The organism is Streptomyces sp. VTCC 41912 (assembly GCF_045799175.1).
Classification (GTDB): Bacteria; Actinomycetota; Actinomycetes; order Streptomycetales; family Streptomycetaceae; genus Streptomyces; species Streptomyces albulus_C.
Map to the genome: position 1 here is coordinate 1 of NZ_JBJMAB010000027.1, position 56,591 is coordinate 56,591.

Annotated in this window: 50 protein-coding genes (1 of these 50 running past the window's edge); 18 read left to right on the plus strand and 32 right to left on the minus strand. The window is 73.0% G+C overall.

Going from position 1 to position 56,591, the window contains the following annotated elements; genetic code table 11:
* The 6 genes from ACJ6WD_RS28995 to ACJ6WD_RS29020 all read right to left on the minus strand — a co-directional run.
* The coding region (locus ACJ6WD_RS28995; protein WP_407616834.1) for a condensation domain-containing protein at positions 1–2,355 on the minus strand (2,355 nt) is incomplete at its 3' end.
* 28 nt (positions 2,356–2,383) lie between these two features.
* The gene (locus ACJ6WD_RS29000; RefSeq protein WP_016577617.1) at positions 2,384–2,584 is read right to left on the minus strand and encodes an MbtH family protein; all 201 of its coding nucleotides are present in this window, start codon (positions 2,582–2,584) and stop codon (positions 2,384–2,386) included.
* A 72-nt stretch (positions 2,585–2,656) separates the two neighbouring features.
* A complete protein-coding gene (locus tag ACJ6WD_RS29005; RefSeq protein ID WP_407616835.1) occupies positions 2,657–3,457 on the minus strand; it encodes a thioesterase II family protein in 801 nt (266 codons plus the stop codon).
* Positions 3,458–3,562: 105 nt separating this feature from the next.
* Complete coding sequence (locus tag ACJ6WD_RS29010) at positions 3,563–5,398, minus strand: non-ribosomal peptide synthetase (RefSeq protein ID WP_407616836.1); 1,836 nt, start codon at positions 5,396–5,398, stop codon at positions 3,563–3,565.
* Complete coding sequence (locus ACJ6WD_RS29015) at positions 5,395–6,408, minus strand: TauD/TfdA family dioxygenase (protein WP_016578686.1); 1,014 nt, start codon at positions 6,406–6,408, stop codon at positions 5,395–5,397. Before ACJ6WD_RS29015 ends, ACJ6WD_RS29010 begins: the two co-directional genes overlap by 4 nt.
* Positions 6,409–6,742: 334 nt before the next feature.
* Positions 6,743–8,080, minus strand: a complete 1,338-nt coding sequence (locus ACJ6WD_RS29020) for an MFS transporter (protein ID WP_407616837.1) — start codon at positions 8,078–8,080, stop codon at positions 6,743–6,745.
* A gap of 132 nt (positions 8,081–8,212) precedes the next feature.
* Between ACJ6WD_RS29020 and ACJ6WD_RS29025 the strand changes: the two genes are divergently transcribed.
* The gene (locus ACJ6WD_RS29025; RefSeq protein ID WP_331247326.1) at positions 8,213–9,247 is read left to right on the plus strand and encodes a helix-turn-helix transcriptional regulator; all 1,035 of its coding nucleotides are present in this window, start codon (positions 8,213–8,215) and stop codon (positions 9,245–9,247) included.
* Positions 9,248–9,278: 31 nt separating this feature from the next.
* Here ACJ6WD_RS29025 and ACJ6WD_RS29030 read toward each other — a convergent pair whose 3' ends face one another.
* The 7 genes from ACJ6WD_RS29030 to ACJ6WD_RS29060 form a co-directional block, all read right to left on the minus strand.
* Positions 9,279–10,583 carry a condensation domain-containing protein gene (locus ACJ6WD_RS29030; protein ID WP_331247325.1) on the minus strand — a complete coding sequence of 435 codons (1,305 nt, stop codon included), beginning with the start codon at positions 10,581–10,583 and terminating at the stop codon, positions 9,279–9,281.
* A gap of 148 nt (positions 10,584–10,731) precedes the next feature.
* Positions 10,732–12,060, minus strand: coding sequence for a PP2C family protein-serine/threonine phosphatase (locus tag ACJ6WD_RS29035; protein WP_331247324.1), 1,329 nt, complete (start codon positions 12,058–12,060; stop codon positions 10,732–10,734).
* Complete coding sequence (locus ACJ6WD_RS29040; RefSeq protein WP_407616838.1) at positions 12,057–13,082, minus strand: SpoIIE family protein phosphatase; 1,026 nt, start codon at positions 13,080–13,082, stop codon at positions 12,057–12,059. Before ACJ6WD_RS29040 ends, ACJ6WD_RS29035 begins: the two co-directional genes overlap by 4 nt.
* Positions 13,067–13,537 (minus strand): ATP-binding protein, encoded by a 471-nt coding sequence (locus tag ACJ6WD_RS29045; protein ID WP_016571340.1) that lies wholly within the window; start codon positions 13,535–13,537, stop codon positions 13,067–13,069. Before ACJ6WD_RS29045 ends, ACJ6WD_RS29040 begins: the two co-directional genes overlap by 16 nt.
* On the minus strand, positions 13,521–13,931 hold the full coding sequence (locus tag ACJ6WD_RS29050; protein WP_016571339.1) for an STAS domain-containing protein: 411 nt from the start codon (positions 13,929–13,931) through the stop codon (positions 13,521–13,523). The genes ACJ6WD_RS29045 and ACJ6WD_RS29050 overlap by 17 nt, the downstream gene beginning before the upstream one ends.
* On the minus strand, positions 13,928–14,806 hold the full coding sequence (locus ACJ6WD_RS29055; RefSeq protein WP_233657383.1) for an STAS domain-containing protein: 879 nt from the start codon (positions 14,804–14,806) through the stop codon (positions 13,928–13,930). Before ACJ6WD_RS29055 ends, ACJ6WD_RS29050 begins: the two co-directional genes overlap by 4 nt.
* Before the next feature lie 229 nt (positions 14,807–15,035).
* Positions 15,036–15,476 (minus strand): MarR family transcriptional regulator, encoded by a 441-nt coding sequence (locus tag ACJ6WD_RS29060; protein ID WP_308401740.1) that lies wholly within the window; start codon positions 15,474–15,476, stop codon positions 15,036–15,038.
* 164 nt (positions 15,477–15,640) lie between these two features.
* Between ACJ6WD_RS29060 and ACJ6WD_RS29065 the strand changes: the two genes are divergently transcribed.
* Entirely contained in the window at positions 15,641–16,807 is a 1,167-nt protein-coding gene (locus ACJ6WD_RS29065) for a PP2C family protein-serine/threonine phosphatase (RefSeq protein WP_407616839.1), read from the plus strand.
* Between the two features lie 72 nt (positions 16,808–16,879).
* Here the strand turns inward: ACJ6WD_RS29065 and ACJ6WD_RS29070 are convergent, their stop codons facing one another.
* From ACJ6WD_RS29070 to ACJ6WD_RS29095, 6 genes are all read right to left on the minus strand, one after another.
* Positions 16,880–18,604, minus strand: a complete 1,725-nt coding sequence (locus tag ACJ6WD_RS29070; RefSeq protein WP_233657386.1) for an AMP-binding protein — start codon at positions 18,602–18,604, stop codon at positions 16,880–16,882.
* A gap of 14 nt (positions 18,605–18,618) precedes the next feature.
* Positions 18,619–20,529: an FAD/NAD(P)-binding protein gene (locus ACJ6WD_RS29075; protein WP_407616840.1), complete on the minus strand. Its 1,911-nt coding sequence runs from the start codon at positions 20,527–20,529 to the stop codon at positions 18,619–18,621.
* 30 nt (positions 20,530–20,559) lie between these two features.
* Positions 20,560–21,951: a TrpB-like pyridoxal phosphate-dependent enzyme gene (locus ACJ6WD_RS29080; RefSeq protein ID WP_016573838.1), complete on the minus strand. Its 1,392-nt coding sequence runs from the start codon at positions 21,949–21,951 to the stop codon at positions 20,560–20,562.
* A 20-nt stretch (positions 21,952–21,971) separates the two neighbouring features.
* Complete coding sequence (locus tag ACJ6WD_RS29085) at positions 21,972–22,229, minus strand: acyl carrier protein (protein WP_157846738.1); 258 nt, start codon at positions 22,227–22,229, stop codon at positions 21,972–21,974.
* Between the two features lie 49 nt (positions 22,230–22,278).
* On the minus strand, positions 22,279–22,911 hold the full coding sequence (locus tag ACJ6WD_RS29090) for a LysE family translocator (RefSeq protein ID WP_376712406.1): 633 nt from the start codon (positions 22,909–22,911) through the stop codon (positions 22,279–22,281).
* Positions 22,912–23,560: 649 nt separating this feature from the next.
* Positions 23,561–24,058 (minus strand): MarR family winged helix-turn-helix transcriptional regulator, encoded by a 498-nt coding sequence (locus ACJ6WD_RS29095; protein WP_233657389.1) that lies wholly within the window; start codon positions 24,056–24,058, stop codon positions 23,561–23,563.
* 171 nt (positions 24,059–24,229) lie between these two features.
* Between ACJ6WD_RS29095 and ACJ6WD_RS29100 the strand changes: the two genes are divergently transcribed.
* Positions 24,230–25,732 carry an MFS transporter gene (locus tag ACJ6WD_RS29100; RefSeq protein ID WP_407616841.1) on the plus strand — a complete coding sequence of 501 codons (1,503 nt, stop codon included), beginning with the start codon at positions 24,230–24,232 and terminating at the stop codon, positions 25,730–25,732.
* A gap of 81 nt (positions 25,733–25,813) precedes the next feature.
* Here ACJ6WD_RS29100 and ACJ6WD_RS29105 read toward each other — a convergent pair whose 3' ends face one another.
* Both ACJ6WD_RS29105 and ACJ6WD_RS29110 read right to left on the minus strand, forming a co-directional pair.
* Complete coding sequence (locus ACJ6WD_RS29105) at positions 25,814–26,137, minus strand: DUF6191 domain-containing protein (RefSeq protein ID WP_233657391.1); 324 nt, start codon at positions 26,135–26,137, stop codon at positions 25,814–25,816.
* A 148-nt stretch (positions 26,138–26,285) separates the two neighbouring features.
* Positions 26,286–27,191 (minus strand): NADP-dependent oxidoreductase, encoded by a 906-nt coding sequence (locus tag ACJ6WD_RS29110; protein WP_407616842.1) that lies wholly within the window; start codon positions 27,189–27,191, stop codon positions 26,286–26,288.
* 438 nt (positions 27,192–27,629) lie between these two features.
* Between ACJ6WD_RS29110 and ACJ6WD_RS29115 the strand changes: the two genes are divergently transcribed.
* Both ACJ6WD_RS29115 and ACJ6WD_RS29120 read left to right on the plus strand, forming a co-directional pair.
* On the plus strand, positions 27,630–28,634 hold the full coding sequence (locus ACJ6WD_RS29115; protein ID WP_233657393.1) for an LPXTG cell wall anchor domain-containing protein: 1,005 nt from the start codon (positions 27,630–27,632) through the stop codon (positions 28,632–28,634).
* Positions 28,635–28,744: 110 nt separating this feature from the next.
* Positions 28,745–29,347, plus strand: coding sequence for a hypothetical protein (locus ACJ6WD_RS29120; RefSeq protein ID WP_407616843.1), 603 nt, complete (start codon positions 28,745–28,747; stop codon positions 29,345–29,347).
* A gap of 158 nt (positions 29,348–29,505) precedes the next feature.
* Here ACJ6WD_RS29120 and helR read toward each other — a convergent pair whose 3' ends face one another.
* The 3 genes from helR to ACJ6WD_RS29135 all read right to left on the minus strand — a co-directional run bounded on the left by helR (position 29,506) and on the right by ACJ6WD_RS29135 (position 34,463).
* Complete coding sequence (helR, locus tag ACJ6WD_RS29125) at positions 29,506–31,662, minus strand: RNA polymerase recycling motor ATPase HelR (RefSeq protein WP_331247313.1); 2,157 nt, start codon at positions 31,660–31,662, stop codon at positions 29,506–29,508.
* Between the two features lie 319 nt (positions 31,663–31,981).
* Positions 31,982–32,782 (minus strand): GNAT family N-acetyltransferase, encoded by an 801-nt coding sequence (locus ACJ6WD_RS29130; protein ID WP_331247312.1) that lies wholly within the window; start codon positions 32,780–32,782, stop codon positions 31,982–31,984.
* Between the two features lie 223 nt (positions 32,783–33,005).
* The gene (locus tag ACJ6WD_RS29135; RefSeq protein WP_407616844.1) at positions 33,006–34,463 is read right to left on the minus strand and encodes an MFS transporter; all 1,458 of its coding nucleotides are present in this window, start codon (positions 34,461–34,463) and stop codon (positions 33,006–33,008) included.
* Positions 34,464–34,521: 58 nt separating this feature from the next.
* Between ACJ6WD_RS29135 and ACJ6WD_RS29140 the strand changes: the two genes are divergently transcribed.
* Positions 34,522–35,052: a CGNR zinc finger domain-containing protein gene (locus ACJ6WD_RS29140; RefSeq protein WP_233657402.1), complete on the plus strand. Its 531-nt coding sequence runs from the start codon at positions 34,522–34,524 to the stop codon at positions 35,050–35,052.
* 27 nt (positions 35,053–35,079) lie between these two features.
* Here the strand turns inward: ACJ6WD_RS29140 and ACJ6WD_RS29145 are convergent, their stop codons facing one another.
* Positions 35,080–36,522, minus strand: coding sequence for a hypothetical protein (locus tag ACJ6WD_RS29145; RefSeq protein ID WP_331247311.1), 1,443 nt, complete (start codon positions 36,520–36,522; stop codon positions 35,080–35,082).
* 265 nt (positions 36,523–36,787) lie between these two features.
* Here ACJ6WD_RS29145 and ACJ6WD_RS29150 point away from each other — a divergent pair, with 265 nt between their 5' ends.
* Positions 36,788–37,366, plus strand: a complete 579-nt coding sequence (locus ACJ6WD_RS29150; protein WP_407616845.1) for a hypothetical protein — start codon at positions 36,788–36,790, stop codon at positions 37,364–37,366.
* Between the two features lie 55 nt (positions 37,367–37,421).
* Here the strand turns inward: ACJ6WD_RS29150 and ACJ6WD_RS29155 are convergent, their stop codons facing one another.
* Both ACJ6WD_RS29155 and ACJ6WD_RS29160 read right to left on the minus strand, forming a co-directional pair.
* A complete protein-coding gene (locus ACJ6WD_RS29155) occupies positions 37,422–37,898 on the minus strand; it encodes a (2Fe-2S)-binding protein (protein ID WP_233657405.1) in 477 nt (158 codons plus the stop codon).
* A 44-nt stretch (positions 37,899–37,942) separates the two neighbouring features.
* Complete coding sequence (locus ACJ6WD_RS29160) at positions 37,943–40,315, minus strand: molybdopterin cofactor-binding domain-containing protein (RefSeq protein WP_407616846.1); 2,373 nt, start codon at positions 40,313–40,315, stop codon at positions 37,943–37,945.
* Positions 40,316–40,512: 197 nt separating this feature from the next.
* Between ACJ6WD_RS29160 and ACJ6WD_RS29165 the strand changes: the two genes are divergently transcribed.
* The 3 genes from ACJ6WD_RS29165 (at position 40,513) to ACJ6WD_RS29175 (ending at position 42,680) form a co-directional block, all read left to right on the plus strand.
* Positions 40,513–41,115 (plus strand): nitroreductase family protein, encoded by a 603-nt coding sequence (locus tag ACJ6WD_RS29165; RefSeq protein ID WP_407616847.1) that lies wholly within the window; start codon positions 40,513–40,515, stop codon positions 41,113–41,115.
* Positions 41,116–41,181: 66 nt separating this feature from the next.
* Positions 41,182–41,646 carry a MerR family transcriptional regulator gene (locus tag ACJ6WD_RS29170; RefSeq protein WP_376553423.1) on the plus strand — a complete coding sequence of 155 codons (465 nt, stop codon included), beginning with the start codon at positions 41,182–41,184 and terminating at the stop codon, positions 41,644–41,646.
* An 8-nt stretch (positions 41,647–41,654) separates the two neighbouring features.
* Positions 41,655–42,680 (plus strand): aldo/keto reductase, encoded by a 1,026-nt coding sequence (locus ACJ6WD_RS29175; protein WP_233657409.1) that lies wholly within the window; start codon positions 41,655–41,657, stop codon positions 42,678–42,680.
* On the opposite strand, the gene ACJ6WD_RS29180 is transcribed toward ACJ6WD_RS29175, so the two are convergent.
* A complete protein-coding gene (locus ACJ6WD_RS29180) occupies positions 42,638–42,976 on the minus strand; it encodes a putative quinol monooxygenase (RefSeq protein WP_233657410.1) in 339 nt (112 codons plus the stop codon). The genes ACJ6WD_RS29175 and ACJ6WD_RS29180 overlap by 43 nt on opposite strands.
* Positions 42,977–43,072: 96 nt before the next feature.
* Between ACJ6WD_RS29180 and ACJ6WD_RS29185 the strand changes: the two genes are divergently transcribed.
* Positions 43,073–43,396: a helix-turn-helix transcriptional regulator gene (locus ACJ6WD_RS29185; protein WP_016572516.1), complete on the plus strand. Its 324-nt coding sequence runs from the start codon at positions 43,073–43,075 to the stop codon at positions 43,394–43,396.
* Here the strand turns inward: ACJ6WD_RS29185 and ACJ6WD_RS29190 are convergent.
* The 3 genes from ACJ6WD_RS29190 to ACJ6WD_RS29200 form a co-directional block, all read right to left on the minus strand.
* Positions 43,364–46,012 carry a bifunctional serine/threonine protein kinase/MFS transporter gene (locus ACJ6WD_RS29190; RefSeq protein WP_407616848.1) on the minus strand — a complete coding sequence of 883 codons (2,649 nt, stop codon included), beginning with the start codon at positions 46,010–46,012 and terminating at the stop codon, positions 43,364–43,366. The two genes, ACJ6WD_RS29185 and ACJ6WD_RS29190, sit on opposite strands and share 33 nt — an antisense overlap.
* Before the next feature lie 118 nt (positions 46,013–46,130).
* On the minus strand, positions 46,131–47,579 hold the full coding sequence (locus ACJ6WD_RS29195) for a sensor histidine kinase (RefSeq protein ID WP_376553417.1): 1,449 nt from the start codon (positions 47,577–47,579) through the stop codon (positions 46,131–46,133).
* Positions 47,576–48,313: a response regulator transcription factor gene (locus tag ACJ6WD_RS29200; protein WP_331247306.1), complete on the minus strand. Its 738-nt coding sequence runs from the start codon at positions 48,311–48,313 to the stop codon at positions 47,576–47,578. The genes ACJ6WD_RS29195 and ACJ6WD_RS29200 overlap by 4 nt, the downstream gene beginning before the upstream one ends.
* Before the next feature lie 144 nt (positions 48,314–48,457).
* On the opposite strand from ACJ6WD_RS29200, the gene ACJ6WD_RS29205 reads away from it, so the two are divergent.
* The 6 genes from ACJ6WD_RS29205 (at position 48,458) to ACJ6WD_RS29230 (ending at position 54,759) form a co-directional block, all read left to right on the plus strand.
* Positions 48,458–49,819, plus strand: a complete 1,362-nt coding sequence (locus tag ACJ6WD_RS29205) for a ferric reductase-like transmembrane domain-containing protein (protein WP_376439960.1) — start codon at positions 48,458–48,460, stop codon at positions 49,817–49,819.
* A 9-nt stretch (positions 49,820–49,828) separates the two neighbouring features.
* On the plus strand, positions 49,829–50,269 hold the full coding sequence (locus ACJ6WD_RS29210; protein ID WP_407616849.1) for an FMN-binding protein: 441 nt from the start codon (positions 49,829–49,831) through the stop codon (positions 50,267–50,269).
* Between the two features lie 34 nt (positions 50,270–50,303).
* Positions 50,304–51,065, plus strand: a complete 762-nt coding sequence (locus tag ACJ6WD_RS29215; protein WP_407616870.1) for an FAD:protein FMN transferase — start codon at positions 50,304–50,306, stop codon at positions 51,063–51,065.
* 78 nt (positions 51,066–51,143) lie between these two features.
* On the plus strand, positions 51,144–51,308 hold the full coding sequence (locus ACJ6WD_RS29220) for a hypothetical protein (protein WP_233657415.1): 165 nt from the start codon (positions 51,144–51,146) through the stop codon (positions 51,306–51,308).
* A gap of 203 nt (positions 51,309–51,511) precedes the next feature.
* Positions 51,512–53,809: a glycosyltransferase family 39 protein gene (locus ACJ6WD_RS29225; protein ID WP_407616850.1), complete on the plus strand. Its 2,298-nt coding sequence runs from the start codon at positions 51,512–51,514 to the stop codon at positions 53,807–53,809.
* Positions 53,810–53,964: 155 nt separating this feature from the next.
* The gene (locus tag ACJ6WD_RS29230) at positions 53,965–54,759 is read left to right on the plus strand and encodes a class I SAM-dependent methyltransferase (protein WP_407616871.1); all 795 of its coding nucleotides are present in this window, start codon (positions 53,965–53,967) and stop codon (positions 54,757–54,759) included.
* Here ACJ6WD_RS29230 and ACJ6WD_RS29235 read toward each other — a convergent pair.
* Positions 54,699–55,442, minus strand: a complete 744-nt coding sequence (locus tag ACJ6WD_RS29235; protein WP_376553408.1) for an SAM-dependent methyltransferase — start codon at positions 55,440–55,442, stop codon at positions 54,699–54,701. The genes ACJ6WD_RS29230 and ACJ6WD_RS29235 overlap by 61 nt on opposite strands.
* Positions 55,443–55,739: 297 nt before the next feature.
* On the opposite strand from ACJ6WD_RS29235, the gene ACJ6WD_RS29240 reads away from it, so the two are divergent.
* Positions 55,740–56,591, plus strand: the 5' end (the start) of a protein-coding gene (locus ACJ6WD_RS29240) for a polymorphic toxin-type HINT domain-containing protein (RefSeq protein WP_407616851.1). It continues 1,356 nt past the right edge of the window; only the first 852 of its 2,208 coding nucleotides appear in the window; its start codon is at positions 55,740–55,742; its stop codon lies beyond the right edge, outside the window.

The following is a 56,591-nucleotide window of genomic DNA, read 5'->3' on the forward strand; positions in this document are numbered from 1 at the left end:
CGCCTCGGCACCAGGCGAGAACAACGTCACCCGCAACGGCAACTCCGACGCCAACGCGAACGGCGCGAACGCCGCTTCGTGGAGGAGGGCGGGCAGGTCGTCGCGGGTGCACTGCACCACCTCGACCTTGGCGGCTGCCTGTTCGGGCGGCAGGACACGCTGGAAGGGCTCCCCGTCGACGTCGGGGAAGAGCGTGCGCAGGGTCTCGTGGCGGGCCACGACGTCCTCGATCGCCGCTTGCAGTGCGTCCCCGTCCACCCGGCCGTCGATGCGGAAGGCGAACGGCGCGTTGTACGTCGGACTCTGCTCGAAACGATCCAAGAACCACAACCGCTGCTGCGCCGACGACAACGGCAACACCTCCGGCCGCGCACGCACAGAAAGCGCCGGACGCGCCACCACCCCGTCCCGCGACAACCGCTCCACCAAACCCGCCACCGTCGGCGCCGCGAACAACGCCCGCACCCCCAACTCCACACCCAACACCGACCGGATCCGACCGATCAACCGCGTCGCCTTCAGCGAATGCCCACCCAACGCGAAGAAATTGTCGTCAGGCAGCACGCTCGGCAGGCCGAGCACCTGCGCGAACAGGCCGCACAACAACTCCTCCCGCACCGACCGCGGCCCCCGCGCCAAACCGCCCTCCGCATCGGATTCCGCCTGGGCGCTGCGCAGCCCGGCGGCGCTCAGCAGCTCACCGCGCCGCTCCGCACTGCGCCCGAGCAACGTCCGTTCCTGCTCCGCGGACTCGAAGACCTCCGCCCCCGCCACGCCGGCGTCCGGGTCCCCCGTCACCGCGTCCACCACCCGCACGAACAGACGGTGCAGTGCCTCGGCGGTGGCGGGGTCGAAGAGGTCGGTGGCGTACTGGAGCATTCCGGTGATGCCGGCCGGGTTGCCGTCGGCGTCCCGCTGCTCCGCGAAGCTCCAGCCGAGGTCGAACTTGGAGGGGGCGGCGTCGAGGGGGTGCGGGGTGATATGGGTGTCGGGGAGGTCGAGGCTGGCCTGTGCGTTGTTCTGGAGGACGAACATGGTCTGGAACAGGGGGTGCCGGCCGCCGGTGCGGTCGGGGTTGACCTGCTCCACGACCCGCTCGAACGGCAGGTCCTCGTGCGCGAAGGCCGCCAGGTCCGCCTCCCGGACCCGCTGCAACACCTCCACGAACGACGGGTTCCCCGAGGTGTCGGTCCGCAGCACCAACGTGTTGACGAAGAAGCCCACCAGATCGTCGAGGGCCTGATCGGACCGTCCCGCCGTAGCGGTACCCAACGGAACGTCGCCGCCGGCGCCGAGCCGCGCCAGCAGCACCGCCAGTGACGCCTGGAGCGCCATGAACATCGTCACCCCCTGCCCGCGGGCCAGGGACTCCAGTCGGTGGTGGAGTTCGGCGGGCACGCGGAAGTGGAGGAGGCCACCGGCGTGGGTGGGGTGCGCCGGGCGCGGGCGGTCGGTGGGCAGGGCCAGCTCCGGCGGCAGGTCGGCGAGCGTACGCGCCCAGAACTGCGCCTGCTCCTCCCCCACCCGCGCCAACAACTCCCGCTGCCACAACGTGTAGTCCGCGTACTGCACCGGCAACGGCTTCCACTGCGGGGCCTCACCGGCCAGCCGCGCCCCGTACGCCACCGACAGGTCCCGCAGCAACGGCGCCTCGGACCACCCGTCACTCGCAATGTGATGCAACGTCAGCAACACCACGTGTTCCCGGGCACCCGACGAGAACAGCGTCACCCGCAGCGGCAGCTCCGTCGACAGCGCGAACGGCCGGAACGCCTCCGCGTGGAAGCGTCGGGTGACTTCGTCCGCCGGGCACCGCACGACGGAGAAGTCCACCGTCGCCTGCTCGGGCGGCAGCACCTGCTGGAAGGGCTCCCCCTCCACCGCCGGATACACCGTCCGCAACGCCTCGTGCCGCGCCACCACGTCACCGACCGCCGACCGCAACGCCACCACGTCCACCGCACCATCGACACGGAAGGCGAACGGCGCGTTGTACGTCGGACTCTGCTCGAAACGGTCCAAGAACCACAACCGCTGCTGCGCCGACGACAGCGGCAGCACCTCAGGCCGTGGACGGGGCAGCACCGCCGGTCGTGCCGCCACCCCGTCCGTGGTCCGGGCCGACAGCCGCTCGGTCAGGCGCGCCACGGTGGGCGCGCCGAACAGTTCCCGGATCCCCAGTTGCACGCCGAGCACCGAGCGGATCCGGCTGAGGAGCTGGGCGGCCTTGAGGGAATGGCCGCCCAGGGCGAAGAAGTTGTCGTCCGGTGCCACGCTCGGCACCCCGAGCGTCTGCGCGAACAGGCCGCACAGCAACTCCTCCTGCACCGACCGCGGACTCTGCGACTGGCTCATGACGCTCCCTTGAAGATCCGGAATGGGTTCAGTTGCTGAGCGCCGGCTTCGGCGTCAGGTCGGCCCAGTGCGTGTCGATGTAGTCCAGGCACGCCTGGTGGCCGGTCGCGCCGTGGGCCACGGTCCAGCCCATGGGGGGTGCCAGCCGGGCCGGCCACAGGGAGTGCTGCTGCTGGTCGTTGGTGAGGACCAGGTAGGTCCCGTCGGCGTCTTCGAAGGGGTTCGTCACCGCGTGGGTGTCCTTTCTGGCGGAACAGGGCGGAGGAAGGTCGGACCGGGGGTGCGGCGGGGCCGGGCGGCCTCAGGCACCGGCGGTGGACGGCACGGTGGACGCCGTCGTGGTCAGCGCGGGGATGTGCAGCGGCAGCCGGCGCCAGATCTCGGGGGTGTAGAAGTGACCGCCGGGCAGGACGTCGTGCTGGTAGGGGCCCGTCGCGACCCGGCGCCACTGGTTGCCGGCGTCCTGTTCGATGACGGCGTCGTCGGTCGCGGAGAGCATCTGCACCGGGATGCTCACGCGGGCGCCCGGCGTGTAGCGGAAGGTGTCGCGGACCTGGATGTCGGCCCGCATGAGTTCCACCGCCATTTCCTGGAGGTCGGGGTCCTCCAGGACGTGCGCCGGCATCAGGCCGTTGGTGCGCATCCAGTCCAGCAGCGCGTCGTCCGTGTCCTGGCGGGCGGGGAACATGTCGCGGGGCGTCAGGCCGCGGTCGGGTGCGTTGCACGAGGAGACGATCAGCTTCTCGGGCAGCGGTCCGCCGTCGCGCTCGATGCGGCTGGCCACGTCGAACGCCATCCAGCCGCCCATGCTGTGGCCGAACAGGACGTACGGTCCCTGGACGGCGGAGAGCACGGCCTGGGTGGTGTCGGCGGCCAGTTCGTCCCAGTCCGTCGCGCAGGGCTCCAGGAACCGACCCTCCCGGCCGGGGTAGCAGACGGCGGAGAGGGCCGTGTCCTCGGGGAGGCAGTCGCCCCAGGCGTGGTACGGCCCGGTGCCGCCGCCGCAGAAGCCAAGGCAGATGAGCGTGTGCGAGGTCCGCTCGGTCCGCTCCTTGATCCGGATGACAGTGGTGTCCTGTCGTCCCTGGGTGTGTCCGGCCATGATGGCTCGATTCCTCTTCCTGTCGTGCGGATGGGGTCGGGGCTGTGCCACCCCGCGGCGGGGCGGTGACCGGCCGGTCCGTGCCCCGCCGGCCGGGGGCGACGGTCAGGCGGCGGCGCGCAGCGCTTCGACGTGCCGGGCCAGGTCCCGGAGCTGCGGGTGGCGGTAGACCTCGCGGGTCGACATGGCGATCCCGAACTGCTTCTTGAGCCGGGCCACGACGCGCAGCGCGATCAGCGAGTGGCCGCCCATGGCGAAGAAGTCGTCGTCGGCGTGGACGCGGGCGCGGCCGAGCACCTCGGACCAGACGGCCGCGATGAGCGTCTCGACCTCGCCCTGCGGGGCGTTGTCCGGGTCGCCGTCCGTCTCCGGGGCCGCGGTGGGCTGCTCCTCGGGCGCGGGCAGCGCGGCGAGGTCCACCTTCCCGTTGACCGTCAGCGGCAGCGCGTCGAGCCGGGTGTAGGACGTCGGGAGCATGAACTGCGGCAGGACGGAGGCCAGTTGGTCGCGGAGGGACTCGGCGGTCGGGGGTGTGTCGGCCGGGTCCGCCGCGGACACGAAGTAGGCGGCGAGCTGTTCGCCGGAGACGGGGCTGCGGTGCAGGGTGACGGCGGCCGCGGCGACGCCCGGTTGGCGGGTGAGGGCGGCTTCGATCTCGCCCAGTTCGACGCGGTAGCCGCGGATCTTGATCTGGCGGTCGATGCGGCCCAGGTACTCCAGGGCGCCGTCCGGGCGGCGGCGGACCTTGTCGCCGGTGCGGTACATCCGGGAGCCGTCGGCGGCGAACGGGTCGGCGACGAAGCGGGTGGCGGTCAGGGCGGGCCGGTTGAGGTAGCCCAGGGCGACCTGGGGGCCGGCGAGGTACAGCTCCCCGTCCGCGCCGTCGGCCACCGGGGCGAGGTCCGCGTCCAGCACGTGCGCCCGGACGCCGGGCAGGGCGGGCCCGATGTGCGGTCCGTCGCCGTCGATCCAGGCGGCGGCGGTGTCGACGGTGCACTCGGTGGGGCCGTACAGGTTGAGCGCGTCGAGCCGCCCGGCGGCGCGTTCGGCCGCCAGCTCCCGCCAGGTGCTCTCGGGAACGGGCTCGCCGCCCATGAACAGGCGCAGGTGCCGGCCGGCGGCGGCGCGCGCCAGCAGGTCGTCGCGGAGCAGGTGCCAGTGCGAGGGGGTCAGGTCGAGGTCCTGCACGCCGTGCGCGTCCAGGGCCGCGGTCAGCCGGCCGGGGTCGGTGCGCTCGTCCTCGTCGAGCACGACGAGGGTGTCGCCGCGGCACACGCGCGCCCACTGCTGGACCGACGCGTCGAAGGAGACGCTGGCGTTCCAGGCCACGACGCGCGGCTCCGGGGCGTACATGCCCGCCTCCTCCAGCGCGGCCACCAGCGCGGCCACGCCGGCGCGGGTGGTCTGGACGCCCTTGGGGGTGCCCGTGGAGCCGGAGGTGTAGATGACGTAGGCGGGCGCGTGCGCGGCGACGGGAACGGGCGGCGTCGGACGCGGGGCGGTCGACGTGGCGGTCCGGTCGACGGTGACGCCGCGCACGCCGGGCGGCCAGTCGCCCGCGGCGGCCGTGGTCACCACCACCCGGACGCCCGCGTCGCGCACCATCGCGTGCCGGCGCTCGCCCGGGTACGCGGGGTCGATCGGCACGTACGCGGCGCCGGCCCGCCAGACGGCGAGCAGCGCGACGACGAGGTCGGTGCCCCGGGGCAGGCTGACGCCCACCCGGTCGCCGGGGCGGACGCCGGCCCCGGTCAGCGTGGCCGCCACCGTCGTCGTCAGCGCGTCGAGTCGGCCGAAGGTGAGGGTGTCGGCCCGGTCGCGGACGGCGGTCCGGTCGGGTGCGTGCGCCACGGTCCGTTGGAGGCGGTCCATGAGGTCGACGGGCCGGCCGGGGGCGACGGTCGTGTCGAGGCCGTGCGGGCCTTCCAGTACGCCGGTCACGCGGGCTGCTCCTCTCGGGCGGCGGGGGCCACGGTGGGCCGGCAGTCCGCGAGGGCGACCGGTTCGCCCATGGCGACGACGATGCGCCGGTCGCCGCGGAACGGGTCGCGGCCGTGGGTGGCCAGGACGTTGTCGACGAGCAGGATGTCGCCGGGCTCCCAGGTGCGGCGCAGCGTCGCGCCCTCGTAGGCGGCGTTGATCGCGTCGACGTCCGCGCGGGTCAGGGGCTTGCCGTCGCCGAGGCCGGTCTCGAACGGCAGCCCGTCGGCGCCGAATTCGTCCTGGAGCGCCTCGCGGATCTCCTCGTCCAGTGACCAGGAGTTCCAGAACGCCATGTGGTTGAACCAGACGTCCTCGCCGGTCTCGGGGTGGTGGATGATGCCGGGGCGCAGTTGGCGGGTGCGCAGGGCGCCGTCGTCGTCCCACGCGCAGGAGACGAGGTTGTCCGCGCAGTACTTCTCGACGTCCGCCCGCTGGTCGGTGGCGAAGGCGGTGCGCCAGTCCAGGGAGATGTGCTCCGAGTAGTTGCGGGTCAGCAGCCAGCCCGCGGTGCGCATCCGCTCGACCAGGTCGGCGGGGAGCCGGCGGAGGACCTCGCGGCAGTCGGCGACGGGGGTCGCGCCACCCTCCTCGGGGGCCGTCAGGCAGCCGAACAGCAGCAGGCCGGGGAAGGTCAGCGTGTAGCTGTTCTCGTTGTGCATGCGGATCGGTTGGTTGGGCGGCAGGTCGGTGGAGGAGTAGACGTCGTTGCCGTAGCTGCTGCGCGGCGTGGCCTTCTCGCGGTAGGGCGTGCGCTGCGGGACGAGGACGTCGCGCACCGCGGCGAAGTCGTCGACGTCGTGGACCGGCAGGCCGCGGAGGTACAGCGCGCCGTGGCGGTGCAGTGCCGCGCGCAGCTCGGCGTGGACCGAGGTGAGCCATGCGCACGCCTCGGTGGCGTCCGCGAACTGCGGGACCTGGGTCGTGGCCGGCTTTCCGGGCTCGATGGTCCAGAAAAGGGAATCGGTCATCGTGATGCGCGTCCTGTCGTGTCGTTTCTCACGGATTTCCTCGTGCGCCCATTACTGCGGCGCGTCATCCCCATCCGGTGTCGTGCTCGTCGAACGGTTCACCGGCTCCGGCCGAAGGCAATTGGGCTAAGCGCATGGGGGGGGTTCTCCTGCTTCTTCGAAGGGGGCCCGAGCGACTCACGGGATTCGGTCACCGGATTCGGTGGGGGCCGACGCGCTTCACGCTGTCACCGGAATAGGTCGGCCACCAGGGTCGTCGAGGGCTGACATACACGTCTGTCGCATAGACGAGAGGGCGCAAAACGGGCATACGGCACCGGGGTGGGCGTGCGCCTCAACGCCCCGCGTCCGCCCGCGTCGGCAGGTCACGGCAGGTCCGGACGGGCGAGCAGAGCAGGATCAGCGCACTCAACGGGATGCCCGCGATCATCACCCAGAGCGTCGGGCGCACCCCGAACCAGGTGCCCAGTGCCCCGGCGAGCAGCGCACCGAGCGGCAGCGTGCCGAAGTTGAGGAACGACGAGCAGGCGGCGACCCGACCGAGCACGTCGGCCCGGCAGTAGCCCTGTTGGAACCCGGCCTTGATGACGTTGCCGGCGACCACGCCCACCGAGACCGCGGCGTAGCCGATGACGAAGAGGGCCAGCCCGGCGCCCCGGGAGGTGAGGGCCATCAGCGGTGCCAGCGCGGGCACCGCGAGTTCGAACAGGAGCAGTGCCCGGGCCGTGCCGAAGCGGGTCACGCCCCGGCGCACGACGAGCGCGCCGACCACCCCGCCCGCACCGCCGATCGCCACCAGCACGCCCACCCCGCTGTCGGTCAGCCCGACGTCGCGCACCAGGAACACCACGAGCAGCGACTGGTACCCGGCCAGGAAGAGGTTGGAGACGGCGCCGAAGAGGGTGAGGCTGCGCAGGTAGGGGTCTTGGGCCACCAGCCGCACGCCCTCGCCGACTTCTCGGAACAGCGCGCCGCGGGCCCGTGCGACGCGGGGCGGCGGCGGCTCCCGATGGCGGATGCGGGCCACGCACGCGAAGGAGATGAGGAAGGTCAGCGCGTTCGTGAGCATGCCGTTGACCGAGCCGACGACCTGGGCGATCAGTCCGCCGGAGCCGGTGCCGGCGATCTGGGCGGCGGAGGCGCTGCCGTGCAGTTTGGCGTTGCCCTCGGCCTGGTCCGCGGGGCCGACGATGCTGGGGAGGTAGGCGGTGTAAGCGGTCTGGAAGAAGACGGCGGCGGTACCGGCGAGCAGCGCGACCAGCAGGAGCCGGGTCACGTCGAGGGCGCCGGACCAGTAGACCAGCGGCACGCTCACGAACAGCACGCAGGAGACGGCGTCGCTGACGAGCATGACCGTTCTGCGCGGCCACCGGTCCACCCACACCCCCGCCGGCAGGCCGATGAGCAGCCAGGGCACCCAGGTCGCGGCATTGAGCAGGCTCACCTCGAAGGTGGTGGCGTGCAGGACGGAGACGGCGACCAGCGGCAGCACCACGCTGGTGACCGCCGCGCCGAATTTCCCCGCGCTCTCGCCGTACCACAGCTTCTTGAAATCTCTGTTACGGCGCAGTAATCCACCGGTCGCAGGGCGGTTGGTTATTCGCCGCCGGGCGTCTTTGCGGGTCCGGTGCGCCACTTCCCCTTGCGGGTCGTCGCGCTCTCTCACCGGCATGCGGTCATTCCCGTCTGCGCGGCGTTGACCGGTTGTTGATCGGTCGTGTCTAGGCTTCCCTCCGACCAGGGGAAGACTCTGATACAGCAGGGGTAGGCCATGAATACCTCACGTTCAGTCAGTGAAATCAAGATGAGCCGGAGAGCCTTAGAGGTCTTCGAATTCGCGGCGAACCGGACCGCATTCGACATCGAGGACCTCGCCGTCCTCGGCCTCGACGCCGACGAGGCGGAGCGGGTCGTCAAGGAACTCGCGGGCCTGCGGCTGCTGTCCCACGCCGAGGGCACCCCCGGGCGACTGGCCGTCGTACCGCCGAGGATCGCCGCCAACCGGGTGCTGCGCCCGATGGAACGCGAGGTCCGCAGCCAACAGGACGAGATCGAGCGGTTCCGGTGGATGTTCGAGACGCTGGTGCCCGCCTACGAGACGGGCCAGGCACGCCACACCGACGTGGCGCACGTGGAGATGATCGACGACCTCGGCCTGGTGCAGGAGCTCATCGAGGAGCTGACCCTGAACTGCCGTGCGGAGGTCCTCACCACGCAACCGGGCGGGGCCCGCTCGCCCGAGGCGCTGCGGGCGGCGTTGGAGCGGGACCGCCGGATGCTCGCGCGCGGCGTCACCATGCGCACGCTGTACCAACACCCGGCCCGCTACCACCAACCGACCATCGACCACGTGCAGCGGATGACGAGCCTGGGAGCGGAGGTGCGCACCCAGTCCGAGAGCCTGTGCCGGATGTTGGTCTTCGACCAGCACGCCGCGCTGCTCGGCGTGCCGGACGATCCGCAGGCGGCCCTGCTGGTGCGCGAACCGCGGCTCATCCACAGCATGCGGGGCTTCTTCGACTGGGCCTGGCGCGGCGCCTCGCCGTTCCCGCTCAGCTTCGACGCGACGTCGGCCGTGCAGATCTCCGGCGAGATCCAGGAGACGATCGTCGCGATGCTCGCCGAGGGGCTGGAGGACAAGTCCATCGCGCGGCGCCTGGGGATGTCCGTCCGCAGCTGCCAACGTCATGTCGCGGAGGTGATGAAGGCGCTCGGCGCCAAGAGCCGCTTCCAGGCCGGCTTCCTCATCGGCCAGTTCCGGGAGCGGCCCGACGCCGGCGCGCCGTCCGGTGCCCAGGCCCTGGCGCTCGGCGCCGCGCTCGCCGCCCGGCGGGAGTGACGGCGCTCCGCCCACGGCCGCGGTCGACGCGTCATCCCGGCTGCGGTGCCGGGGCGGGAAGGGGCGCCGCGGGATCGGCCGCGGCCAGTGCCACCACGAGTCGGCCGAGGCCCTCGGCGTGGCGGTCGGTCTCCGCCGCCGAGTAGGTGGCGGGGTTGGCCTCCACGCTCACGGTCGTCCCCTCGCGCGGCGACCGCACGTCGAAGAAGAGGCTGAGGTCGGGTACGGGGCCGGTGTTCAGCGTGCGCACCGAGCCCCGGGCCGCCCCCAGCCGCAGGTCGCGGTCGAAGTTCACGACGTTCACCAGCGGGCCCACCCCTGGCGGTTCCGCCGGCCCCGCGGCGACGGCCAGCGCACGCCGGAACTCCTCGTAGCGGTAGCGGTGGTGGCGCATCGCCTGCCGTATCCGGCCGTCCGCGTGCGCGAACGCCTCCCCCACGGAGGCGTGCGGATCGACGGTGACCCGCAGCGGCAGGATGTTGGCGAGGGGTGCGACGACCCCGCGCAGGGCGCGGGTGGACCGTCCGCCGACCGAGCAGCCGAAGGTCACCTCGTCCGCCCCGGTGGCCTGCCGCAGGTACAGGGCGGTGGCCGCGATCAGGAAGTGCGCGGAGGGCACCGCCAGCCGCTCGCTCTGCTCCTGGACCGCGGTCACCGCGGACGTCGGCAGGTGGTGGCGGCCCTGGAGGGCCGCGGAGGCCGGCGGCGCCTCCGCGGACAGCCGCCCGGTCGCCGGCCAGGCTGCCGCCTCCTGCGCCCAGAACTCCTGGTCCGAACGGTACGTGCGACCGGCCGCGTAGGCCCGGTCCTGCTCGACGGCGACGGTGACGGGCTCGAACGGGTGCGGCTCCGGGGGCGTTCCGTCGTGCAGTGCGTTGTAGAGGTCCGCCGTCCGGCGGGCGAGCGCGGCCAGGCCGTGGCCGTCCGCGACGATGTGGTGGACGCGGCGGTACCAGAGGTGGCGGTCGGCCGACACCTTGATCAGGGCGGCGCCGAGCAGCGGGCCGGTGGTCAGGTCGACCGGTCGGGCGAGGTCGGCCCGCATCCACGCCAGGGCCCGGGCGTCCGGATCGGGCTCGCCGCTCAGGTCCAGCACCTCGAAGTCCCATTCGGCGGGGGCCAGTTGCTGCACCGGCGTCCCGTCGGCCTCCGTGACGAACCGGGCGCCCAGCGATCCGGCCTCGTCCACCGCGGTGCGCGCCGCCTGTTGCAGCAGTGCCGGGTCGAGGACGCCGGTGATCTCGTAGTAGTCGCCCACGTTGTAGGCCGTGCCCACCGGCTCCAGGATCTGGGAGATCCAGATCTCCAGTTGGCCTGCTGTCAAAGGGACTCGCACGTTGTGGCTCCAGACGCCTCGGGACCGTCGTCCACCGACCCTGCCATGCGTCACGAGCCGCGCACAGAGCGCAGTGGGGGTGGTGTTCCCGCCTGTCGTGGACCCGAGGGGGCGTACCGCATACCAGGCGCCGCGCCCTCCGGCGGCGTCACTCCGGTGCGAATCCCGCCGCCGTGCCCGTGCGTCGGACGACGAGCGCGAGCGTGTCGTCCGGGTGCAGGATCACGGTGTGCATGTCGTCGGCGATGGCGTAGGGGATCTCCTCGGTGGGGCGGTGGCGGTGCCGGCGGGTGCTCTTGACGAGGCGGGCCTCGCCCTCCAACGGGTCCCTGCGGCTCTCGGTCAGGCCGTCGGTGTACAGCACGAGCAGGTCGCCGTCCGCCAGGCGCTCCTGGAGGACCCGTTCGCTTCCGGGGAGCGGGTAGCCGACGCCGCGGCCGCGCACCTCCAGGTAGTGGGTGGTGCCGTCGGCGCGGCTGAGCAGGGCCGGCGGATGGCTGCCGTTGGCCAGGCGCAACGCGCCGGTGGCCGGGCAGATCCGCGCGAGCAGCATGGTCGCCACGATGTCCGGATCGAACGGGACGAGGATGTCGTGGGTGCGCTCGACGATGGACGACAGCGGGTGGCCTTCGAGGGCGAGCGTGCGCACCGCGTGCGTGACATTCAGCGCGCTGCGGGTGCTGCGGATGCCGTGGCCGAGCGCGTCGATGATGGTGATGTGCACGGTGCCGTCGGGCAGCAGGAACCAGTCGTAGAGGTCGCCCCCGGTGGGGGCGTGCGCATCGGCCGGTGCGTAGTGGACGGCGAGTTCGAGTCCGTCGATGACCAGGGGCGGGGGCCGGAGGGCGTCCTCGATCTCGCGGAGGATCTGTCCGTGGGCGGTGCGGAGCTGTTCGTCGCGCTCTTCGAGCTGGACGTAGAGGGCGAGCACACCGCTGTTGGTCTCGGCGAGTTCGTGTTTGAGGTGTTGGTGCTCCGCGGTCAGTTGGTCCAGGCGGGCCACCACGGACCGGAGTTCCTCCTCGGACGCCGCGGCCTCCTCCTCGGCCGTGTCCTCGCCCGCCTCGTCGCCCGACGCGGTGCCGGTGGCCCGCAGGGTGCCCCCGGATCCGTTCATGTGCGGTGTGCCGGCGGGGAGTTCCGGCGCCGGGTCCCCTTCCGGTGCGGCGAGGGTCAGGTGCCAGACGACCGCGCCCTGGGGTGTGGTCCGGGCGGTCAGCGGCAGTTCCGTCGGGCGCAGCGGGGCGGGGGCCATGGGGGATCGGAGGGTGACGGTCAGGTGCACGGCGTCGTCCGGGCCGTCTTCCCGGGTGACGTCCAGGGCGACCTGGCGACCGGCCCGGATTTCGGGGCGGGCCAGCATGGTTGCGGAGAGCACCAGGCGGGCCCGGGTCTCGGCGGGCAGGTGGTGCGCGGTGCACAGGCGTCGTAGGGCCCGGCGCAGGGCGGGCAGCGAATGGAAGGCGTGGGCGGTCACATGAGTCCCTGGTGCGGGCCGGCGACGACCACGGTGGCGTCGTCGCGGATGAGGCGGTGGCGGTCGGCGAGCGCGGCCGCGAGCAGCGGCGCCGGCAGCCGCAGCAGGAACGGCGCCGGGCTGTGGGTCCAGCGGGGGTCGATGCCGTCGGAGTGCAGCAGCATGCTGAGACCTGGTTCCCGGGGGATGCGGTGCACCTTCGGGGTGGGCAGGTTGAGGCCGACGATGCCGGGCTGGCCGGTGAGGCGGTGGTGCACCTCGTGGGTGGTCAGCGCCACGCAGCGGACGTTGCCGACGGCGGCGTACTCGACCCGGTCGGGGTGGTGCCGCAGCAGGCCGACCGCGGCTCCGCGGGTGTGGCGCAGCGCGCGGTGCACGCCGTGGAGGATCTCCGGCAACGGCCCTTCCGGGGCCCGGGCGAAGGCCCGCAGCGCGCTCTGCGCGGCCTCGGCCGCCGGCTCCCCGTGGCCGAGGCCGTCCACGACGAGCAGGGTGCGGCGCCCGTCGACGTCGAGGACGGCACAGCCGTCGCCGTTGGTGGTCTCGCGTTCGGCCGGGACGGAGACCGCGCCGACGGCCTCCTTCGCCGCGCCGGCCCGGTCCGGCGGTGCCAGCCGCGCGCAGGCCAGGGTGCCGCCGGGCGCCTCCGTGCGGATCGAGAAGTCCGCCGCGATCCGCACGACCGCGCCCAGGCCGGCGCCCAGGGAGCCGGTGGTGGTGTAGCCGTCGGCCAGGCAGCGCCGCAGTTCGGGCATGCCGGGGCCGCGGTCGGTGGCCAGGATCTCCAGGCCGCCGCCGAGCGCCATCGGTTGCAGGAACAGCGAGCCGTCGACCGCGTACTTGGCGAGGTTGCTGCCCAGTTCGGAGGCGACGACGGCGGCCTGGTCGGACAGTGATCCGGGGAGCCGGTACCGCCGGGCCAGCGCGCGTGCGGTCTCCGCGGCCAGGTGCACCGCGCTGTAGTGGTCGATGCGCACGTGCGTGGTGCAGAAGGGCGGGGGCGAGGTCAACGGACCGCCCATCGGGTCACGGTCACGGTGGTGCCGTCGCCTGCCGCGGTGTCGATGTCGAACTCGTCCATGAGGCGTCGGGCGCCGCCCAGGCCGTGCCCCAGTCCGGCCCCGGTGGTGAAGCCGTCGGTCAGTGCCGCGGAGAGGTCGGGGATGCCGGGGCCCTCGTCCGCCACCGTCAGCCGTAGTCCCGCGGCACCGGTGCGCGCCAGGTGCTCGATGGCCAGTGTGCCGCCCCCGCCGTGGACGTAGGCGTTGCGGGCGAGTTCGCTGGCCGCGGTGACGACGCGGGTCTGGTCGACGATGCTGAAGCCGGCGCGCAGGGTCGCCGCGCGCACCGCGTGCCGGACGACGAGGAGGTCCTCTTCGTTGCGCACCTCGTGGACCGCCGGGGCGGTCCGGAAGCCGTCGTCGATGGCGGGTGGCCCGCTGCGCGAAGCGGTGCCGACATCACTGGCGTGTGTCACGCAGGACCCCTTCGGGAGGCGAAGGGGTCTGATGCCAGCCCAGCGCTGCCATGCCCTGCTCCGCGTTGAGTGCGGTTTCCACGCCGGTCAGTTGGAGCCCCAGCTCGACCAAGGTGATGGCCACCGGCGGGCGCATCCCGGCGACGATGACCCGTGCCCCCAAGAGGCGCGCCATCGTGGTGAGCTCCATCAGGGTGCGGGCCACGAAGGAGTCGATGATCTCCAGTCGTGAGATGTCGATGAGGACACCGCGGGCGTGGTCCGAGGTGATGCGTGCGGTGAGTTCCTCGGTGAACGCCACCGCCGACTTGTCGTCGAGTTCGTTGAGCAGGCCGGTGACGAGCACGTCGCCCAGCCGGAGGATCGGGACGCCGTTCGAGGGCGTGCTGTTCATCGGTCGGCCGCCGGGGTCGGTCGTGCGGAGGCCGCGTCGGTGAGCTTGACCGCGGCGGCGAGGGCGTCCGCCAGCGTGGCCCGGGTGAGGATCGTCGACAGGTCGATCCCCAACTGGGCGATGGTCTGGGCGATGGGCGGCCGGATTCCGCTGATGACGCAGTCCGCACCCATCAGGCGCACCGCGTTCACCGTCTGCATCAGGTGTTGGGCGACCGCGGTGTCGACGGTGGGCACGCCGGTGATGTCGATGATGGCGACCAGCGCCTCGTGGTCCTGGATGCCCTGGAGGAGGTTCTCCATCACCACCTGGGTGCGGGCGGTGTCGAGGGTGCCGATCAGCGGCACGGCGAGCACCTGCCGCCACAGCCGCACCACCGGGGTGGACACTTCCAGCAACTGCCGGCTCTGGCGGCGGATGATCTCCTCGCGGCGCTCCACGTAGGTCTCGAAGGACAGCACACCGGCGCTGTCCAGCAACCTGTTGATCAGCACGGCGTCGCTGAAGAGCGCGGCGGCGTTCTCGGTCTGCCGCTGCGCCGCCTCCAACAGGGCTTCCTTCAACGCCAGCACCGCCAGCGAGGTGTCGGTGGGGGTCGCGCCGGCACGGGCCCTGCGCAGCGAGAGGTCACAGACCGCCTGCCGCAGCCCGGGGTGGCTGCCGACCACGCGCTCGACCGGTCCGTCCCCGTCCAGCCCCGAGATGAGGGCGCCGATCAGCGCGTCGGACTCCTCGCGGAGCTCCGTCTCGCTGACCGCGTCCCCCAACGGCGCCTGCGCCAGCTGCAGTTGGACCCAACGGTCAGCGATGTCGTCGGCCTCTGCGCGCAGCACCGCGCGCACCCGCTCCCGCGCGGCAGCCTCAGTCGTGCTCAAACCACTTTCCTTCCACCATCATGGCCCAGGCGTGCCGCCTGCCCAGCAGGGTGCGCCCCGTTCGTGATCAGCGAGGAGCCTCTCATTTGTCGCACGACAAATGTTAGCCAGTCTCGTCAATCCACGGAACTACCTGGGGCAATCGCTGACGCTGCGTCAATCACGGCCGGTGGCGCGAGCCCGGTGCGCGGGAGGGCACCAGCCCGTTACGCGGGCGGCCGACGCCGCCTCATGCGGACCGCGTCGAACGGTCCGCGGGCGCACCGCCGAGCTCCGGCACAGTGGCGGAGACCGCCTGGCGAAAGCCGCTCAGCCCCTCGCTGAGGGCCCGTCGGGCTGCCGGCGGCATGGCGTCGATGGCGACGAGCAGCGCTTCCTCCCGGCGGACCCGCAGGCCGGCGAGGTAGGCCGTGCCCTCGCCGGTCAAGCGTACGCACCGCTCGCGCCGGTTGACCTCACTGGGGACGCGCTCGATGAAGCCCAGGGCCTGGAGGCGGTCGCACAGGCGGCTGGCCGAGGACGGCGCCGCACCGAGGGCCCGGCACAGCGCGCTGAGGTTGATGCCGTCGTCGCGCTCCAGGATGTGCAGCACCCGCAACTGGGAGGTCGAGACCGGCGCGGGCGAGACCGCGTCCCGGCCCCGCTCCCACAGGACCTCCAGGAGTGCCACGACCTCGCAGGCTGTCTGCGCGGCGTCGTGCGAAGCATGAGAATCTATGCGCGGAGCAGCACCGTTCAGATCCATTGATCCACTCCGGACAGTCGTGTCAGCCCAGTTGCTTCCTGGCTGATGTCTACTCCCTGTCACAGTCATTCGAGAAAGCGGTCGGCGAGATGTCGGAAAGATACGCGGCCGTGGAACGAGCCCTGCGCGAGGCAGCTCCCCATGAACTGCTGAATGTGGTGCGCGCTTCACTTACAGAGCATTTCGCGGCGAACAGCGTGAACCTGCTGATCGCCGACTACGCCATGACCTTACTCCAGCCCATCGACGCGCTTCCATACACCGCGGCGCCCCTGTCGGTGCACACCAGCGAACCGGGCCGGGCCTTCGGCGCGCAGCAGCCGCTCCTGCGCAGCGCCGGCACCCCTCCCGTCGTCACCGCCCACCTGCCCATTTCGGTGCGCGGCGACCGCCTCGGGGTGCTCTCCCTCGCCCTGCCCGAGGAACACTGCTCCCGCTCCACGCTGGGCGAGCTGGAGCAACTCGCGGACGTCCTCGGCCGGGAGATCGTCCTCGCCGAGCGCGACACCGACCTCTACCTCCAGGCCCGCCGCACCCAACGCCTCACCCTGGCCGCGGAGATGCAGTGGCAGCTCCTCCCGAGCCGCGCGTGCAGCCGGCCCGAGTACGCCCTCGGCGGCCAGCTCGAACCCGCCTACGCCATCCACGGCGACAACTTCGACTGGTCGAGCTCGGCCGACCACCTCACGCTCACCGTCACCAACGGCATGGGCGAGGGCATCGAGGCGGCCCTGCTCACCCACCTCGCCGTCAACGCCCTGCGCAACGCGCGCCGTGCCGGACTGAACCTGCCCGACCAGGCACACCTTGCGGACCAGGCCGTCTACGGCCAGTACGAGGGCGCCGTCCACCTGCCGACCCTGCTGCTGCGCTTCAACCTCAACAGCGGTCTGACGGAGGTCATCGACGCGGGTTCCCCCCGGCTGTGGCGGCTGCGCGAGGGGTCCTTGGAGCTGATCGAGCCGGAGGCCCAACTCCCCCTGGGCATGTTCGAGGACACCATCTACCACGTCGAGCAGTTCGAGGTCCGCCCCGGGGACCGCCTGCTGATCGTCAGCGACGGCGTCTACGACGTGGCCTCCCCCACCGGCGAGAAGTACCAGGAACGCGCCCTGGCCCGCGCCGTCAACAGCGCCCGGCTCCTGCCGGCCTCCCACGTTCCCCGCGCGGTCCTCGACGAGCTCGCCGGTCACCGCGAGGCGGCGGAGATCGGCGACGACGCCACGATCGTCTGCCTGGACTGGTTCGGCCGGTGAGGGCGAGCGGCGGCGCGGGGCGGGCCGCCGCCCGGGCGGGGCGCAGGCCGCCCGCGCCCGTCGGCGGCTGCGTCAGCGCGCCCGGAACTCCCTCTCGGGGGCCGCGCTTCCACCGGGCCGGCCGTCGTGCCGACCCGCGGCGGGCGCCGCGGCGGTGAACTCCACGTGCCGGGACCGGCGCAACGCCCGGACGGCCTCGCGCCGCACCTTGCCCGACTCCGTGCGCGGCAGGTCGTCCACGAATTCCAGGAACCGCACGGACTTGGGCGCGGGCAGGCGCTCCCGCAGGTGGGCGAAGAGCACCTCGGCGGTGGCCCGGCTGGCGTTCCAACCGGCGGACAGCACCACGTACGCCTTGGCCACCGGGCCCGTGTCCTCGGCCACCGGGACCACGGACAGTTCGGCGACGGCGGGGTGCAGCACCAGGACGTGCTCCAACTCCAGCGGGGCGACCAGGACGCCGTCCGGCCCCTCGAAGACGTCCTTGCGGCGCCCGAGGTAGACCAGGGAGCCGTCGTCGTCCCACCGGGCCAGGTCACCGGTCCGGTACAGGCCGCCGGGCGTGCGGCTGGCGGCGTTGTCCTCCGGGTCGAGGTAGCCGCGCATCATGCCGACGGGTGCGCCGGACAGGTCCAGGCACAGCTCGCCCTCCCGGGCCGGCTCGTCGGTGTCGGGCCGGACCACCACCAGTTCGTAGCCCGGCAGCGGATGGCCCATGGAGATCGGGTCCGCCGAGGAGGACGCGGTCACTCCGGCCATGGCGGTGACCTCGGACTGCCCGAAGCCGTTGCGGACGGTCACCCCGGCCAGTTCGCGGACCCGCTCGACCACGTCGCCCATGAGCGGTTCACCGACGCTGACCGCGTTGCGCAAGCCGGGCAGGCCGTCGGGCAGCCCGGTTCGGATCAGCGCCCGCCAGGTGCTGGGCGGCGCGCAGAAACTGGTGATCGTGCCCGTCCCCAGCACCTCCAGCAGCCCCTGCGGGGTCGCGTCTGCGGTGTCCATGGACACCACGGTGGCCTCGGCGTTCCAGGGGCCGAACAGCGAGCTCCACGGGAACTTCGCCCAGGCCGGGGCGGAGACGTTGAGGTGCCTGTCCCCCGGCTTCAGGCCGTTCCAGTACATGCTCGCCAGATGGCCGATCGCGTAGCTGACGTGCGTGTGCACCACCAACTTCGGCCGCGCGGTGGATCCCGAGGTGAAGTAGTAGAACAGCGGCTCGTCGGCTTCGGTCGGGCCCTCCGGCACGAAGGCGCCCGCGTGCCCGGCCGAGGTGGCGAAGTCGGTCCAGCCCTCGTGCTCCCCACCCACGATGATCCTGGTCTGGAGGCCGTCCACCGCGAGCCCCGGCACGACGCGGTGATCGGCGATCACGTGCTGGGCCCCGGCCCGGCCGATCCGGGTGCGCAGTTCCTCGGGCGAGATGGTGATGAAGGCGGGGGCGACCACCGCCCGGACCTTGATCAGTGCGAGCATCAGCTCCCACAGCTCGGTCCGGTTGTCCATCAGCAGCATCACCACGTCGCCGCGGCGCACGCCCTGGGAGAGCAGCCAACCGGCGACCCGGTCGGAGCGGCGCGAGAGCTCCTGGAACGTCAGCTCGCCCTGGCCGACGACGTCCAGGGCCACCCGGTCGTTGCCCTCGGCGATCCGGTCGAACCAGTCGATCGCCCAGTTGAAGTGTCGTGGCCGCGGCCACCGGAACGCCTTGCGCGCGGCGTCCTGGTCCCCGGCGTGGTGCAGCAGCAGGTCCCGCGCGGCCCGGAACTCCCGGTACGCATCGTCTTGCTCGGACAACGTGTCCCCGATCGTTAGAAGGCGTTGGACTTGGCCCGGCGCAGCACGCTGAGCGCGACGACGTCGGCGTCCCTGGTGAACGAGGTGTGCACGCCCGGCCGGCCGTTGCCGATCTGGGTGAACCAGCAGGCCCCTTCGGTCGGGATGCCCAGCCCGTAGACGGCTCGGTGCGGTCGGCCGTGCGCGGTGATCACCCGGCGCTCGGCCGGGGTGATGTGCAGTGCGCCGGTCTCGAACGTCTCGTCGGCGTCGCCGTGCACGAACCCGGCGGCCATCCGCTCGCCGACCAGCTGCCGCATCAGCGGATCGGTGTTGCGCAGCAGGCCGGCGGTGGGGATCCGCGAGTCGATGAGCACGTCGCAGTGCCTGCGCGAGTCCTCGACGGCCGGGGACTCCAGGAAGAACCGGCCCTGCTCGGCGTCGCAACCGTGCGCCACGTCCGGCCCGACCACCTCCAGCACCCCGGCGTCGATCAGGGCCAGGAACTGCGCGGTGCGTTCCAGCGGCGGGCCGGTGAACAGCGGCGAGGTGCGCGACGCGAACCGGCCGAGGAAGTCGGCCCGGTGGGACCGCGGTTCCAGACCGCCGAAGTCGACGGCGTGCCGCAGCGCCTCGCGGGAGTCCCGGATGGCGTCCAGCGCGGCCTTGAGCGGACTCTCCACGTTGCCGCGGCGGGCCGCCTCCATGTCGGCGAGCAGGATGCGCCGCACCTCGGCGACCAGGTCGGCGCCGGAGGCGAACCGCTTGCCGCGCAACGGCCTGGACAGCTGGTCCAGGTCGAGCGGTGCCACGTCCGCCAGTCCGTGGCGCTGCGCCACCCCGCGCCAGCCGGCCGGGTCCGGTCCGAGCGCCCGCAGCTCCGCGGCGACCGCCTCGGCGCGGTCCGGCCCGTGCTGGGTCCGCGCCTGGGTGGTGTAGTAGACGTAGTTGACCTCGGCCCGGAGCAGGGGGAGCACGTCGCGGTCGAAGTCCAGGGCCGGGTTGCCCCGCTGCTGCACGTTGCGCTCGCGCAACCGGCCGACGGCGGCCGAGGTGAGGAACTTCGGCGCGGCCCGGCTGGTCACCCCCTTCTGGTTGCGGCCCCGCGAGCGGATCGGCAGTCCGCTGCGCGAACCGGCCACCACGCGGGGCTCGTTGCCGCTGGGCACGTAGAACAGCGAGCCGTCGGGGCCCTCCTTGAACCTCCCGCCACGGCCGACGGTGAAGGACATGAGGATGTCGTAGAAGGACAGGCCGAGGCCGACGACCCCGACGACGGCGCCCGGCTCGATCGAGGACAGTTCCAGGTCGGCGGCCGAATCCCCGCTGAGGTAGCGGAGTTCGGGCCGCTCCCGGGCGAATCCCGCCAGCTCCGCCTGGTGCCCGGACAGCACCGCCGGAGCGTGCCCGGTGGTGATCACCACCGCGTCGGCGGTCACCGTCAGCTCGCCGTCCACCGTGGACACGCGGAGTTCGTAGCCGCTGTCGACCTCGCGCAACGAGGTCGTCGTGCCGACCACCTCGACGACGTCGCCGAGCCCGGACATCCCGCGCACCACCGAGTCGTACACGTACCGCAGGTACCTGCCGTAGGCGTACCTCGGTGCGTAGTCGTCGTGGCCCAGCCCGGACAGTGCCGGGTCCGGCTGGGTGCGCAGCCACTGTTGGAAGGACAGGCCGGCGCCCGGCCGGCACGGGGCGCGGTCGAAGACCCCGGAGAACATGCTGATCTCACCGACCACGGTGTTCATCAGGAAGCAGGTCTCCTGGTCGGTCTGCCAGATGCGCCCCGCGCCCAGTTCCACCGCGTCGATCAGCCAGATCCGGACGGTGCGCGGTTCCGGTTCGGCCGTCAGGTTGGCCGCGATCCGCTCGAACACCGAGATCCCTCGTGGACCGGTTCCCACGATCGCGACGTTCAGCACCTCGTCAGTCGGGTTGTGCACGGCCTGTCCCTCCATCTGTAGGGCTCGTTCTCAGTGCGCTGCCGCGCCCAGGTCGTCCATGGCGGGCAAGCGGCCGAGCGAGGCGGCGATCGCCTCGTCCGAGGCCGCCATGTCCGTCATGTTTCCGCTGAGGAACTGCTGGTAGGCGGAGAGGTCGAGCAGCCCGTGGCCACTGAGGTTGAACAGGATGACCTTCTCCCGGCCCTCCTTCTTGGCCAGCAGCGCCTCTTCGATCGCGCCGCGGATGGCGTGCGCCGACTCGGGCGCCGGGATGAGGCCCTCCTCGTGGGCGAAGGTGATGCCGGCCTCGAACACCGAGCGCTGCGGATAGGCCACCGCCTCGATCAGCTTCTGGTGGTACATCGCGCTCACCAAGGGGGCGGCGCCGTGGTAGCGCAGGCCGCCGGCGTGGATGCCCGGGGAGACGAAGGTATGCCCCAGGGTGTACATCTTCGTCATCGGCGTGATGCCGGTGTAGTCGTTGTAGTCCCAGGCGTAGCGGCCCTTGGTGAGCTTCGGGCACGCCTCCGGCTCCACCGCGACGAACCGGGTGTCCAGTCCCTCGCGCACCTTCTCGTGGAAGAACGGCAGGGAGACGCCGGAGAAGTTGCTGCCCGCGCCGACCGAACCGATCACCACGTCCGGGAAGTCGCCGATGGCGCGGAACTGCCGCACCGCTTCCTGGCCGATCACGGTCTGGTGGAGCAGGACGTGGTTCTCCCCGCTGCCCACCGAGAGGTTGCAGCGCTCCACTTGGCGGGCGTGCTCGAACGCCTCCGCGTTGGCGATGGACAGGCTGCCGTCGGTGTTCGGATCGCGGGCCAGCGCGGCGCGGCCGGCCTCGGAGTTCTCGTTGGGGCTGGAGATGACCTTGGCCCCGTTCATCTCCATCATGATCCGGCGGTACGGCTTCTGGTCGTAGCTGACCCGCACCATGTAGACGGTGCACTCGAGGCCGAAGATGCGGCAGGCGACGGCGAGGGCCGAGCCCCACTGGCCGGCGCCGGTACCGGTGGTCAGGCTGGTGATGCCGGCCTGCTTGTAGTAATACGCCTGGGCCAGCGCGGTGTTGAGCTTGTGGCTGCCGGTGGTGTTGGTGCCCTCGTACTTGTAGTAGATCCGGGCGGGGGTGTCGAGCAGTTGCTCCAGCCGGCGGGCCCGCTTGAGCGGGGTCGGCCGCCAGCGCAGGTACTCCGCGCGCACCTCCTGCGGGATCTCCACGAACCGTTCCCGGCCCATGCTCTGCCGGTACATCGACAGCGGGATCTGCGGGGCGACCGCGTCGCCGTCCGTGCGGGTCTCCGGCCTTGCCTGGCGCAGCTTGGCCGCGTCCTCGACACCGCTGAGGTCGGACAGCACGTTGTACCAGTGCGTGGGAACGATTTCTTCAGCGGTCAGCGATGCTTCTGCCGAATTCATCATTACGTTTCCGTACCTCGTTTCTAGGAATTTGCCATGTTCGACTGCACCAACTCGACGAGATCGCCGACACGCTTCAGCGAGGCTTCGAAGAGCTCGCTGTCGCCGATCTTGATGCCGCATTCCTCTTCGACTCGCACCACGATGGCGAGAATGCTCAACGACTCGACTCCGATTTCGTGCAACTCGGCATCGAGCCGGATTTCGGATGGCGCGGACGAACCGAGCACGGACGCGATGATTTCGCGCACCTGGGATTCGACCTTTTCGGGCGGCGTCAAGATTTCCCTCTTCTCCCCTGGACGGGTCTTCGCTTTTCCAGCCGTTCGGCTAGAGCATGGAGCTGGTCATCACCGCGGTGCGCAGCCCGAGCGTCAGCAGGACGGCGGCACTCACCCAGGCCAGCCCCACCTGCACCGCCGGCACGGCGAACAACCGCCTCGCCAGCCCGACGAGGGCGACCACCACGGCGTACCAGCCGGCACTGATCGCGATCTGCACGGCGGTCAACGTGACCACGTCGGCGGGCGTACCACCGCCGGGCGGCAGGAACTGCGGGATCAAGGCCAGATAGACGGTGGCCATCTTGGGATTGGCGGCGCTGGTGACCAGCCCTGATCGGTAAGAGCGCCACAGCGTGGCGGCGTCGCGCACCGGGGACTCCTCCGCCGGTTGGCGTCCGAAGTTCCGTCGGTTGCGCACGGTCATGACGGCGAGGTAGCAGAGGTAGGCGGCACCGGTCAGCTTGAAGACGGTGAACACCAACTCAGAGGTCTGCGTCAGCGCGGCCAGCCCCAGGGCGGAGGTAGCCGCCCACATGAGCAAACCGGTACTGCTACCGAGAATGGTCACCAGCCCGGCCCCGCGTCCGAAACGCAGGGTCTCATTCACCAGGACCATGAATGAAGGTCCTGGGGCGGCCACCATCGCAAAAACGGTCGCGATGAAAGCCCCATTCACCATGAGGCCGTCACGATCCCGATCTCCATTTGATCGGGAAACAGCCGTATCGCGTCCACGTCCAATTCAAATGCACCCCCTCTGAGTTCCGACACCTCCGACTGTTGATCACCACCGGCCGCACGCTATCCGCTCGCGATGGGCCAGGCAACAGTTTGTTGAATTACTTGCGGGTCGGCCGAGAACCTACGGGCCAGTAGGCATCGATTCCCGGCCAGTGGAAAGCGCGACCACCAGCGCACCTCGCAGGATGCACCGCTTCGGGCGATGCATCTCGGCCATGAGCATTCCCCCGTCCGCATGCTGGACCAAGGGGGCAGGGAGGACCTTTCGACGCGCCAGGCAGGCAGCACAGAGACCGCGCCATGCACCGCGAACGCCCAGCCCCCGACCGCAGGCACCGGGCACCGGGCACCGGGCACCGGGCACCGGGCACCAGATGCCAGACACCAAACGCCAGACATCAGACGACAGAGGACGGAGGACAGATGACGGAGGACAGGCACCGGACGACACAGACCGGAGCAGAGGCACCAGACACTTGACCAAAGACACCTGACCACAGGCACCGGACGGCAGGCATCAGAGGGCAGGCGCCGGACGGCACGGAGTCGCGGTCGGTCGCCCCGCGAATGCCGGCTTCGCGCGGCGCTCAACCGACGTCGGAGTCGCCCTCCAGGTGCCTGGCGATGCGCAGGAGACCGGGCAGGGCGGCGCGGACGGCCGCCCGATCCACCTCGTCGAGCGCGGCGAGCGCGTCGTCCAGGCGCCGTTCGTGGGCGCCGGCCCAGGCGGTGAGTTGGGTGCGCCCGGCCTCGGTGAGGGTGACGACGGAGGCGCGGCGGTCAGCCGGATCGACCGCGCGGGCCACCAGCCCCGCATTGATCATCTGGCCGATGAGCCCGCTGACCGTACTGGCGGCGAGACGCTGGCGGGTGGCGAGGTCGCTGATCCTGGCCGGGGAGTGTTCCGCGAGGACCTGGAGCAGTTCGACCTGGGCCATGGGCAGTTGCTCCCACGGGTAATCGGTCCGGATGGAAGCGCGCAGCGCGCGGCGGAGCCGGGTGACGGCCTCGGTGAGCAGGCGGGCGTCCGTGACCCCGTCGCCGGGCGCGGGCGACGGGGACGCTGGGTGGCGTTGCTGCGGCATGAACCGACTCTAGCCGCGGGCCTTCCCGCACCGGGCGGGGGCGTCCGTATCCACCTCCGCACACCCATCGGCTACCGAATATTTCGGATGCCGATGTAATATGAGAGTCATGGAGGGTCCCTCGCACGCACCGCGGTCCACGGATCAACGCCTCTCGCCCAGGGGGCCGAGGTGACGGGGCCACGCATCGCCGGTCCCCCGCGCCGACGCCTGGTGCCGAAGGCGCTGACGCACGAACGCCCGCGCCCGGAGCGCATACGCGACCTCCCCGGGGCGTGGTGGCTGGCCGTCGCCACCGTCTGCTTCGGCGCCTTCATGGGCCAGCTCGACGCCAGCGTCGTCACGCTCACCTACGGCAGCCTGCGCACCGAGTTCGGGGCCGAGCTGGCGGCCGTCGAATGGGTTTCGCTCGCCTACCTGATCACGCTGGTGGCGCTGCTCGTGCCGGCCGGTCGCCTGGCCGACGCGCACGGCCGGAAGCTGTTCTACCTGTACGGATTCGTCGTCTTCACCGCCGCGTCAGCCGCCTGCGGACTGGCCCCGTCACTGGGCGCGCTGATCGGCTGCCGGATCGTGCAGGCCGCCGGGGCCGCGATGATGCAGGCCAACAGCGTCGCCCTGGTCGCCACCAGCGCACCGCGCGGGCGGATGCGCACCGCGCTGGGCGTCCAGGCAGCGGCCCAGGCACTCGGTCTGGCCCTGGGGCCCACCGTCGGCGGCGCCCTGGTGTCCACGTTGGGCTGGCGCTGGGTCTTCGGCGTCAACGTGCCCGTCGGTCTGGTCGCCCTGGTGGCCGGGCACTACCTGCTGCCCCGCACCCGGAGTCGTCAGCACGTCACGGGCTTCGACTGGCCCGGGCTCACCCTGCTGGCCTTGGCCACCACGTCCGGACTGCTCGGCGTCTCGGCGGCTTCCGGTCTGCCGGTACCGGCGTGGGGCATCGGTGGCCTGTTCGTGCTCTGCGCGGTGTCGGCCTGGGCGTTCGTCGGGCGGCAGCGGCGCGCCGCGACGCCGTTGCTGGATCTGACACTGCTGCGCCTGCGGGCGGTCTCGTCCGGGCTGCTCGGTGCGTTGAGCGGTTACCTGGTGCTGTTCGGGCCGCTCGTCCTCGTCCCGGTCGTCCTGACGGGGAACGGGCACTCGGACTTGACCGCGGGAGCGGTGCTCACCGCGCTCCCGGCAGGCTTCGCCGCTGCCGCCACCACCGCTGACCGGCTGCTGCCCCCCGCCCTGACGGACCGCACCCGGTGTCTGCTGGGCGCCGCCGTCTGCACGCTGGCGCTGACCGCCCTGCTCGTCGTCCCCCTCACCCCGACCGGCCTGGCCCCGCTGTTGGCGCTGCTCGGGGTGGGCCTGGGCACGTTCACGCCGGCCAACAACACGCTCATCATGGGTGCCATCCCGGCAGCCTCCTCCGGCACCGGCGGAGGACTGGTCAACATGACGCGGGGGCTGGGCACCGCGCTCGGCGTCGCCCTCGTCACCCTCGCCCTCCACGCCGCCCCCACCCACGGCACCCTCGACGGCCCCCGATGGGCGCTGATGGTCCTGATCGCCGCCTCCGTACTCACCCTGGCCGCGGCCTGGCTGGGGCCCGGGGCGAAGGACGGCACCCGGCACGGCCGCCGCCCGGTGCGGCGCATCGCACCGCACCGACGCGGAAACTCCAGCTGAGCGGATCGTGGAGCAGGACACCGTCGGAGGGATCTCACCCAGCCGGATCGGGCCGTGGCCGCGCCCGACCGCACCGGAGGTTCAACGGGTCCGGCGGATCACCGCGCGGCCGCCGTCCAAGTCGATGCCCATGCGGGGAGGTGCACCATCATGCTGGTTGTCCTGCAAGGTGAGATCCACTCGCCGCTGTTCCAGCTGGATGTTCTTGTTGCCGTTCCACATCGTGTGCAACTCCTCGGTCAGGGCGGCACCGAGACTCGCGCCGCCTGACGAGGGCCCACCGGCGAGGCGGCGGCGCAACCACGCCGGACGACCGGATCTCAGAACGATCTGCCGCGCAGCGGCCAGTAAGAATCCGCCGATGACGGGCACCAGAATGGCCATCAGGCTCGCAAGCATCACCATGCCCGCTCAACGCACCGGCGTGAGAGGCGGTTCCACGACGCCGAGGTGACTGCTCCACCTGGACAGCCCCCCCCCGGTGACGCCCCTGTCACGGTGGCTCGCGGGGCTGCCCCTTCGCCCCCGGCTGCTCGCCCTCCGCCGCGCCGGTTCAGAACGTCACCGCGATCTTCCCGGACAGGCCACCCCGGAGGAAGCGTCGGTGCGCGTCCCGGATCCGGTCGACGCCGAAGGCGGCATGCACGCGCAACCGCAGCGAACCGTCGTCGACGAGTCCGGCCAACTCGCGCAACCCGGGGCCGTCCTCGTGCACTTGGTTGACCGTGGTGCGGACGCCGCGTGCGGACAGGTCGGGGACCGGACCTGCCTGGGTGGCGATCGACGCGTACCGGCCCCCGTCCGCCACGGCGTCGGTCAGGAAGGCTCCGAAGGTGTCGAAGACCGCGTCGTAGCTCCGGGCTCGGAACGCGTCGGGGTCGGTGGCGACCACCTCGGCGCCGTGGTCACGGGCGAACGCGACCTGCGCGTCGCGGGATACCAGCGCATCGACCGCGACGCCCCGTGCGCGCGCCAGTTGGAGCGCCAGCCCACCGACCGCACCGGCGGCACCGGCGATCAGCAACCGCTCCCCGGCAGACACCGCCAGCCAGTTCAGCGTCTGCCAGGCGGTCAGTCCGGGCAGCGGCAACGTGGCGGCCTCGACCAGGCCGACCGTCTGCGGCGCGACGGCCACGGCCGACGCGGGAAGCGCGACCAGGTCGGCCCAGGTCCCCCGGCCCGAGCCGAGGTGGTGCGACATCGCGATGACCCGTTCCCCCACGCGCAGTCCGCTGTCGCCCCCGTCGACCACGATGCCGGCCAGGTCCCAGCCGAGCGTCATCGGCAGCGGGGGCGTGCCGTCGCCGATGGCCCCTTCCCTCGTCTTGTCGTCGACCGGGTTGAGGCTGGTCGCCACGGTCCGGATCAACACCTCCCCAGGCCCCGGCTCAGGCTCGGGAGCCTCGACGAGGTCCAGCACGTCGGGTGTGCCGAAACGGTCGATCTGAACGGCGCGCACGGAAACCCCTCACACGATTGCAGCTGACCCCACCGACAACCCGCCAGGCCATCACGGGATTCCCGCACCCCGCGTCGCGTCACCCGGCCCGGCAACGCGGGGACGCCCAGCGACGGCCCGCGACATCAGCACGGCCAACAACTCCCGCCCGCAGTAAATGAGTTGACGTCAGAGGAACACCCCATCCCGATCCACCACCACTCGATGCCCCCTCGGGAGGCGACCCCGAACCGGCATCCGGGCGCCTTACCCCTGCACACGTCACTTCAGTGACTTCAGTGTGCAACCTTTTCGCCATACGCGTCGTCACATATGTGGCGCAACCGTGCGCACGTACGCCTGCGCACCCCCGCACACCATGCGTCATGCACGGTCTGAACGTGGCGTACGTCAACCTGTGCCGCCCACAAGGCACTTGGGATCCGAGAGGTCTGCTCGATGAAGATTCGCCGCGCCCTGGCAGCCGCCGCAGCAGCTGCCGTACTGGCGCCCGCCGCCGTACTGGCCGCGCCCACCGCCGCATTCGCAACGGATCCGGTGTCCGAGGCCGGTCCCCGCACGCCCGCCGCTCCCGACTCCCCCGATGCCGCAACGAGCGGCGGCGGAACGACCAACCCGGACGAGCCGCGTCGCCCGGGCGACGCGGCTGCCGGCGCTGGACGCACGGACGCCGTTGGCCGCAAGGACGCCGGCGGTTCCGACGGTGCGGGCCAGTCCTGCGCGTTCGAGTCCGACCAGTTGCAGGTGGCCGTCCACGGGCTGCCGTCCAAGCTGGCTGCGGGCGGCGCCTGGACCCCGTTCTCCATGAGTCTCACCAACACCACCGGCAAGCCGCTGGCGGAGGTCCAACCCTTCCTGCTCGTGTCGTCCGCCGAAGACGTCGACCGGCCGTACTGGGAGCTGGAGACCGAGTACCGCGACGCCAAGACGGGACAGTGGAAGACCTTCCATGACGCGACGCCCGACGAGCTGTTCGGCTCCTTCGCGGTCGGCCCGGGCAGCACCCTCACGCTCCAACTGCGCACCCGCGCGGTCAAGGACGCCAAGCCCGGCACCGGTTACGCGCTCGCCGCCGGCGACTACCGCAACCCCGACGGTTCCTGCGGTTCGGCCAAGGAAGCCTGGTACGACTTCACCATCCTCCCCGCGGGCGCGAAGCCGACCCAGCCCCCGACCGCCAAGCCCACCGAGCCGGGCAAGCCGGGCGGCACGGCCGAGCCCAGTCAGAGCGCCGCGCCCGGAGCCGGTACGGGTGGTTCCGCCTCCACCGGTGGCCTCAGCCCGATGGGCGGCGCCCACCTCGCTGCGACCGGCTCCTCCTCCGCGCTCCCGGCGATCGCCCTCGCCGGCGGAGCCGCGCTGGTGGTCGGCGCCGGTGCCGTCATCGGCGTGCGCCGGCGCAAGGGCCTGACCGGTCCGGGCGCCACGGACGCCACCGCGTAAGCCCCACCCTTCCCCCAAGCACCTCACCACCCAAGGATCCACGGCCTGAAAACCCGACGACACGGGAAACGAAGGCTCCAAGGGTCCGAAGAACCAGGAAAGAGATCTCCATGAAACTGCGCCGCGCCCTGTCGGTCTCGGCCGCGACGGCCGCCCTGCTCCCCGTGGCGGTGGCCGCCGCACCCGCCACCCAGGCAGCCCCCGCCACAGACATCCCGACGTGCTACGACCTCGACACCGCCTACGGGCAGTACCACAACAACACCTTCGTGGGCCGCGCGTTCGGCATACCCAGGTCGCTCGCTCTCGGCACGCGGTGGACGACCTACACGGCCACGCTCACCAACGCCTCGACGAAGGAGCTCAAGTCGTTCGAACTCAGCGCCAAGCTGGGCAGTTACGTCTACAACGAGGGCGAGCGCGACCTCGGCCCGTACGGCGATCTCCAGTACTGGGACACCGCGCAGAGCGCCTGGAAGACGCTGCGCCAGGCGGATGGCACGGCCCGCGGCACCATCCCCGGCCCGAAGTCGCTGAAGCCCCGCGAGTCCGTCCACGTCCAACTGCGTTTCAGGGTGGGTGAAGACCTGCCCATGGACCAGAACTACGACGCGTTCACCGGCATCACCGGCACCTTCGTCGACCGCTACCGCAACACGGACTGCACCGCCAGCGGCGAGGCCAGCGGCGGCTTCTCCCCCCACAAGGGCTGACACTTCCGGGAGGGCTGCCGCCGTCGGGGCGGCACCCCCCACCCTTACCCCGGGTAGTTCTACCGGCGGTGGAAGAAGTCGTGGAGCTTCTCGTGGGGTGCGGGCGGTGTCTTCGGGTCGGTCCCGACCGCGGGCCGGCCCCCACGCCCCGGTCCGGGTCAGGGACTGGTGAGGACGACCAGTTGCCGGGTCGCCCGGGTCATCGCGACGTAGCGGTCCACCGCGCCTTCGACGCCCTCCCCGAACGCCTCCGGGTCGACCAGGACGACCAGGTCGAACTCCAGGCCCTTCGACAGTTCGGGCGTCAGCGAGCGGACGCGGGGCGTCGCCCGGAACGTGGGGGCGCCGATGACGCAGGCGACCCCGTCGGCGTGCGCGGCGAGCCAGGCATCCAGGATCGTGTCGAGTTCCGCGACGGACCCGTGGGTGACGGGCACGTCGCCGTCGCGGATGGAGGTCGGCACGTTGGCGTCCGGGAGCACGGCGCGGATGACCGGCTCGGCTTCCGCCATGACCTGCGACGGCGTGCGGTAGTTGACGCTCAGCGAGGTCACCTCGATCCGGTCGAGCCCGACCCGCGCCAGTCGTTCCTGCCACGACTCGGTGAAGCCGTGCCTGGCCTGGGCCCGGTCCCCGACGATGGTGAGGCTCCGGGACGGGCAGCGCAGCAGCAGCATGTTCCACTCGGCGTCGGTCAGTTCCTGGGCCTCGTCCACGACGATGTGCGCGAACGGCCCGGCGAGCCGGTCCGGTTCGCTGCCGGGCAGGGCGGCCGCGTCGATCAGGCTGTCCTGGAGGTCCCGGCCGCGCAGCATGGTCACGGCCCCCTCGCCGTCGTCGTCGGCCGCGAGGACGTCGTCGATGACGTCGGCCATCCGGGCGCGCTCGGCGGCGACGGCGGCCTCGTGCCGGCGCTGTCGCCGGGCCGCCGCCGGGTCACCGAGCCGCTGTCGGGCCGCGTCCAGGAGCGGCAGGTCGGCCACCGTCCATGCCTGGGGCGCCTCCTTGCGCTGGAGTGTGCGCACCTCGTCGCGGCTCAGCCAGGGAGCGCACAACCGCAGGTACGCGGGGACCGACCACAGGTCGCCGACCAGGTCGGCCGCTTCGAGCAGCGGCCAGGCACGGTGGAGGGTGGTGACCAGTTCCTCGTCGTGCCGCAGTGCCCGGCCGAACAGCTCGGGCGGGACGTCGTCGTCGAGTTTGTCCAGCAGGATCGTGACCAGTTCCGCCCAGATCTGCTCGCGCGCCTCGTTGTGCGGCGTGCCGGCTCCCGCTGCCTGGAACGCGTCGGCCCAGTCATCGGCGCTCAGCCGGACGTCGGCCCAGTCCGTCATGACCGTCATCCCCTCGGTGGGCGGCTCCTCGTAGAACCTGACGGCCGCCTCGATCGCCCGCACCATCCGCGCGGACGACTTCAGCCTGGCCACCTCCGGGTCGGTCTCGCTCGCCGCCCCGGCGCCCTCGGCGACGAGGTCCCGCACGGTGCAGGTCTGCACGCCCTCCTCGCCCAGGCTGGGCAGGACGTCGGCGACGTAGGCCAGGTAGGGCTGGTGCGGCCCGACGAACAGCACCCCGCCCCGACGGTGGCCCAGGCGGGGGTCGGCGTGGAGGAGGTAGGCGGAGCGGTGCAGGGCGACGACGGTCTTGCCGGTACCGGGGCCGCCGTCGACGACCAGGGCGCCGCGGGACCCGGCCCGGATGATGGCGTCCTGGTCGGACTGGATGGTGGCGAGCACGTCCCGCATCCGGGCCGACCGGCTGCCGCCCAGGCTGGCGATGAACGCGGACTGGTCGTCGAGCGCGGCGTGCCGTCCGAGCGCCAGCGCGTCGGCGGTGAACACCTCGTCCCAGTAGTCCCCGATCCGGCCGCCGGTCCAGCGGTACCTGCGGCGGCTCGCCAGTCCCATCGGGTTGGCGTGGGTCGCCCCGAAGAACGGCTCGGCGGCCGGCGAACGCCAGTCGACCAGCAGCCGGCGCCCCGAGCCGTCGGTGAGGCCGAGCCGTCCGACGTACACGGGCTCGGGGTCGTCGGCGGTGACGATGCGCCCCAGGCACAGGTCCAGGCCGAACCTGCGCAGGGCGCGCAGGCGAGCGGTCAGCCGGTGGATCTCGGCGTCCCGGTCCATGGCGGCCCGGCCGACGCCGCCGGGTGCCTTGAGTGTGGCGTCGAGCTGGTCGGACAGCTCACCGATCGCGCGGTCGAGGCTCTCCGCGAGGGCCGCGAAGTGCCGCTCGTCCTCGGCGACCAGTGCCTGGTCCGCCTTGGCCGCGAGCCGGGCGGGAAGCGCGAACGCGCTGGTGGTCAGGGAACCCATGACATCAACCCCGATCCGCGGCCGTGGCCGCGACGTCCACCGACCCGACGCCGGGCACCAGCGGCCGCCGGCCCCGTCCCACCGCCCGGGCGTCAGCGCCCGGCGCACAGTCCCACCACACATCACACACTTCGGGAGTCCCCCGTTTCCGCAGGTTTCTGGCTTCGGCCTGCGATTTTGCGGGACGACCGGGGCCTTGCCGCAAGCCCCCCAGTGCGCTATAAGTTGAGAGTGGCGAGGAGCGGTCGTACTCCTTGCCTTTTCTCGTTTCGGCGCCGGTGGCGCCCGTCACCTGCCGGCCGCGGCGCCCTTCAGCCCTTCAGCCCTTCAGGCCGTAGAAGTGGATCCGGGAGTTCGGGGTGAAGCCGATGCGGGGGTAGACGGGGGCTCCGGCGGCGGTGGCGTGCAGGGTCGCGCGGGTCAGTCCGGAGGCCCGGGCGCCCTCGTGCAGCGCCTTGCGCGTGACGGCCTCGCCGTAGCCGCGGCGTTGCCACTCGGGGGCGGTGGCGACGAGCGCGACGAAGAGGCGGCCCTCGGCCTGCACCGTCGCGGCGCACGCCACCGGAACACCGTCCCGCAGGGCCAGATAGGCGTGCATCCGGCTCTTCCACAGGCGGGAGCCGTCCAGGCCGTCCCGGCCGGCCGCCAAGGGGAAGCCGTACGCACGGGAGTTGAGGTCCGCGTAGGCCCGCAGTTGCTCGTCCGTGGTCACCCGCTCGTACGTCAGGTCGGGGTGGGCCGGCTCGGGAACGGGGAGGAGGTCTCCGGCCATGCCGGTGCCGGGGAAGGCGTAGGCGAGGCCGGCCCGTTCGACCGCTTCGCCGAGCGCCGCGCGCGCCTCGTCGTGGAGCAGGTCCTCGAAGACCCACAGGAAGCCCGGGTGCCGCTTCGTGCGCATCAGGTCGGCTGCCTGGCCCACCCGCCGTGCGACGAGCGCCGCGTCCGCGTCCACCTCGGTCAACGCGGCGCAGTTCCAGAAGGCGAAGCGGCAGTCGGCCCAGCGCACGGCGATGCCCGGGAGGTCCCGGACGTCCGCGTGCGCGTCGCGGTCGAGCACCATGGCCCGCCAGACGACGGCGAGTTGTTCCACCGATTCGATCGACTCGGTACGGTCCGCCACCCGAATTCCCCTTCGGTCGTCACGTGTCGGGAGGGCCGCGCAGCAGCGCGCCGGGTGTCCCGGAGCGCGGTCTCCCCTGAGCAGCGATCATCGTGGACACGCTGCGGTGGCGGGGCGCGCCACACGGAATTCACCCTCATCCGGCATCGCCGCGACCACGTGCCGGCGGCAGCAGCGACGATCCGGCCCGCCGCGGCCGGCGCCTGCCGGAGAGGGGTGGCTCCTACCCGTTCATGCTCCGCGAACTGCCCCCGCTCATCGACCGGTGGCGCACGGACTTGGCGGCGCGGTGCCACCCCGACGGGCCGGCACCGCCGCCGCGGGGCGGGGTGAGCAGCCACAGGGACAGCAGTCCGCTCCCCACGCCGACGGCGGCGGCGACCGCGAACACCGCGACGAGGCCGTGGGCGTACCGGGCGTTCAGGTCGGCGCCCGCCGCGCCGGACGAGAACCGGTGGAACACGGAGCCGAGCACCGCGATGCCCAGCGCCAGGCCGAGTTGGCGGGCGCAGTTGGCGGCGGCGGAGGCCACGCCGCTCTGGGCCTCGGGGGCGGCGGACATGGCGACGGCGGGCAGCACGGGCGAGACGATGCCGGCGCCGACGCCGGTGAGGGCCAGTCCCGGCAGGAGCGCCGGCCAGGAAGAGCCCCCGTCCACCGTCAGCATCAGGGCGTCGCCGACGCCGACGGCCACCGTGCCGCCGCCGAGCGTCCAGTGCGCCGGGAGCCGGTGCAGCATGCTGCCGAGTGCCGCGGACGTGGCGAAGAACGCCACCGGCTGCACCGTGATGACCAGGGCCGCGGGCAGCGAGGTGAGCCCCACCCCGTCCTGCAACCAGATCGACACGACGGGCAGCGCCCCGAACGCGGCGAGGTAGTACCCCGTGGCCGCGACCAACGTGCCGTTGAACCTTCCCTTGCGGAACAGGTCCGGCGAGAGCATCGGGTTGCTGCCGGCCCGCTCCACGAGGACGAACGCGAGGAGCATCACCAGGCCGAACCCGAGGCCGAGCAGCGCCGGCGGCTCTCCCCATCCCCGCTCTCCGCCGCGGATGATGCCGAAGGCGATGCCGATCGCCGCCAGCGTGAAGGTGGCGATGCCCCGGTGGTCGATGCGGGTCGAGGTGGTGGTGTCGTCGATGAGCACCGCGGCGGAGAGGGCCAGCGTGAGCGCGCAGACCGGCACGCCCGCGAAGAAGATCCACTGCCAGGACAGGAACTGCGTCAGGACCCCGCCGGCGACGTTGCCGATGCCGGCGGCCGCACCGGCCACCGCGCCCCAGACCGCGAAGGCCACGCCCCGGTCGCGCCCGGTGTAGGTGAGCCCGATCAACGGGAGCAGGGTCGAGAACATCGCGGCACCGGCCAGGCCCTGGACCGCTCGCGCGGCGATCAACACCGCGGCGTTGCCGGCCAGTCCGCACCCGAGCGTGGCGACGCCGAAGACGCCGAGGCCGGACAGGTACAGGCGTTTGCGCCCCAGGTTGTCCCCGAGCGAGCCCATGCCGAGCAGCAGCCCCGCCAGGGCGAGGGTGTAGACGTCGACGATCCACTGCGCGGCGCCGAAGCCCGCGTGCAGGTCGCGGGCCATGCCGGGCAGCGCCACGGTCACGATCGTCGAGTAGACGAGCAGCATGAACGTTCCCGAGCAGGTGGCGACCAACGGCAGCCAGGCACGCATGGCGGGGATTCCTTCCGAAGCCTCGAACCTTCCGGGACCAGGCTGCTGTAATACCCTTGTGCAACAGAACCCTTACGGAGAAGAGCCCGTCAGGCTGATCCTGGACCTCGCCGCCCAACCACCGTGCACGCCCGCGGAGTTCGCCGAACGGTGTGCCGCCGCGGGCATGGCGATCGACCGCCCGGTGGACGACGGGGACCTGGCGGAGATCCTGGCGTTCCTCCCGCGCTGGCTCGCGGTGGTCGACGCCGACACCCCCGAGCGGCGGGCGGCCCTGCTCAACGCGCTGCTGACGGACGCGTCCGAGCACCCCCGGCTGACCGACCACGCCGACGGCGGCTGGCACATCCACTACCGTCCCGACGGCCTGGGCCTGGCCGGTGTGGTGCGGGCGGTGGTCAGCGTGGGCACCGCCCTGCACCTGACCGGCCGCGGCATGGACCGGCTGGGCCGGTGCGCCCTGCTCGAATGCGGGCGGGCGTACGGCGACTTCACGCGCGGCGGTCAGCAGCGCTACTGCTCCCACGCCTGCGCGAACCGCGACGCCGTACGCCGCTTCCGCGCCCGCCAGGCGGCGCGGAAGCCGTGAGGCCGGCGGCGCAGCACCCGCCCCGGCTCACCGCCCCGTCCGGCCCGCCGCCCGCAACTCCGCCCGGGCGCAGCGCACTTCGTCGATGGCCTGGAGGTGGCCGCCGTCGGCGGCGCAGCGCCCGGCCCGTTCCAGCAGTCGGGCGGCCTCCTTCGGTGCCGTGCCACCCCGTACGCGGGCCAGCGCCGTGAGGGCGAACGCCAGGGCGGTGCCGCCGAACGGCTCGGCGAGTTCGACCGAGGCCAGGGCCAGGCGCTGCGCGTCCGCCCGCTCGCCGCACAGCAGATGGAGTTCGGCGAGGTTGGCGCGCTCGAAGGCGGTGGCCGTGGGGCGGCCCGCCTGTTCGGCCAGGGCCAGTGCGCGGTGGCCGTGGGTCAGCGCGTCGCCGTACCGGCCCGCTCGGCGCTCGGTCTCCCGCAGCACGGACAGCACGGTGGCCAGCAGGGCCCGGTCCCCGGACGCCTCGGCCGGCGCCAGTGCCGCGGCGGCGGGGCCGGCCGCCTCGTGGGCCAGGCCCGACAGGCCCAGGCACACCGTCTGCTGCGCCCGAGAGCGGGCCAGCAGCACGGCGTCGTCGGCGCCCTGGGCGGCGGCGCAGTGCTCCGCCGCCCGTGCGGCCGCCAGGCCCTCCTCGTAGCGGCCGCAGTAGGACAGCACCGCCGAGTGGGCCATGTGGTGGGCGGCCCGGATGGGGTCGGGGGCGCCGGGGCCGGGCGGATGGGCGGCCAGGACGGCGAGGGCCTCGCGGGCCCCCGGGCCGCGGCCGAGCACCTCCGCCAGGCGGGCGGCGGCCAGCGTGCAGGCATCGCGCTGCCCTTGCCGCTCGTACGAGTCGAGGGCCTCGCGCACCACGGTGACGGCCTCCGCGTACCGTCCCGAACGGTCCAGGTGCAGCGCCCAGTCCAGCCGTACCCGCGCCGCGTCCGCTTCGGGCCGCACGGACCGGCCGCCGCGGGGCCGGCCGGCCGCGGCCAGGGCCCGCCGGAGTTCGGCCCGCCGTTGTGCCAGTCGTGTGCGGGCCGGTTCGGCCCAGGGCGCGTGGCGGTCCTCGGGCAGCAACTCGCCGCTCAACGCCTCCAGGGCGCGGGTGAGCGCGCGGTGCCCGCCGTGGCGCAGGGCCCGCCGGGCGGCGGCTTCCGCCTCGTCGGTGTCCACGCGTACCGTGTGCGGTGCCAGCCGCAGCAGGTCGCCGTCGGTGGTCAGGTACGCGGAGGTGCCGCGCGGCGGGAGTTCGGGTTCGAGCGCGTGCCGGGCGGTGTGCAGCGCCACCCGCAGGCTGCCGAGCGCGGACCGGAGTTCGGCGTGCGGCCAGCAGGCCGCCATGACCTGTTCGCGGTGCAGCGCGTGGTCGGGGGCGAGGGCCAGCAGCTTGACGAGCGTCCGGGCGCCGGGGCGGGCCCAGCGTTCCAGGGGCGGGGCCCCGTCCTCGCGGACCAGCCGGAACCCGCCGAGCAGTCGAATGCGCAGCATGGGGGGAGGCATCGGCCGGTCACTCTAATCGGTTCCGAACGGCTCTGGTGGACCGCGGAGTTACACCGGCGTTACTGGCCGGATCCGGTCGCCGGTCGGGGCACGTCGGTCGGGCTCCGGTCGGTGGGAACGCGCCAATGTCGTCGGGGCGGCCGGGATCCCGGGTGACGTGCGTTGACGGTGTGACGGGCGGTTGCTGGGATGGGCGGGTGCGCAGCGCCCGGCCGGCGGCGTCGTTCCCGTCCCACGTCCCTGAGGAGGAAGCGTGAAGCGCTCCCCTGCCCTTGCCGTGTCCGTTCTCGTCCTGGTGTCCGGTACCGCCGTGGCGGCCAACGCCGCCGGTCCGGCCGCCGCTCCCGCACCCCATGCCCACTCCGCGGCGGCGGCCTGGTGCGCGAAGCAGGGCGGTACGGCGGAGACCCGCGTCCCGTACTACACGGGCACCGGCGACAAGCTCACCCCGCTGGGCGGCGAGCGTGAGATGTGCGTCTTCGCGGCCGCCGACGGCAGCAAGATCATGATCGCCGCGGACACCCTGGCCGCGGACAAGCCGACCCTGGCCGCGCTCGCCTACGTCCGCAAGCCCGGCGGCCCGAGCAGCCCGGGCAATCCGTCCATCGCCTACTGCCAGGGCATCAACGGCACCGCCATGTTCGGCAACAAGCCGACGGACGGAGGCGGTTGGGGCGCCAAGAACGAGACCGACCCGTCCAAGGCGACCTCGACCTGCATGTTCGCCGACGGCTCGCTGATCGACGCCTGGGGGCTGAAGTACCACCAGGGCGGGGTGATCCGCGGCGCCGATCTGACGAAGAAGTTCCAGGCGACCATCCCGGGGGCGTGAACGGCCGGCCGCGCCCGTCGGCGTCCCGGTTCCACGGGCCGCCGACGGCCCGGGGTCAGAAGCGCCTGGCGCCCTCCGCGATCGCCTCGCGGATGCGGTGGTAGGTGCCGCAGCGGCAGACGTTGCGGATCTCGTCCAGGTCGGCCTCGGTGATCTCCCGGCCGGCGGCGCGGGCCTGCCTGACCTTGGCGACCGCGGCCATGATCTGGCCGGGCTGGCAGTAGCCGCACTGGGCGACGTCGTACTCCAACCACGCCTCCTGCATCGGGTGCAGGTCCTTGCCGACGGTGGCGGGCAGCCCCTCGATGGTGGTGACCTCGTCGTCCGGCCGGACGTCCTTGACCGGCACCGAACAGGGGTTGAACGCCTTGCCGTTGAGGTGGCTGGTGCACGCCTGGCAGACGCCGAGGCCGCAGCCGTACTTCGGCCCGGTGACGCCCAGGACGTCGCGCAGCACCCACAGCAGCCGCACGTCGTCCTCGACCTCGGCCGTGACGGGCTTGCCGTTGAGGATGAAGGTGTGTTCGGGCACGGTCGCTCCTTGCGCTCCTAGGGGGCCGCCACCGACGGTCGCCCCTAGTAGGCGCGGTCCAGGCCGTCGGTCGGCGATTGCGGGATCGGGGGGACGGTCGGCAGCGGCTCGAAGCCGAGCGGGCCGGAGTGGTTGAGGGGGAACGTCGTCGGCATGGTGCCGGTGGCCGCGCCGTACGCGCAGGCGACGGCGGCCGAGGCGGCGCCGACCGCCAGTTCCCCCGCCCCGCCCGGCTTCCCGCTGGTCGGCGGCATGACCACGATCTCCAGCTCGGGCGGGGTGTTCCACTGGCGGGTGTAGAAGTAGTTGTCCCAGCTGCCTTCCAGGAACGCACCGTCCTTCAGGTGCAGCCCCGAGGTGAGGGTGACGGCGATGCCGTCCATGATCCCACCCATCATCTGGGCCTCCAGGCCCTTCGGATTGACGGCCAGGCCCACGTCGACTGCGCAGACGACCTTGGTGACGCGCGGCCCCGTGTAGGCGTCGGGGACGTGCCGGCCGGTGGTCTCCGGCCGGCAGTCGATCTCGGCGAGCACCGCGACGACGCCGTGGTACTCCGGGTGCACGGCGAGGCCCTGGGCCGTGCCGGCCGGCATCTTCCGTCCCCAGTCACCGAGTTCGGCGACCTTGTCCAGGACCGCCCTGGCCCGGTCGTTCTTGATGAGCTGCCGGCGGAAGCCGAGGCGGTCCTTGCCCAGCTCGTCGGCGAGCCGGTCGACGATGAGCTCCTGCGCGCACCGGACGTTGGGCGAGTAGATGTTGCGCATGCTGCCGGTGTTGAAGCCCTTGTCCACCTCGTTGAGGAGCTGGGTGGTGAGCCCGAGGTCGTAGGGCGACTGCTGGCTCAGCGTGAAGATGGTCTCGGAGAAGGTGAGGTCGCCCACCGGCAGCTTGGCGGCCGTCGCGGTGATGATCTCGCCCAGGCCGTGGCCGAAGTCGGTGGACACGGAGGTGTGCCGCTGCTCGTAGGTGAGCACCTTGCCCAGGGCGTACGTGGCCCGGATCCGCGAGGTGGCCATCGGGTGGGTGCGGCCCTGTCGGAACTCGTCGGTGCGGTGCCACATCAGCTTGACGGGCTTGCCCATCACCTTGGAGACCTCGGCGGCTTCCAGTGCGGCGTCGGAGAACAGCTTGCGGCCGAACGAGCCGCCGCCTTCGGTGACGTGCACGGTGACCGCGCCCGGCGCCAGGCCCAGCTTGGCCGCGATCGCCTGTTGGGCGACGATCGGCGACTTCAGGGCGGCCCACACCTCGGCCCGGTCCGACCGCACGTCGGCCACCGCGCAGTTGGGTTCCAGTGCGCTGTTGCTGGCGAAGTGGAAGGTGAAGGAGCCCTCGACGGTCTTCGCCAACGGGTTCAACTTCGGTACGACGAGCGGGACTTCGGCGGCCTTGAGTTCGCGCAGCACCGTGTCGTCGGACGCCCGCTCGGCGGTCCCCGGCCCCCAGTCGACCGAGAGCGCGCGCACCGCGTCGATGCACTGGCCGAAGGTCCGGGCGCGCACCGCCACGCCCGTCGAGAGGGTCGCGACGTCGGTGACGCCCGGCATCGCCCGGACCGCGGCGAGGTTCCGCACGGACCGCACGGTGCCGTTGATCGTGGGCGGGCGGCACACCATGGTCGGCGCAGCGCCCGGCACGTGCAGGTCCATGGCGAACTGCTTGCGGCCGGTCACGCTCGCCAGCGCGTCGACGCGGTTGCGCGCGGTGCCGATGACGGAGAAGTCCGAGCGGGCCTTGAGGTCGGCGGTCACCCGCACGGTCTTCAGGCTGGCGGCCTTCTCGGCGAGCGCACCGTAGGTCGCGCTCCGCCCGTTCGGGGCGGTGATCACTCCGGCCTTGCAGGTCAGCGCGGAGAGTTCGGTGCCGAGCAGATCGGCGGCGGCCTCCAGGAGGCGCTTCCTGGCGATCGCGGCGGCCACCCGGATCGGGGTGTAGGTGGAGATGGTGGTGTTGGAGCCGCCGGTGAGCTGGTTGAAGAGCAGCTCGGGGCGGGCGTCCGCGAGGGTGACCCGGATCTTCTCCAGCGGCAGGTCGAGTTCCTCGGCGATCAGCATCGCGGTGGAGGTGGTGATGCCCTGGCCCACCTCGGCACGCGGCAGCGCGAACGAGGCGGTGCCGTCGGTGTGGACGTGGATGGCGATCAGGCCGGCCGTCGGCAGGGCCGCGGTCGTGAGCATGTCGTTGAGGTCGAAGATCTCGGTCAGTTCGGGGAGCGGGCCGACCGCGGCGTGCGCCTGGCTCGTTCCCACGGCGGCGTCGCCCAGTTGGGCGGCGACCGCGAGGGTCGGCGCGGCCAGGACGTAGCCGAGGAACTTCCGGCGCTCGATGCCGTCCGGGGGTGCTTCGGTGTCCCGGGTGCCTGGGACGGCGGCCCCGGTGCGCTCCGTCGGCAGACGATCCTGAACGTCCATCATCCGTCCTTCCGAGGAGCATCGTTGATCGACCTACCGGATGGTAGCGAAAGCATGCGCACGACAAAACAGCGGGGACGCCGTGACCTTCCAGTCAGCGCCAGGCATCGGCAACTCCCCATATTGGACGCCTACTTGACAATGAGAGCGGAGAGCGGGACCCGGTTGGCGGAGCCCGCTCGGTGGGAAGGTGTGCCGGCATGGAATTCTCCGAGGTCCTCCGCCGCCGGCGCATGATCCGCCACTACTCCGACCGGCCGCTGCCCCCCGAGGTGGTCGAGCGGGTGCTCGCCGCCGCACTGCGGGCGCCGTCCGCCGGCTTCTCCCAGGGCTGGGCGTTCCTGGCCCTGACCGACCCCGCCGACCGCGCCCGCTTCTGGCCGTTCGTGCCCACCCGCGTCGAGCAGACCCCCACCATGCAGGACGCCCCGCTGGTCGTGGTGCCGCTGGCCCACAAGGCGGCCTACCTCGAACGCTACGCCGAGCCCGACAAGGGCTGGCAGGACCGCGCCGAGGCCCGCTGGCCGGCGCCCTACTGGCACATCGACACGGGGATGGCCGCGCTCCTGATGCTGCTGACCGCCGTCGACGAGGGACTCGGCGCGTGCTTCTTCGGCATCATGCCGGAGCACCTGGGCGCCTTCCGGGCCGAGTTCGGGGTGCCCGACGCCTACGACCCCATCGGCGGGATCACGATCGGCCACCGCGCCGACGACGTCCCCGCGCAGAGCGCCCGGGTCGCCCGACGCCGCCGCGCGGCGGACGAGGTCGTCCACCGGGGACAGTGGGGCCGGCACTCCTGACCGGACCTCGATCGGCGTCGGGGGGCGCTTGCCTCAAGTGCACTTGAACCTCCTAGCGTGGTCGACATGACGGCGATCGACAGCTCCCCCGTGCAACCACCACCCGTGGACGCCTGCGTGTCCGCGGGGACGGTGCACCCCCGCCCCGACGGCCAGGACCGCTACACGATCAGCGAGGTCGCGGCCTTCACCGGGCTCAAGGCCCACACCCTGCGCTGGTACGAGCAGATCGGGATGCTGCCGCAGGTGGAGCGGTCGCACACGGGCCAACGCCTGTTCCGCAACCGGGACCTGGACTGGCTCGCGTTCGTGACCAAGCTGCGGCTGACCGGAATGCCGGTGGCCGACATGGTCCGCTTCGCGGAGCTGGTCCAGGGAGGCGAGGCCACCTACGGCGAACGCCGGGCGATCCTCCAGCAGTCCCGGCAGGAGGTCGCCGCGCGCATCGCGGAGCTCCAGGACACCCTCGCCGTGCTCGACGCCAAGATCGACTTCTATGCGGGCGCCCCCGAGGCGCCGGAAAGGGCCTGAGCGCCATCATGAGCCACCCCATCGAACGGATCGACACGGTCGAACTGGGCACCGGCGGCCCCCTCGTCGGCGTCCAGGGCTTCGGCGCCATGGGCATCAGCGCCGCCTACGGAGCGACGGACCAGGACGCGGCCCGGGACACCCTGGAAGCCACCGTCGAAGCGGGCGTCACCCTCATCGACACCGCCGACATGTACGGCATGGGGAGCAACGAGGAGTTCCTCGCGCCGTTCGTCGCCGCGCACCGCGACGAGATCACCCTGGCCACCAAGTTCGCCTTCGAGTTCCGTGCCGACGACCCGGGCCACCGGGCCATCCGCAACGATCCCGCGTACGTGCGGACGGCCGTCGAGGCGAGCCTGCGCCGCCTGGACGTCGAGGTCATCGACCTGTACTACATGCACCGCAGGGACCCGGCCGTCCCGCTCGCCGAGTCCGTCGGCGCCATGGCCGACCTGGTGCGCGAGGGCAAGGTCAAGCACCTGGGACTGAGCGAGGTCACCGGTGCCGAACTGCGCGAGGCGCACGCCGTGCACCCGATCACCGCGCTCCAGTCGGAGTGGTCGGTCTTCAGCCGGGACGTCGAGCGCAGCGCGGTCGGCGCGGCGGCCGAACTCGGCGTCGCCTTCGTGCCGTACTCGCCGCTCGGCCGCGGCTTTTTGACCGGTGCCTTCGCCGACGCGAGCACGGACCTGTCCGGCAGCGACTTCCGGCAGGCGCTGCCGCGCTACAGCGGCGACAACGCCAAGGCGAACGTCGCGCTGCTGGCGCCGCTGCACGCGATCGCGGCCGCGCACGGCGCCAGCACCGCGCAGATCGCCCTGGCCTGGGTGCAGCAGCGGGCCCGGGAGCACGGCCTGACCGTCGTGCCGATCCCCGGGACCCGCCGGCGCGGCCGCCTGTTCGAGAACGCGGCGGCCACCCGGATCGTCCTGACCGCCGACGAACTGGCGCTCCTGGAGCCGCTCGCCGGCCGGGTCGCGGGCGACCGCTACGCGGACATGTCGCTGACCTCCGTGGACCGGGAGGCGTAGGGGCTGCGCATCGTGAGGTACCGGATCTCCAGGTCGCGCTCCAGGTACTCCATGCGGTGCGCCCAGAAGTCGCGGAGGTGCGGGAGGGCCAGGTGCGCGTCCAGGTCCCGTTCGCTGCGCCACGCCTCGTAGAAGACGAACACGCCCGGCTCGTCGCGGTCCTCGTGGAAGTGGTACTCCAGGCAGCCGGGCTCCCGCCGGGTCGGCTCGACGAACGAGAGCAGGAGGTCCCGCAGTTCGTCCGCGCGCTCGGGCTTGGGACGGGCGGTGCCCACGAGGGTGAACGGCTGGTGCATCGCGACTCCTGTTCCGTAGGTACGACCCACGTCGTACCTATGGAACGGTAACGAGCGGCTAGGTATGATGCAAGCCGTACCTTGGAGGTGATGACGATGCCCGACGACGAGGGGCACCCCGCGCTCGCCGAGATGGCACTCGGCGACGTCCTGTCCGCACTGGCCGACCCACTGCGGCGGCGCGTCGTGCGGGAACTGGCCGCCGGGCCCGACGGCGCGGAACGCACCTGCAGCTCCTTCGCCCTGCCGGTCAGCAAGGCGACGGTGACCCACCACTTCCGCACGCTCCGCGAGGCGGGCCTGATCCGCCAGGTCAACCGCGGCAACAGCCGGATGGCCACCCTGCGCCGGGCCGACGTCGAGCAGCGGTTCCCCGGGCTGCTGGCCCTACTGACCGCCGAAGGGGCCGGGGACGCCTGACGGCCCCTGCTCCGCGGACCCGACGGACGCCACGGACCCGACGGACCTGGCGGTCCTGACCAGCAGGCCGGCGACCAGCGCCGCGAGCAGCGTGCCGCCGATCGCGCACCACAGGGCGGTGGCGTAGCCGTCGAGCGTCGCGTCCCTGAGCACGCGGGCCAGCTGCGGCGGAGCCACCCGCAGATCGACGACCTGACCGTTCGAGTTCGCCGCGACGAGGCCCGGCGGAACCCCGGGCACGGCCGCCATCCGGGCCGCGACGACCGCCGAGACCACGCTGCCGAACAGCGCCGCCCCGAGCACCCCGCCCACCTGGTTGGCCGCGCCCGTCACGGCCGCGCCCGCGCCGGAGTCCGGGGCGGCGACACCGTCCGTCGCGACGGCGAGGAGGGGCATCAGCGCGACACCCAGTCCCAGGCCGGCGAGGAGCATGCCGGGCAGGGCCACGGTGACGTACCCGCTGTCGGGCCCGAGTCGGGTCAGCAGCAGCATGCCGAGCGCCGTGAGCAGCAAGCCCGGCACGATCAGGTTGCGCGGCGGCACGCGGTTCAGCAGTCGCGCGGAGAGCTGCGTGGCGCCGAGGGCCATCGCGACGGCCGCGGGCAGCATGGCCGCGGCGGCGGCGCTCGGCGGGTAGCCGCGGACGCTCCCCACGTGCTCGGTCAGGGTCGGCAGGAGGGCGAACGTGCCGACGCCGGCGAGGAACAGGGCCAGCAGCGCACCGAGCCGATCGCGGTCCGCGAGGACGTACGGCGGCAGCAGCGGGGCGGCCGTCTTCCGCTGCCACTGCACGAAGGCCACGAGCAGGGCGGCGCCGACCGCCAACGGCACCAGCACCAGCCAGTTCGCCCAGCCGCCGGCGGCCGTCTCCTGGCAGCCGTAGACGAGGGCGAGGATCCCGCCGGAGCCGAGCAGCAGGCCCGGCACGTCGAGGCGCGGGCCGGTGCGGGCCGGGTGGTCGTGCACCAGGGTGGCCGTCCCGATCAGCGCGATCACGGTGAGCGGGACGGCGGCGTACAGGCACCAGCGCCAGCTCAGGCTCGTCGCCAACCACCCGCCGGCGAGCTGGCCCACGACCGAGCCGCCCGCGGCCGTCGCGGCGTAGACGCCGAAGGCCCGGGCCCGGGCCTTCGGTTCGGTGAAGTTGACCAGGACCAGGCCCAGTGCGGCCGACGACACCAGCGCGGCGAAGAGGCCCTGGAGGGCGCGGGCCGCGATCAGCACGCCGGAATCGGGGGCCAGGCCACCGACCACCGCGGCCACCGCGAAGCCGGACAGCCCGATGACCACCATCCGCTTGCGGCCGATCAGGTCCGCCAGGTGCCCGCCGAGCAGCAGCAGCCCGCCGAAGGCCAGCGCGTACGCGGTCGTCATGGTGCGCAGGTCGTCGGCCGGCAGGTGCAGATCGCGCACGATCAACGGCAGCGCCGCGCGCAGGGACGTCGCGTCGAACAGCACGAGCAACTGCACGAGGGCCACCACCGCCAGTCCCCACCACCGCTTGGGGTGCGGAAGCCGCCCGCCGTCGCCGGGGGCCGGGGCGGGCCAGGCCGCTCCCAGGGGTGGGCCGAACCCCTGCGGCGGGACGAACTGCGCCGGGGTCGTGGGGGCGTAGGCCGGCGGCGAGGGCGTCGGCGGCGGTGTCTGCGGCGGTGCCTGCGGATCCGGGACGCGCGGCTGCGCGGCGGCTGCGACGGCGGCATCGGAGAGGGCGGTTTCCGGCGCGAAGTCCAGCAACTGCGCCGCATGACGGCCGAGTTGGGCGAGCACCGAGCCCGGGAGCCACTCGCCTGCGGCGGCCTCGGCCGTGCCGGCCGCAACCTCCGGGAGGGTGGGCCGCGCGGCCGGATCCTTGTCGAGGCACGCGCGGACGAGGTCGAGCAGCGACGCGGGGACGCCGGTCAGGTCCGGCTCATCCTCGGCGATCCGGAAGAGGTGGGCGTGCAGTCCGGTCTCGGTGGCACCGAAGAGCAGGCGTCCGGTGGCGGCGAAGACGAGGACCGCGCCCAGGCAGAACACGTCGCTGGCCGGGGTGAGTTCGAGCCCGCGGACCTGCTCGGGCGACATGAAGCCGGGGGACCCGATCAGCATGCCGGTGCGGGTGTGCAGGCTGTCCCCGGCAAGGCTGTCCATGGCCCGCGCGATGCCGAAGTCGATCACGCGCGGGCCGTCCACCGTCACCAGCACGTTGGACGGCTTGAGGTCCCGGTGGATCAGCCCCGCCTCGTGCACCGCCTGGAGGGCGAGGGCCAGGCGGTTGGCCAGGACCCGCACGGAGTCCTCCGGCAGCGGTCCGAAGTCGTGCGCCACCACGGTGGTCAGGTCCGGACCCGGAATGTACTGGGTCGCCACCCACGGCACCTCGGCGTCGGTGTCGGCGTCCAGCACCGCCGCCGTCCACGCGCCGCCCACCTTCCGGGCGGCCGCGACCTCACGGGCGAAGCGCCGGCGGAATTCCGGATGTTGGGCATGTTCGGCCTGGACGACCTTCACCGCGACGGTCCGCCCGGCCTCGGAACGGCCCAGATACACCAGCCCCATGCCGCCGGCGCCCAGGCGGGCGATCAGGCGGTAGGGGCCTATGTGCGTCGGGTCTGAGGAGATCAGCTGGTCCACGGGGGCAAAGTAGACCACGGCGCGGGTCCCGGTACCGGATTCCACATTTCCCACTCGGGAACGCACCGGTTTGCCCTGCCGGGCAAGTTCGGCCGGCCGCCGGCCGCACCGTCGTGTGTCAGCCGCCGCCCGCGCCGGCTGCCGCCCGGGGGAAGGTCACGGTGAACTCGGTGCGTCCGGGACGGCTGTGCAGGACGACCCGGCCGCCGTGCGCGGTGACCACCGCCTCGACGATGGCCAACCCCAGGCCGGTGCCGCCCGCGGCCCGCGAGCGGCTGTGGTCGACCCGGACGAAGCGGCCGAACACGTCGGGTTGCAGTTCCTCGGGTACGCCGGGGCCGTCGTCGACGACGGTCAGGCGGGTCCCCCCGTCGTCGGTGGCCAGCCGCACCGTCACGGCGGTCCCCCGCGGGGTGTGCATCCGGGCGTTGGCGAGGAGGTTGCCGACGACCTGGTGCAGGCGGTGTTCGTCGCCCTGCACGGTCACCGCGGTCTCGGGGAGGTCGAGCAGCCAGCGGTGGTCGGGGCCGGCGGCCCGTGCGTCGTCGGCCGCGTCGAGCACCAGGCGCGTGAGGTCCACCGGTTCGCGCTCCAGGGCGCGGCCGGCGTCGAGGCGGGCCAGCAGCAGGAGGTCGTCGACCAGGCGGCTCATCCGTTCCGACTCCGCCTGGATGCGTTCCAGGGAGCGCCCGACCGGGCCCGGCACCGGGCCGGTGTGCCGGAGGGCGAGTTCGGCGTGGCCGCGGACGTTGGCGACCGGGGTGCGCAGCTCGTGACTGGCGTCGGCGGCGAAGTGCCGCAGTCGTTCCTCGCTGGCGTGGCGACGCTCCAGGGCGTTGCCGACGTGGCCGAGCATCCGGTTGAGGGCGGTGCCGACCTGACCGACCTCGGTGCGCGGGTCCGCCACCGGCACCGGTGCCGGCATCGCGACCTCGCCGCTGGCCAGCGGCAGCTCGGCCACGCTCGCCGCCGTGGCCGTGACCCGGCGCAACGGGCGCAGCGACAGCCGCACCCACAGCGCGCCCAGGACCCCGGTCACCACCAGGGCCCCGCCGAACACCGCCGTCTCGACCGCTTCCAAGCGGTGCACCGTCTCCTCCACCGGACGCAGCGGCAGCCCGGTCAGCAGGACGTCGCGATCGTCCCCCGCGACCGCGTTGACGCGGTAGCGCCCCAATGCGGACAGGCGGACGTCGTGCCCGGAGCCGTCGGTCGGCAGGGCGGCCAGCGCCCGGCGGTCGTCGGCGGACAGCGGCACCGCGGCGTCGGTCCGGTCCCGTACGACGGCCGCCCGGGTCGGCGTGCCGGCCAGCAGCCGGGCGCCGAAGGTGCCCTCGGACTGGCCGCGGGTGTCCGGCTGGTTGTCGGCGTCCGGCCTGGCCTCGTGTTCCAGGCTCGCCGCGAAGCGGCCGGCCGAGGCGGAGAGCTGCTGGTCCAGGCGGCCCACCAGGAACCCTTCGAGGGCGACGACCGTGGTGACGCCGACCGCCAGGCAGGCCAGCGCCAGCAGCGCCACGAGGCCGGCGGTGAGCTGACTGCGCAGGGTGCGGGGGCGAAGCCGCTTCACGAGGACTCCGGCTTCAGGACGTAGCCGACGCCGCGGACCGTGTGGATCATCGGGGTCCGGCCGGCGTCGATCTTCTTGCGCAGGTAGCTGATGTAGAGCTCGACGACGTGTGACCGGCCGCCGAAGTCGTAGGACCAGACCCGGTCGAGGATCTGCGCCTTGGACAGCACCCGCCGGGGGTTGCGCATCAGGAACCGGAGCAGCTCGAACTCGGTGCGGGACAGGTCGATCAGTGCGCCGCCGCGGACCACCTCCCTGGCCTCCTCGTCCATGACGAGGTCCCCGACGACGAGCTGGTCGCCGTCCGGTTCGTGCGCCATGCCGGCGCGCCGCAGCAGGCCGCGCAGCCGTGCCAGCACCTCTTCCAGGCTGAACGGCTTGGTCACGTAGTCGTCGCCGCCGGCGGTGATGCCGGCGATCCGGTCCTCCACCGCGTCACGCGCGGTGAGGAACAGCACGCAGACCGTCTTCAGCTCCTGGCGCAGCTGGCGCAGCACCTGGAGGCCGTCGATGTCGGGCAGCATCCAGTCCAGGACGACGGCGTGCGGGCGGAAGGTCCTGGCCAGCGCGAGCGCGGTGGTGCCGTCGGCGGCGCTGCGGACCTCCCACCCCTCGCCCGCCAGGGCGCCGGAGAGCACTTCGGTGAGGTCCGGCTCGTCGTCGATCACGAGGACCCGCAGCGGCGAGCCGTCGGGGCCGTGCAGCGGGGAAGGGGGGCGGCGGTGCGTGTGCATGGTGCTTCAAGCATCCCTCCCGCCGGGGCGTGCTCAGGTCTGTGCCGGCTCTGAGTTTCCTGTGAATCGGCCGGCGGGCCGTCGCTCAGAGGTTCTTCAGAGGTTGCGCTGCGACGCTGGCGCCGACCACGGAAGGAAAGCCCCATGAGCACCCTCTCGCACAGTCACCGCAGTGCCCGCGGCGGCGCCCCGCCGCGCCGGCCGCCGGCCCCGGCCCCGTTGCTGGTGCAGGCCGTCATCGGGGCCGGAGCGCTCGGTGTGCTGGCCCTGTGGTGGACCGGCACCGCCTCCGTGGTGGGCCCGGCGGGCTGGCTCACCGGTGCCGGCCGGATCACCGGCCTGCTGGCCGGCTACGCCTGCGCGGTCCTGGTCGCGCTGATGGCCCGCGTTCCGCTGCTCGACCACGCCCTGGGCACCGACCGCCTCGCGCGCTGGCACGCCGCCGCCGGGCGCTACACGGTCTCGCTGGTGCTGACGCACGTGCTGCTGATCGTCTGGGGCTACACCCTCACCTCGCGCAGCGGCGTGCTGCACGAGGCGACCACGCTCGTCCTGGACTACCCGGACATGCTCAAGGCCACGGTCGGCTGCGTGCTGCTGCTGGGCACCGGCCTGGTCTCGGCGCGCGCCGCCCGGCGCCGGATGAGCTACGAGACCTGGCACTACCTCCACTTCGCCACCTACCTGGCCCTCTTCCTCGCCTTCGGCCACCAGCTCGCCAACGGCGCGGACTTCGTGGGTCGGCGCCCCGCGCAGTGGGGCTGGTACGCCCTGTACGGGGCCGTGGCGGCGCTGCTGGTCTGGTACCGCTTCGCGGTCCCGGTGCGGCGGGCGCTGCGCCACCGGCTCCGCGTCGTCGACGTCCGCCCGGAGGCGCCGGGGGTGGTGTCGGTGCACCTCGCCGGTGAGCGGCTGACCGAACTCGGCGCCCGGCCCGGCCAGTTCTTCCGCTGGCGCTTCCTGGCCCCGGGCCTGTGGTGGACCGCCAACCCCTACTCGCTGTCCGCGCCGCCGCTGCCCCGGCACCTGCGCATCACCGTCAAGGCCGCCGGCGGGCACAGTGCGGCCCTGGCCCGGCTGCGGCCCGGCACCCGGGTGTGGGCCGAAGGGCCCTACGGTGCCTTCACCGGGGCGCGGCGCCGCGCGCCGAAGGTGCTGCTGCTCGCGGGCGGCGTCGGCATCACCCCCCTGCGCACGCTCTTCGAAACCCTCCCCGGCGAGGTCACCCTGGTGTACCGGGCGCGGCGCCCGGAAGACCTCGCACTGCGCGCCGAACTCGACGCGATCGCGGCGGCCCGCGGTGCGGCCGTCCACTACTGCGTCGACGAACCGGCCGCGTACGCGGTGCCGTTGACGGCCCGGGCGCTGCGGCAGCTGGTCCCGGACCTGGCCGCCCACGAGGTGTACCTGTGCGGTCCGCCCGGCATGACCGACGCGGCCCGCCGCGCCCTGCGCGGGGCCGGCGTGCCCCGCCACCACATCCACCACGAATCGTTCGCGTTCTGAGGAGCCGTCGTGCGCCGAGCCGTTCTGACCGCAGCGTCGACCAGCGCACTGGTCGTCCTCCTGCTCGCCCTCAAGCCCCACCAGCCCGCCGGCCTGACCGACGACCTGGCCCAGGGCGGCGCCGCGCCGTCCCCGGCTCCCACCGGCAGTGCGCCGCGGGCCGCCCATCCGCCCAGCGGCACCTTCACCGGCGATCCGGTCAGCACCCGCTACGGCACCGTGCAGGTCGCGGCCACCGTCGCGGCCGGCCGGCTGACCGGCGTCCGCGTGCTGCACGTCCCGTCGGAGAACGGCCGCGACCAGGAGATCGCGGCGTACGCGGTGCCGCGCCTGACACAGGAGGCGCTCGCCGCGCACGGCGCCGGCATCGACGCGGTGTCCGGCGCCAGCTACACCAGCGCCGGCTACATCCGGTCCCTGCAGAGCGCCCTGGACCAGGCCGGTGTCTGAGCCCCGCCGCGGACTGCGGCACGTCGAACGGGCGATGGGCACGGTCTTCTCCTTCGACGTGCGCGACGCCCGGACCGCCGCCATCGAGTCCGCCCTGGGCGAGGCCGTCGCCTGGCTGCACCACGTCGACGCGGTCTTCTCGACCTACCGTCCCGACAGCGCGGTCAGCCGACTGGCGCGCGGTGCGCTGCGGCTCGCCGACTGCCCCGCGGAGGTGCGCGAGGTCCTCGCCCTCTGCGAACGGGTGGGGCGCACCACCGACGGGTGGTTCAGCGTCACCGCGGGCGGCAGCCTCGACCCGACCGGGCTGGTCAAGGGCTGGGCGGTCGAACGTGCCGCCGACCTCCTGCGGGCCGCCGGCGCCCACCACACCTGCGTCAACGGCGGCGGCGACCTCCAGCTCAGCGGGGAGGCGGCCCCCGGCCTGCCCTGGCGGATCGGGGTCGCCCATCCCCTGCGCCCGGACCACCTGTGCACCGTCGTGACCGGTCGCGACCTGGCCGTCGCCACCTCGGGCACCGCCGAGCGCGGGCCGCACGTCCGCGACCCGCACACCGGTGCGCCGGCGACGCGGCTCGCCTCGCTCACCGTCGTCGGCCGCAGCCTCACCCTCGCCGACGCCTACGCCACGGCCGCCTTCGCCATGGGCCCGGACGCCCGGGACTGGCTGACCGCACTCGACGACCACGAGGGGTTCGCGGTCGCCCCCGACGGCAGCACCTGGCACACCCGGGGGTTCCCCGGAACCGTGACGACGCCCCGACGGGCCGACGACCGCACGGCAACCGCCAGTTGAGGGACACAGCGCATACAAGCGGGGCAATACGGGCAAGGTGAGCGCGACCCACACGCTCACACGGGAAGGCCCAACGCAATGCGCCGTGTCGCTGCCGCCCTCATCGGAACCCTCGCCGCGCTGGGAATCCTCACCGCGCCGGCGAGCGCCGCCCCGCACGACGCCCCCTGGGCGACGGGCACGTCCGACGGCACGCTCCTCGACCCGCAGGCCGGCGACACCAACATGGCCATGGACCACTGACCGCGCCGCCCGGAAGGCCCGTCCACCCGACGGGCGCCGCGACGGGAATCGCGTGCGGCGTCACCGGCGCGGGTAATGAATCGCGCGGCGCGGATTAAAGGCGGGATCAGGTCGGTAAAGGCTTCCCCCGCATCCGATGAGAAATTCCTTGGAACGGCCGACTGGGGCGTGACGGGCTCCGAACATGCCGAAGACTGCAGCGCATGGCCACGACAGTCCTCGACAGAACCACCCCCACCGGCGCCGCCCCCCGTCGCGCGCCGTGGCGTTCGCCGGTGGGTCAGCCTGCATACGCACGACCCGCGCTGCTGGTCCTCGCCGTGCTCGCCGCCGTGCTCTACGCGTGGGGCATCAACCACAGCCAGTACCACACCTTCTACGCGAACGCCGCGCGCAGCATGACGGAAAGCTGGAAGGCGTTCTTCTACGGCTCGTTCGATCCCGGCAATTCGATCACCCTCGACAAATTGCCGGGATTCCTCTGGCCGCAGGCACTTTCTGCCAGGATTTTCGGCTTCCACCCTTGGGCGTTGACCCTGCCCCAGGTGCTGGAGGGGGTGGCGAGCCTGCTGGTGCTGTACCGGGTGGTGCGCCGCTGGGCCGGCGACCACGCGGCGCTGATCGCCGGCGGCGCGTTCCTGCTGACCCCGGTGGCGGTGGGACTGTTCCGCACCTCCGTCGAGGACCCGCTGTTCACCCTGTGCGTGCTGCTCGCCGCCGAGGCCACCCAGCGCGCGGCCGCGGCGGGCCGGGTGGGTCCGCTGGTGCTGGCCGGCGTCTGGGTCGGCGTCGGCTTCCAGTCGAAGATGCTGGAGGCGTGGGCGGTGCTTCCCGCGCTCGCCCTGGTGTACCTGCTCTCGGCACCGGTGGCGCTGCGCAGGCGACTGGCCCACCTCGCGCTCTCCGCGCTGGTGATGACCGCCGTCTCGGCCTCGTGGATGGTGGCCGTCGCCCTCACCCCCGCTCAGGACCGGCCGTACGTCGACGGCACCACGAACAACTCCGCGTTCAGCATGGTCGTCGGCTACAACTTCCTCAACCGCTTCTCCTCCCTGGGCGTCAGCGCCGCCTCCACCGGCAGCATCAGCGCGACGCGGGGCGGCGGGGGCCACGGCGGCGGCGCGCACGACGGCGGCCGCGGCACCGGCCCGTCGCAGGCCCTCCGGTCGCAGCGCGCCGCGGCCCCGGGCCACGACGCCCCCCACGCACCACAGCAGATCACCGGCAGCGGCACGTCCCACGCACCGGCGGTGCGCCACCCGGCCACCGCCGCGCTCCCCCAGCACACCGCCCGCGGCGGCGGTCCCGGCGGCTTCGGCGGCGGTTCCCAGGACGGCTGGGGGAAGATGTTCGGCCCGTCGCTCGCGTCGCAGACCGGCTGGCTCTACCCGTTCGCCGCCGTCGCGGTGGTCTGCGGACTCCTGTGGCGCCGGGGCCGGCCGCGCACGGACCGGATCCGCGCCGGCTTCGCCCTGTGGGGCACCTGGCTGGCCACCTACTTCCTGGTGTTCAGCGCGGGCAGCGTCGGCGGCCACACGTACTACATGGGCGTGATCGCCGTACCGCTGGCCGCACTGACCGGCGGCGGGACCGTCGCGCTGTGGCGGGCGTACCGGGCCGGTGGGCGCCGCTCGTGGGTGCTGCCCGGTGCGGTCGCCGCGACCGCGGCCTGGGGCGCGTTCCTCGCCAGCGAGTTCCCGACCTTCCTCCCATGGCTGGCCCCCGCCGTGGGCGCACTGGGGCTGGCCGCCGTCGCCTTGCTGGTCCTCGCCCGCCCCGGCGGCCCCCGGACCGGCGGGCGCCTCGCACTGGCCGGTCTCGCGGCCTCGCTCGCCGCCCTGCTCCTCGCGCCGGGCGCCTGGGCGGTCCAGGTCCTCAACCCCGCGTACGGCAGTTCCGGCATGGGCGCGGTCGGCCCGTCCGGCATGCGCGGCGGACACGGCGGCCACGGCTCGTCGAAGTGGCCGGGCAACGGACACGGCAAGGGCGGCTTCGGCGCCTCCACCGGTCAACTCAGCGCAGAACAGCGCGCGTTGCTCGCCTACACCACCGCCCACCGCGGCACGTCCCGCTACGCCTTCGCCACCGACGGCTGGAACGGCGCGTCCCCCTACATCCTCGCCACCGGCGCCCACGTCCTGGCGCTCGGCGGCTTCAGCGGCCAGGTCCCGTTCCCCACCGAACCGCAGTTCCAACACCTGGTGGACACGGGCGCGGTCCGCTTCGTCCTCCTCGGCACGGGCCGCGGCGCCGGCACCCCGTTCGGCGGCGGCAGCGCGACGACCGCCGCCCGGATCGCCGACTGGGTGCGCACCGACTGCCCCCGCGTCCCGGCCTCGGCCTACGCCGGCCCGCACGCGCCGAAGCCCGCCCGACCGGGCCCGGGCGCCACCGCGCAGACCCTCTACCAGTGCGGCCCGGGCACCCCCGACGGGTCGGCCGGAAGCCGGGCCCCGCACCCGCGGCTCGGGGAGGCGGCGGCCCGCAACGCACCGCGGTAGCCGGTGCCGTGCCCCGCCATGGCCCCTCGGACACGCGCTAGGCTCCGCGTCGGCCGGATGGCGGAGGAGGCGACGTGAACGAGGGTTTCGCGGCGGGGCAGGCCGAGTGGCGGGCGCGTTTGGGGACGCTGCGGCAGGTCGTGCGTCAAGAGGTGGTGGCGCGACAACTCGCCGACCAGTTGCCTGATCTGCCGCCCCGCCGGGTGCTCGACGTCGGCTGCGGCCAGGGCACGCAGGCCCTGCAACTGGCCCGCCGAGGGCACGCGGTCACCGGACTGGACGCCTCGGCCCAACTGCTCGACGACTTCCGCGCCGCACTGGCGAAGGAGCCGGTCGAGGTCCGCGACCGGGTGCGGCTGGTCCGCGGGGACGCCGAGCGGCTGGTCGAGGCGTTCGGGCCGGCGAGCCACGACGTGGTGCTCTGCCAGGGCGTCCTGATGTACTTCCCGGATCCCGGTCCCCTCCTGGACGCCGTCGGGCAGGTCCTGGCGCCGGGCGGCTTCGCCTCCCTGCTCGTGCGCAACGGCGACGCCCTGGCCATGCGCCCGGGACTGCTGGCCGACTGGGACGCCGTCGAGGGGGCGTTCGAGGGGCGCGCCTACCGCAACCGGATCGGCGTGGACGCGCGTGCGGATCGCCTGGCCGACCTCACGGCGGCGTTGGCGCGGCGCGGGATGGCCGTCCGCCGGTGGTACGGGGTCCGGGTGTTCACCGACCACGCGGCCTCGGACGCGCCGCTGCCGGACGCGAAGACCCTCGACGCGATCCTCCGCCACGAAGAGCGCGCCGGCCGCACCGACCCCTACCGGCGGGTGGCGGCACTGCTCCACCTGATCGCGGAACGCCCGCAGGAGCAGTCGCCGCACCCGGCCGCGGAAAGGGCGGGCGTTCAGGGCAGCTCGGGCGTCCGACGCACCACCAGGGACACGAAGCCGAACGCGCCCCGGTAGCCGTGCAGCCATTCGGAACGGCGGGCGGCGGCGGTCGCCAGCGCGTGCGCACCGTCGGGCTCGGCCGGCCGGTCCAGGGCCCAGGAAGCCAGCGCCCCCCAGCACGCCCACTCGTAGGCGTCCAGTTCGCGGCGCGTGCTGATGTGCCCGTGCACGGGGGTCCACCCCTCGGCGACGACCCGGTCCACGGTCGTCGCCAGGTCGCTGAAGTCGCCGAGCATCTCGACCGCTTCCGGGGACGGCGGGTGTTCCCAGAACCCGTCGCCGATCAGGACCCGGCCGCCGGGGGCCAGGTGCCTGCGGGCCGCCGCGAGCGTGCCGGGCAGGCCGCCGAAGGCGTGCGCGGCTCCCACGCTGACCACCAGGTCGAACGGCTGCGCCGACGCGAAGTCCGCGGCGTCCTGGTGGTGGAGGACGAGGCGCTCGGCCACGCCGCGGTCGCGCGCCGACTCGCGGGCCTGCGCCAGGGCGTCCGCTGAGGTGTCCACGCCCTCGGCGTGCAGGTCCGGGTGCGCGGCCAGGGCGCGCAGCAGCCATTCCCCGCTGCCGCAGCCGAGGTCGAGGACGCGTTCGTCGCCGCGGGGCAGCCCGCGGGCGAGTAGTCGGCGCACCGCGGCGTCATCGAGCGGGGCCTTGATCGGGTGATCGGCATGGGCGATCCGGGAGATCTGTTCACGGTCCACCGGCGCAGCCTGGCAGTGCCGCGGGCCGTGCGCATCCCCCTTTTCCGCACGGAGGGGTCCGGTGGGCGGACACCCGTACGCCCGTCCGTGTCAGGTCCTCGGCCGGAGCGGAGGCACCGTCTGGGCGAGGCCGGGCGGCCAACGGCGCTGCGGGGCACCGCCGTTCACCCACAGCACGGTCAACTGTCCGATAATCGCCGGTGTCTCGCTCGAACGATTGACAGCTGGAACGCGGCACCCAGACTGACCTCCTGTCGCTGACGGCGACGGTCGGACATTCACGGGGGAGTGCACGGCATGAGTGAGCAACTGGGCGGAGGGTACCCGCACGACCGGACGGCACCGGCGGGACATCCCGGATGGGGACCGGCCGGGGCGGGCGCACCGCCCCCGCCGCCGGTGCGGAGTGGATGGCGACGGCCCTGGTTGCTGGGGGTCGCGGTGTGCGGACTGGTGCTGGCGGTCGTCGCCGGGACCCTGCTGTGGTGGTCGGCACGGCCCGAGGCCGCGAAGGACACCGACGCGGAACGGGCCCCGTTCTACCTGGCGGTCTACAACCTGGCCCAGCAACCCGCGGCGCACTACACGGGTTCCGCCCCGGACGGCGCGACGTGGGACCTGACCGTCACCGCCGGGAGCGAGGCGCACGGCACGATCACCGCCGCCGGGCGCCGCACCGAGGTCCTGACGGTCGACGGGAAGACCTACGCCAAGCCTCCGAAGGACCTGTTGACCGACCTGCCGGACGGGCTCTCCGCCGGCACCCTGGACGGCAAGTGGGTCACCGGCGCGGACCGCCTGACCAGCACGCTGGCGGACGTGCCCCGCTCCCCCGCGGCGCTCGCCGCACGGTTGTGGGCGGGGCTGGACCGGACCGCGGGCTTCCCGATCGCCAAGAGCGGCGAGGGCGGGGCCGCGACGCTGACCGTGACGACGCCGGACGGCGCGCTCTCCGTCTCGGCCACCGCGCCGTACCGGGTGGTGAAGCTGACGTCGGCCAGGCCGACGGCCCCGTCGTCGTCCTCGGCTTCATCGTCGTCCTCTTCGTCGTCCTCTTCGTCGTCCTCTTCGTCGTCGGGGGGCCTGGCCCGCACGAGCCTGGTCTCCGCCGCGGTGCACCCGGCCGCGGCCGACCGCACCGTTTCGGCC

Excerpts from the sequence above, each read along its gene's own strand:
- ACJ6WD_RS29005 (WP_407616835.1), bottom strand. The coding sequence starts at position 3,457 with ATGGCCGGACACACCCAGGGACGACAGGACACCACTGTCATCCGGATC.
- ACJ6WD_RS29015 (WP_016578686.1), bottom strand. The coding sequence starts at position 6,408 with ATGACCGATTCCCTTTTCTGGACCATCGAGCCCGGAAAGCCGGCCACG.
- ACJ6WD_RS29020 (WP_407616837.1), bottom strand. The coding sequence starts at position 8,080 with ATGCCGGTGAGAGAGCGCGACGACCCGCAAGGGGAAGTGGCGCACCGG.
- ACJ6WD_RS29025 (WP_331247326.1), top strand. The coding sequence starts at position 8,213 with ATGAGCCGGAGAGCCTTAGAGGTCTTCGAATTCGCGGCGAACCGGACC.
- ACJ6WD_RS29040 (WP_407616838.1), bottom strand. The coding sequence starts at position 13,082 with ATGGGCGGTCCGTTGACCTCGCCCCCGCCCTTCTGCACCACGCACGTG.
- ACJ6WD_RS29050 (WP_016571339.1), bottom strand. The coding sequence starts at position 13,931 with ATGAACAGCACGCCCTCGAACGGCGTCCCGATCCTCCGGCTGGGCGAC.
- ACJ6WD_RS29065 (WP_407616839.1), top strand. The coding sequence starts at position 15,641 with ATGTCGGAAAGATACGCGGCCGTGGAACGAGCCCTGCGCGAGGCAGCT.
- ACJ6WD_RS29080 (WP_016573838.1), bottom strand. The coding sequence starts at position 21,951 with ATGATGAATTCGGCAGAAGCATCGCTGACCGCTGAAGAAATCGTTCCC.
- ACJ6WD_RS29090 (WP_376712406.1), bottom strand. The coding sequence starts at position 22,911 with ATGGTGAATGGGGCTTTCATCGCGACCGTTTTTGCGATGGTGGCCGCC.
- ACJ6WD_RS29095 (WP_233657389.1), bottom strand. The coding sequence starts at position 24,058 with ATGCCGCAGCAACGCCACCCAGCGTCCCCGTCGCCCGCGCCCGGCGAC.
- ACJ6WD_RS29105 (WP_233657391.1), bottom strand. The coding sequence starts at position 26,137 with ATGGTGATGCTTGCGAGCCTGATGGCCATTCTGGTGCCCGTCATCGGC.
- ACJ6WD_RS29115 (WP_233657393.1), top strand. The coding sequence starts at position 27,630 with ATGAAGATTCGCCGCGCCCTGGCAGCCGCCGCAGCAGCTGCCGTACTG.
- ACJ6WD_RS29120 (WP_407616843.1), top strand. The coding sequence starts at position 28,745 with ATGAAACTGCGCCGCGCCCTGTCGGTCTCGGCCGCGACGGCCGCCCTG.
- helR (WP_331247313.1), bottom strand. The coding sequence starts at position 31,662 with ATGGGTTCCCTGACCACCAGCGCGTTCGCGCTTCCCGCCCGGCTCGCG.
- ACJ6WD_RS29135 (WP_407616844.1), bottom strand. The coding sequence starts at position 34,463 with ATGCGTGCCTGGCTGCCGTTGGTCGCCACCTGCTCGGGAACGTTCATG.
- ACJ6WD_RS29145 (WP_331247311.1), bottom strand. The coding sequence starts at position 36,522 with ATGCTGCGCATTCGACTGCTCGGCGGGTTCCGGCTGGTCCGCGAGGAC.
- ACJ6WD_RS29160 (WP_407616846.1), bottom strand. The coding sequence starts at position 40,315 with ATGATGGACGTTCAGGATCGTCTGCCGACGGAGCGCACCGGGGCCGCC.
- ACJ6WD_RS29165 (WP_407616847.1), top strand. The coding sequence starts at position 40,513 with ATGGAATTCTCCGAGGTCCTCCGCCGCCGGCGCATGATCCGCCACTAC.
- ACJ6WD_RS29170 (WP_376553423.1), top strand. The coding sequence starts at position 41,182 with ATGACGGCGATCGACAGCTCCCCCGTGCAACCACCACCCGTGGACGCC.
- ACJ6WD_RS29175 (WP_233657409.1), top strand. The coding sequence starts at position 41,655 with ATGAGCCACCCCATCGAACGGATCGACACGGTCGAACTGGGCACCGGC.
- ACJ6WD_RS29180 (WP_233657410.1), bottom strand. The coding sequence starts at position 42,976 with ATGCACCAGCCGTTCACCCTCGTGGGCACCGCCCGTCCCAAGCCCGAG.
- ACJ6WD_RS29185 (WP_016572516.1), top strand. The coding sequence starts at position 43,073 with ATGCCCGACGACGAGGGGCACCCCGCGCTCGCCGAGATGGCACTCGGC.
- ACJ6WD_RS29200 (WP_331247306.1), bottom strand. The coding sequence starts at position 48,313 with ATGCACACGCACCGCCGCCCCCCTTCCCCGCTGCACGGCCCCGACGGC.
- ACJ6WD_RS29205 (WP_376439960.1), top strand. The coding sequence starts at position 48,458 with ATGAGCACCCTCTCGCACAGTCACCGCAGTGCCCGCGGCGGCGCCCCG.
- ACJ6WD_RS29215 (WP_407616870.1), top strand. The coding sequence starts at position 50,304 with ATGGGCACGGTCTTCTCCTTCGACGTGCGCGACGCCCGGACCGCCGCC.
- ACJ6WD_RS29220 (WP_233657415.1), top strand. The coding sequence starts at position 51,144 with ATGCGCCGTGTCGCTGCCGCCCTCATCGGAACCCTCGCCGCGCTGGGA.
- ACJ6WD_RS29225 (WP_407616850.1), top strand. The coding sequence starts at position 51,512 with ATGGCCACGACAGTCCTCGACAGAACCACCCCCACCGGCGCCGCCCCC.